40 protein-coding genes are annotated in these 41,205 nt (G+C 43.1%); 17 read left to right on the plus strand and 23 right to left on the minus strand.

Translation table 11 applies throughout. The features are described 5' to 3' along the window. Together B4F08_RS12750 and B4F08_RS12755 are read left to right on the plus strand one after the other, a co-directional pair. Positions 1 to 1,423: TonB-dependent siderophore receptor (locus B4F08_RS12750; protein WP_291374590.1), on the plus strand; the 1,423-nt coding region annotated here is incomplete at its 5' end. 160 nt (positions 1,424 to 1,583) lie between these two features. Further along, positions 1,584 to 2,321 carry a sulfite exporter TauE/SafE family protein gene (locus B4F08_RS12755; RefSeq protein WP_086210366.1) on the plus strand — a complete coding sequence of 246 codons (738 nt, stop codon included), beginning with the start codon at positions 1,584 to 1,586 and terminating at the stop codon, positions 2,319 to 2,321. Here the strand turns inward: B4F08_RS12755 and B4F08_RS12760 are convergent. The 4 genes from B4F08_RS12760 to B4F08_RS12775 form a co-directional block, all read right to left on the minus strand. After that, positions 2,318 to 3,223 carry a LysR family transcriptional regulator gene (locus B4F08_RS12760; RefSeq protein WP_291374591.1) on the minus strand — a complete coding sequence of 302 codons (906 nt, stop codon included), beginning with the start codon at positions 3,221 to 3,223 and terminating at the stop codon, positions 2,318 to 2,320. The genes B4F08_RS12755 and B4F08_RS12760 overlap by 4 nt on opposite strands. 162 nt (positions 3,224 to 3,385) lie before the next feature. Then, positions 3,386 to 4,687, minus strand: a complete 1,302-nt coding sequence (locus B4F08_RS12765; RefSeq protein ID WP_291374593.1) for a solute carrier family 23 protein — start codon at positions 4,685 to 4,687, stop codon at positions 3,386 to 3,388. Positions 4,688 to 4,986: 299 nt separating this feature from the next. Continuing rightward, positions 4,987 to 7,671 (minus strand): phosphoenolpyruvate carboxylase, encoded by a 2,685-nt coding sequence (gene ppc, locus B4F08_RS12770; protein ID WP_110974715.1) that lies wholly within the window; start codon positions 7,669 to 7,671, stop codon positions 4,987 to 4,989. A gap of 191 nt (positions 7,672 to 7,862) precedes the next feature. After that, positions 7,863 to 8,504, minus strand: a complete 642-nt coding sequence (locus tag B4F08_RS12775; RefSeq protein ID WP_291374595.1) for a TetR/AcrR family transcriptional regulator — start codon at positions 8,502 to 8,504, stop codon at positions 7,863 to 7,865. 151 nt (positions 8,505 to 8,655) lie between these two features. Here B4F08_RS12775 and B4F08_RS12780 point away from each other — a divergent pair, with 151 nt between their 5' ends. The 4 genes from B4F08_RS12780 (at position 8,656) to dnaJ (ending at position 14,628) form a co-directional block, all read left to right on the plus strand. Beyond that, positions 8,656 to 9,756, plus strand: coding sequence for an efflux RND transporter periplasmic adaptor subunit (locus tag B4F08_RS12780; protein ID WP_086210386.1), 1,101 nt, complete (start codon positions 8,656 to 8,658; stop codon positions 9,754 to 9,756). A 2-nt stretch (positions 9,757 to 9,758) separates the two neighbouring features. Continuing rightward, a complete protein-coding gene (locus tag B4F08_RS12785; RefSeq protein ID WP_291374596.1) occupies positions 9,759 to 12,896 on the plus strand; it encodes an efflux RND transporter permease subunit in 3,138 nt (1,045 codons plus the stop codon). 130 nt (positions 12,897 to 13,026) lie between these two features. Continuing rightward, the gene (locus B4F08_RS12790; RefSeq protein WP_086210360.1) at positions 13,027 to 13,404 is read left to right on the plus strand and encodes a hypothetical protein; all 378 of its coding nucleotides are present in this window, start codon (positions 13,027 to 13,029) and stop codon (positions 13,402 to 13,404) included. A gap of 105 nt (positions 13,405 to 13,509) precedes the next feature. Further along, the gene (gene dnaJ / locus B4F08_RS12795; RefSeq protein ID WP_086210359.1) at positions 13,510 to 14,628 is read left to right on the plus strand and encodes a molecular chaperone DnaJ; all 1,119 of its coding nucleotides are present in this window, start codon (positions 13,510 to 13,512) and stop codon (positions 14,626 to 14,628) included. 62 nt (positions 14,629 to 14,690) lie between these two features. On the opposite strand, the gene B4F08_RS12800 is transcribed toward dnaJ, so the two are convergent. After that, positions 14,691 to 14,927 carry a hypothetical protein gene (locus B4F08_RS12800; protein ID WP_110974713.1) on the minus strand — a complete coding sequence of 79 codons (237 nt, stop codon included), beginning with the start codon at positions 14,925 to 14,927 and terminating at the stop codon, positions 14,691 to 14,693. Positions 14,928 to 15,124: 197 nt separating this feature from the next. Between B4F08_RS12800 and dapB the strand changes: the two genes are divergently transcribed. Continuing rightward, complete coding sequence (gene dapB, locus B4F08_RS12805; protein ID WP_086210357.1) at positions 15,125 to 15,946, plus strand: 4-hydroxy-tetrahydrodipicolinate reductase; 822 nt, start codon at positions 15,125 to 15,127, stop codon at positions 15,944 to 15,946. Positions 15,947 to 16,003: 57 nt separating this feature from the next. Then, positions 16,004 to 16,651, plus strand: a complete 648-nt coding sequence (locus B4F08_RS12810) for an START domain-containing protein (protein WP_086210356.1) — start codon at positions 16,004 to 16,006, stop codon at positions 16,649 to 16,651. Between the two features lie 51 nt (positions 16,652 to 16,702). Here the strand turns inward: B4F08_RS12810 and B4F08_RS12815 are convergent, their stop codons facing one another. Continuing rightward, a complete protein-coding gene (locus tag B4F08_RS12815; protein WP_086210355.1) occupies positions 16,703 to 17,107 on the minus strand; it encodes a hypothetical protein in 405 nt (134 codons plus the stop codon). A 99-nt stretch (positions 17,108 to 17,206) separates the two neighbouring features. Here B4F08_RS12815 and B4F08_RS12820 point away from each other — a divergent pair, with 99 nt between their 5' ends. Next, positions 17,207 to 18,658 (plus strand): PLP-dependent aminotransferase family protein, encoded by a 1,452-nt coding sequence (locus B4F08_RS12820; protein WP_291374601.1) that lies wholly within the window; start codon positions 17,207 to 17,209, stop codon positions 18,656 to 18,658. A 28-nt stretch (positions 18,659 to 18,686) separates the two neighbouring features. Here B4F08_RS12820 and ahr read toward each other — a convergent pair whose 3' ends face one another. The 8 genes from ahr to B4F08_RS12860 all read right to left on the minus strand — a co-directional run bounded on the left by ahr (position 18,687) and on the right by B4F08_RS12860 (position 23,867). Next, a complete protein-coding gene (ahr, locus tag B4F08_RS12825; RefSeq protein WP_086210353.1) occupies positions 18,687 to 19,709 on the minus strand; it encodes an NADPH-dependent aldehyde reductase Ahr in 1,023 nt (340 codons plus the stop codon). A gap of 33 nt (positions 19,710 to 19,742) precedes the next feature. Next, positions 19,743 to 20,297, minus strand: a complete 555-nt coding sequence (locus B4F08_RS12830) for a DNA-3-methyladenine glycosylase I (RefSeq protein WP_119063347.1) — start codon at positions 20,295 to 20,297, stop codon at positions 19,743 to 19,745. 21 nt (positions 20,298 to 20,318) lie between these two features. Next, positions 20,319 to 20,564 (minus strand): hypothetical protein, encoded by a 246-nt coding sequence (locus B4F08_RS12835; protein WP_086210351.1) that lies wholly within the window; start codon positions 20,562 to 20,564, stop codon positions 20,319 to 20,321. 15 nt (positions 20,565 to 20,579) lie between these two features. Further along, positions 20,580 to 21,104: a M23 family metallopeptidase gene (locus B4F08_RS12840; protein ID WP_086210385.1), complete on the minus strand. Its 525-nt coding sequence runs from the start codon at positions 21,102 to 21,104 to the stop codon at positions 20,580 to 20,582. A 117-nt stretch (positions 21,105 to 21,221) separates the two neighbouring features. Then, a complete protein-coding gene (gene mutY, locus B4F08_RS12845; protein WP_291374603.1) occupies positions 21,222 to 22,256 on the minus strand; it encodes an A/G-specific adenine glycosylase in 1,035 nt (344 codons plus the stop codon). A 106-nt stretch (positions 22,257 to 22,362) separates the two neighbouring features. Then, positions 22,363 to 22,725, minus strand: a complete 363-nt coding sequence (locus B4F08_RS12850; protein ID WP_086210349.1) for an HIT family protein — start codon at positions 22,723 to 22,725, stop codon at positions 22,363 to 22,365. Positions 22,726 to 22,798: 73 nt separating this feature from the next. Further along, the gene (locus B4F08_RS12855; protein ID WP_291374605.1) at positions 22,799 to 23,539 is read right to left on the minus strand and encodes a dienelactone hydrolase family protein; all 741 of its coding nucleotides are present in this window, start codon (positions 23,537 to 23,539) and stop codon (positions 22,799 to 22,801) included. A 169-nt stretch (positions 23,540 to 23,708) separates the two neighbouring features. Next, positions 23,709 to 23,867: a DUF1328 domain-containing protein gene (locus tag B4F08_RS12860; RefSeq protein ID WP_004647174.1), complete on the minus strand. Its 159-nt coding sequence runs from the start codon at positions 23,865 to 23,867 to the stop codon at positions 23,709 to 23,711. Between the two features lie 202 nt (positions 23,868 to 24,069). Here B4F08_RS12860 and B4F08_RS12865 point away from each other — a divergent pair, with 202 nt between their 5' ends. Together B4F08_RS12865 and B4F08_RS12870 are read left to right on the plus strand one after the other, a co-directional pair. Beyond that, positions 24,070 to 24,522: a YcgN family cysteine cluster protein gene (locus tag B4F08_RS12865; protein WP_291374607.1), complete on the plus strand. Its 453-nt coding sequence runs from the start codon at positions 24,070 to 24,072 to the stop codon at positions 24,520 to 24,522. Between the two features lie 98 nt (positions 24,523 to 24,620). Beyond that, positions 24,621 to 25,895 carry a replication-associated recombination protein A gene (locus B4F08_RS12870; RefSeq protein ID WP_086210346.1) on the plus strand — a complete coding sequence of 425 codons (1,275 nt, stop codon included), beginning with the start codon at positions 24,621 to 24,623 and terminating at the stop codon, positions 25,893 to 25,895. An 83-nt stretch (positions 25,896 to 25,978) separates the two neighbouring features. Here B4F08_RS12870 and B4F08_RS12875 read toward each other — a convergent pair whose 3' ends face one another. After that, the gene (locus B4F08_RS12875; RefSeq protein ID WP_291374609.1) at positions 25,979 to 26,596 is read right to left on the minus strand and encodes a LysE family translocator; all 618 of its coding nucleotides are present in this window, start codon (positions 26,594 to 26,596) and stop codon (positions 25,979 to 25,981) included. Positions 26,597 to 26,689: 93 nt separating this feature from the next. Here B4F08_RS12875 and B4F08_RS12880 point away from each other — a divergent pair, with 93 nt between their 5' ends. Next, a complete protein-coding gene (locus B4F08_RS12880) occupies positions 26,690 to 27,148 on the plus strand; it encodes an Lrp/AsnC family transcriptional regulator (protein WP_086210344.1) in 459 nt (152 codons plus the stop codon). A 611-nt stretch (positions 27,149 to 27,759) separates the two neighbouring features. Here B4F08_RS12880 and B4F08_RS12885 read toward each other — a convergent pair. From B4F08_RS12885 to dapA, 7 genes are all read right to left on the minus strand, one after another. Continuing rightward, positions 27,760 to 28,536: an ABC transporter ATP-binding protein gene (locus tag B4F08_RS12885; protein ID WP_086210343.1), complete on the minus strand. Its 777-nt coding sequence runs from the start codon at positions 28,534 to 28,536 to the stop codon at positions 27,760 to 27,762. 8 nt (positions 28,537 to 28,544) lie between these two features. After that, on the minus strand, positions 28,545 to 29,258 hold the full coding sequence (locus B4F08_RS12890) for an ABC transporter permease (protein ID WP_291374612.1): 714 nt from the start codon (positions 29,256 to 29,258) through the stop codon (positions 28,545 to 28,547). Beyond that, positions 29,255 to 29,944, minus strand: coding sequence for an ABC transporter permease (locus tag B4F08_RS12895; RefSeq protein WP_086210341.1), 690 nt, complete (start codon positions 29,942 to 29,944; stop codon positions 29,255 to 29,257). Before B4F08_RS12895 ends, B4F08_RS12890 begins: the two co-directional genes overlap by 4 nt. An 84-nt stretch (positions 29,945 to 30,028) precedes the next feature. Continuing rightward, positions 30,029 to 30,814, minus strand: a complete 786-nt coding sequence (locus B4F08_RS12900) for an ABC transporter substrate-binding protein (protein ID WP_086210340.1) — start codon at positions 30,812 to 30,814, stop codon at positions 30,029 to 30,031. Positions 30,815 to 31,233: 419 nt separating this feature from the next. Further along, positions 31,234 to 31,953: a phosphoribosylaminoimidazolesuccinocarboxamide synthase gene (gene purC / locus B4F08_RS12905; RefSeq protein WP_004691818.1), complete on the minus strand. Its 720-nt coding sequence runs from the start codon at positions 31,951 to 31,953 to the stop codon at positions 31,234 to 31,236. A 36-nt stretch (positions 31,954 to 31,989) separates the two neighbouring features. Next, entirely contained in the window at positions 31,990 to 32,598 is a 609-nt protein-coding gene (locus B4F08_RS12910; RefSeq protein WP_110974700.1) for a lipoprotein-34 precursor (NlpB), read from the minus strand. A 13-nt stretch (positions 32,599 to 32,611) separates the two neighbouring features. Next, positions 32,612 to 33,511 (minus strand): 4-hydroxy-tetrahydrodipicolinate synthase, encoded by a 900-nt coding sequence (gene dapA, locus B4F08_RS12915; protein WP_086210338.1) that lies wholly within the window; start codon positions 33,509 to 33,511, stop codon positions 32,612 to 32,614. 712 nt (positions 33,512 to 34,223) lie between these two features. Between dapA and mhpT the strand changes: the two genes are divergently transcribed. The 4 genes from mhpT to ppk1 all read left to right on the plus strand — a co-directional run bounded on the left by mhpT (position 34,224) and on the right by ppk1 (position 39,533). After that, a complete protein-coding gene (mhpT, locus tag B4F08_RS12920; protein ID WP_086210337.1) occupies positions 34,224 to 35,429 on the plus strand; it encodes a 3-(3-hydroxy-phenyl)propionate transporter MhpT in 1,206 nt (401 codons plus the stop codon). A gap of 213 nt (positions 35,430 to 35,642) precedes the next feature. Next, complete coding sequence (gene pncA / locus B4F08_RS12925) at positions 35,643 to 36,287, plus strand: bifunctional nicotinamidase/pyrazinamidase (protein WP_291374617.1); 645 nt, start codon at positions 35,643 to 35,645, stop codon at positions 36,285 to 36,287. Positions 36,288 to 36,348: 61 nt separating this feature from the next. Further along, the gene (locus B4F08_RS12930; RefSeq protein WP_086210335.1) at positions 36,349 to 37,302 is read left to right on the plus strand and encodes a bile acid:sodium symporter family protein; all 954 of its coding nucleotides are present in this window, start codon (positions 36,349 to 36,351) and stop codon (positions 37,300 to 37,302) included. 167 nt (positions 37,303 to 37,469) lie between these two features. Then, the gene (gene ppk1 / locus B4F08_RS12935; RefSeq protein WP_291374619.1) at positions 37,470 to 39,533 is read left to right on the plus strand and encodes a polyphosphate kinase 1; all 2,064 of its coding nucleotides are present in this window, start codon (positions 37,470 to 37,472) and stop codon (positions 39,531 to 39,533) included. Positions 39,534 to 39,590: 57 nt separating this feature from the next. On the opposite strand, the gene B4F08_RS12940 is transcribed toward ppk1, so the two are convergent. Further along, positions 39,591 to 40,844 (minus strand): hypothetical protein, encoded by a 1,254-nt coding sequence (locus B4F08_RS12940; protein ID WP_086210333.1) that lies wholly within the window; start codon positions 40,842 to 40,844, stop codon positions 39,591 to 39,593. A 77-nt stretch (positions 40,845 to 40,921) separates the two neighbouring features. Between B4F08_RS12940 and B4F08_RS12945 the strand changes: the two genes are divergently transcribed. Then, positions 40,922 to 41,205, plus strand: a 284-nt coding sequence (locus B4F08_RS12945) for an ACT domain-containing protein (RefSeq protein ID WP_291374621.1), incomplete at its 3' end; no start/stop codon positions are given.

Below are 41,205 nucleotides of genomic sequence, written 5' to 3' on the forward strand. Positions count from 1 at the left end.
TTATAAAAATTATTATATTGCGCCTTCTTATAATTTTGATTTAGGCGAAAAAGATGAGTTGTCTGTGATAGCGAGCTATCAACATCGTGATTTTATTCGTCAGCAAGGGATTCCTTATAGTAATGGTGCTTATAAAAATTACTCACAGAGTTTGTTTTTTGGCGCGCCGAATTTAAGCAATACGGTTGATGTTTTGCGCTTAGGTTCGAACTATGCACATTATTTTGATAATGGCTGGACCTTTAAGCAAAATTTTGCAGTCACTAAAACCGATGCAGATAATAATCCTGTATTGGCAGCTAGTGGCGCTTTTTTACCAACCTTCAAACGGACGGTGGAAAGACAGATTAAAGATGATGTGAATTTTGCGCTGGATCATAATTTGTCGCGTCATTTCGATTGGGGCAAAACCCAATATGATTTGATGGTTGGTTTGGACATGATGCATGAGCGTAGTGATTATGAACGGAGAAGTTATACAGCAACAACGGATTTTAATGCGGACAATCCTGTTTACACTTCAATGGCAAAGGCGACCAAAACCAAAACGCATCAAATTACAGATACCCAATATATGGGTGTATATCTACGTAATAATTTTAAAATTGATGATCATTGGATCTTGGGATTATCGGGTCGTCATGATTGGACGCAAGTTGAAATTGATAATATTTTAACCAATACAACAACTAAAAATTCAGATAATGCTTTTACGGGTAGTGCTTCGGTGATGTATCAGATTAATGATATGTTTGCCCCTTACGTGAGTTATGCAACCTCCTTCTTACCAGTGAGTGATGCTGGTGCAGATGACACGCTGCTGGACCCAGAAGAAGGGAAACAATATGAAGTTGGTGTGAAGTTCCAAGGGCTGAATCAAAGACTACAAGGTTATGTGGCTTATTATGATTTAACCCGTCAGAATGTTACAGAGCCAGATCCAACAAATACTTATTCTGTACAAATTGGTGAACAAAAGACCAAAGGCTTTGAAACTGAATTATCCGCAGCTTTGACTGATCAATGGAACCTGACCGCAACCTATAGTTATATTCCTACAGCCAAAATCACTGAAAGTGAAACCAGCAGTGATATTGGCAAGCGAATTAACCATGTGCCTAAAAATGCGGCCTCTTTATCAACTCAATATTTCTTTGGTGGTGATCAACTGGGTTGGAATGTTGGTGTAGCTGCAACTTATCAGGGCGAGCGTACAGCACAAAGAGATACCTATTATGTACCGTTATCGAGTTATACACTCTACGACGTCAGTGCAGGTTATGAAGCGAAAAATTGGGGCGCAAAATTCAGCGTAAAAAACCTGTTTGATAAAGAGTATTTAGTTGGAACCACGCCAAATGCACAATTGGTGAGCTGGGGCGATCCACGTACTTTCCGCTTCAGCCTAAATTTCAAATACTAAGCAGAATCACAGCCATCACATTTGGATTCAATAACAGTTGAGTCCAGAGCATGCTTTCCAGTAAGCCTCAATCTTTGATTGAGGCTTACTTCTAAAAACAGTGATATGACCCCGCATTCAAATTTTATAGCATGGCACTAAGTGTTTAGAGAGAAGCGTCATGCTTGCTTTTGTTATTTTTGTTTTTGCTGTCGCAGGTATGATTAAAGGCACCATTGGATTGGGCTTGCCCGCCGTGTCGATGGGACTTTTATCTTTGGTGATTAGCCCATTTCAAGCGGCAACTTTGCTCATAATCCCTTCCATGGTCACGAACGTTTGGCAATTGTTCGCAGAAGGGCGTGTACTGCGACTGCTACAGCGCTTTTGGCCCTTGTTGGTGGGCATGATCATCGGTTCAGTTTGGAGTGTTTTTCCTACGCTCGGACATGGCGAATTTCAAAGTGAAGCGTTGTTGGGCGGAATGCTGGCCATTTATGGTCTATATGGTTTGTTTGCCAAAAACATGCCCAACTTAGCCCCCTATGAAAAATATCTATCGCCGATCATGGGTTATTTGGGTGGTGCTTTGACAGTCGCGACAGGGGTGGTGGTGATTCCTGTGGTGCCGTATTTGCAGTCTTTGCATTTAAAGCGGGATGATTTGGTACAATCGCTTGGCCTTGCCTTTACCGTTTCAACTTTGTGTCTAGCTGCATATTTACATCTGAATCCTGTTGAAGATACCCCAATTGACTATCAATTGTCGTTGATCGCACTACTGCCTGCATTGCTCGGAATGTGGTTGGGCACTAAAATTCGCTACCGCATCCCTGAGCAAGCCTTTCGTAAGGTGTTTTTTGTGGGCTTAGTGCTATTTGGCAGTTATATGGTTTTACATCAATTGGGCTGGCTTTAATGCGCAATGAGTTGATCATGTTGGCTCAAGAGGAATTGACTAAAGCGTTGGTAATCTGCGGGGAGCTGATCAAAATACCGTGTCGCTAGCAGCAACTTGCGGTTGGCCCATTTGCCTAGTAGTTCAATCTGCTGAAAGTCATACTGCACGTTTAAACGCTGTGCTGCCCGTTTGGGAATAATGGCAATGCCGACGCCATTGGCAACGACTTGTGCGATTGCGGCAAAGTTCGGGACCCGTAGCCGATAGTGAATCTCACAGCCTAAGCGTTTGGCTTGAGCCTCGATGGACTGTTGTAGGGAATGGTATGGCATGAGGCCTACAAAAGGATATTGCACTAATTCACCCAGTTCCAGTTGAACCACAGTGGCAAGTGTATGCTGATTCGGACAGATCAGCACCAACGGATCGTCAGCAAATTCTTGGGTTTCAAGTTGTCCTGCATCGAAAAAACTGGAAATCAGTCCCAACTTCGCCGTGCCTATGCTGAGGGCCTGAATAATGTCATTGGTTTCAGCTTCCTTTAATTCGATATGAAGTTTTGGATTTTCCATCAAATACTGTGGCAATAAATGGGGTAAGTATTCACTTTGCGCTGATGAGTTGCACCACAGAATAATGTTACTCGTTGCACTGTGGACAAAGGGCAACATGGCCTGTTGTAATTGTTGCTGCTGTTGTAGCAAATGTTGTGCATGTTCAGCAAAAGTTTGTCCAGCAAGGGTCGCTTTTACCCCTGTTGCATGGCGGGTAAATAAACTGACTTCAAAATGCTGTTCTAATTTTTTAATCCGCTCACTGGCTGCCTGTAAAGAAATGGCGGAACGTTCTGCACCTTTGGTGAGACTGCCTGTACTCAGGATATTGATAAACAATTGCAGATCAAAAAAATCAAGGCGCATGGCAGGCTCAACGCGGAAAAAGTTGCTTTATCTTAGTCCTTTTTGCGTTTTGAGACATCCCTTTAGCAGAGTGGCATATGAAATAGAAGGTAGCGCATCCGACCAAAAAAAAAGCAGCCCGAAGGCTGCGATCAAAAACGAATACTCAAAAAATAAGGCCGATTAATCTTTTTGCCCTAAGCTGAAGAACCAGTTGAGGAACAAAGCTGCAAAGGTTGCAGTACCAATACCGCCCAAGTTAATACTGCCAACTTGTAAGGCAAAATCACCCGTACCTAAAATGATGGTTACCGCAGCCACCATCAGGTTTTTGTTCTGTGAGAAATCGACTTTGTTTTCAATCCAGATTTTTGCACCCGCGATGGTAATCAAGCCAAAGACCACAATCGACGCACCGGTTAAAATTGCAGTCGGAATGGTATGGATAATCGCACCAAACTTTGGGGACAGACCCAAGAAAATGGCAAATACGCCTGCGATGGCAAAAATGATGGTCGAATAAACTCGTGTGACTGCCATGACCCCGATGTTTTCACCATAGGTGGTCATGCCAGGAGCACCTACACCACCTGCTAAAGTCGTTGCAATACCATCAGCAACAAATGCTTTACCAATCTGTGGATCAAGATTTTCACCTGTCATCGCACTTACAGCTTTAATGTGACCTAAGTTTTCCGCCACCAATATCAAAGCAATCGGTGCAATGATCATCATGGCATTGGCATTAAATTCAGGTGCATGGAAAGTCGGCAAACCAAACCAAGCGGCTTGTTGAATTGGGGTAAAATTAATTGCTGTACCATAGCCCATCACATTGGTCACCATGAAGTAGACCAAATAAGACATTAACAGACCAATTAATAACAATAGGCGTTGCAATAAGCCACGAGTAAAGACTGCAATTGAGCCCATACATAACACGGTAACCAGTGCCATCCACATATTAAAGGTATTGCCAGCAACGCCTTTGACTGTAACAGGGGCAAGGTTTAGACCAATGATCATGACTACAGCACCTGTCACTACAGGTGGCATCAGTTTTTCAATCCACTTGGTACCTGTTGTCATAACCATAAAGCCAAACAATGTATAAAGTAGACCACAAGCGATGATCCCGCCACCCGCCATGGCTAAATTTGGATTGAGTGCGCCTGTGCCCGATGCAGTATAGCCCGTTGCAGCGATCACCACGCCAATAAAGGCAAAACTTGAACCCAAATAACTTGGAACACGACCACCCGTCATAATAAAGAACAAGATGGTACAAATCCCTGACATTAAGATGGCAAGATTAGGATCGAAACCCATTAAGAATGGTGCAAGAACTGTTGCACCAAACATAGCAAAGGCATGCTGAACACCTAAAATTGCACTTTGTGAAGCTGGAAGATATTCACTTGTGCCAACAGGGCGTGCATCTATGTTGCCTTCGTACGGGCGCCATTTGGGGAACCAATTGGACATTTTTTGAGCACTCTAAAGATAAATTGTGCACATCATACTCTTGTTTTTTAGAAGATTTAATCAGTGATACAAAAAATTGTTCAAACTAATCTTATGACTTTTCAGAGCTTTTTACCGCATGGTAAAAGTTTTAATTTTTAAAAATAACGATAAATCAAGGCTTAATTGGTAATTTTTGCCAATTATTTATTCATAAATAATTATGATTAGATTGATAAATTTTTTTAACAGGTTTGACCATGCGGTCAATAAAAAAGCACACCATAGTGATGTGCTGTAAATTAAACAGGCTTAAAATTTTAACCAGTATTTCGTAATCCAGCCGCAATGCCTGCAATACTGACCATCAGAGCATGGTCTACAGGTGTATTGGTTTCTTGGCTACTTTCTAAGTAACGGCGACGACGTTTCATTAACTCTGCCTGAAGCAAATGTAGCGGCAATAAATACGGCTTACGTACACGCATGGACTGGTCTAAAACTTCGTTACTGCTCAGTAGTTTCGATTCACCTTTAAGTGCTAACAGGGTTTGCACTGCATATTTTAAACGTTGACGCAGATGTTCCCCAAGCACTTTCAAATCTTCATCATTGGTCAGGTGTGATTCATAATACAGCGCCACATGACCATCCGATTTTGAGAGCACCATTTCCAACATATCAATCAGGGTCTGGAAATACGGCCATGTCGCCAGCATTTCATCCAAGGTCGCTTTATGCCCTTGATCAATCACTTGGTTAATTGCAGCGCCTGTACCGAGCCAAGCTGGTAGCATCAAACGAATCTGTGTCCACGCAAATACCCACGGAATGGCACGTAAAGACTCAATGCCACCACTGACTTTCCGTTTTGCCGGACGTGAGCCAAGCGGCAACATTTGTAGCTCTAGCTCTGGGGTGACTGTGCGTAAATACTTGACGAAGTGCGGGTTTTCTCGCACGGTTTGGCGATACACCTGCACCGACAAATCGGTCATGCTGTGCATCAACTCGCGCCACTCAGGTTTAGGAACAGGTGGTGGAAGTAAAGTGGCTTCTAAAGTAGCAGCGGTATAAATCTCTAAGTTTTGCAGCGCAATACCTTCTAGGCCAAACTTGAAGCGAATCATTTCGCCTTGTTCAGTGACTCGGATGGCACCTGAAATTGAGCCGGGTGGCTGTGAAAACAGGGCTTGTTGTGTTGGTGCACCGCCACGACTGATGGAACCGCCACGACCGTGAAAGAGGGTCAGTTGTACGCCATGCTTTTTCGCAACCGCGGTTAATTCTTCTTGCGCACGGTACTGTGCCCAATTGGCTGACATAAAGCCTGCATCTTTTGCCGAGTCCGAATAGCCAATCATCACTTCATGCTTGCCCTGAATATGCTGTTTATACCAATGCATATTGAATAGGGTATTCATCGTGCTTGCGGCGCCATCCAAGTCTTTCAGTGTTTCAAACAAAGGCACCACACGCAGCGGATGTTGGATCCCGGCTTCTTTTTGCAAAAGTAGTACCGCCAGTACATCACTTGGGTACTCCGCCATCGAAATAATGTAGGCACCTAAACTTTCTTGAGGCTGCGCTGCCAAAGTGCGCATGGTGGCAAACACTTCTTGTACTTCGGGTTGTTCAATTAAGCTTTGTGCAGGCTCATTTAAATGTTTCGGCAACAGCGGACGTTTGCTTTGTAGTTCCTGCAATAAAAAGTTTTGGCGCGCTTGTTCAGTCCACGTTTCAAAATTACCCAGACCTAGATATTCAGTAATCGCGGAAATCGCTTGGCGATGCCGTCCTGACTCTTGGCGAATGTCCAATTTCAGCAGTTCAATCCCGAAACAGTTCACCCGATGGATAAAATCGAGCAGTTTCCCATTGGCAATTTCAGGTAGATTGCTGGCAATTAAAGAGCGATAACACAGTAGTAAAGGCTGTAGCAGTTCATCTTTAGCTTTAATGACACGGCTGTCATCGGCATCGGCACCGCGCAGTTTTTCTGCTAACCAATGGCGCGTAGCTTTTAGCCGTTCGCGAGTATCGCGTAAATATTCACGGTAGGGTTCAGGATGGTCTTGACCCAAGGCTTGACGCAGTTCATCGCTACAGCTTTGAATCGAGAGTTCCCAACGTAAATCTTCAATGTCACGTAAGTACAGATCAGCAGCTTTCCAACGGGATAGCCACAGGACTTCTTGAGTAATATTGTGGGTTACATTTGGGTTGCCGTCACGGTCACCGCCCATCCATGAAGCGAAACGAACAGGTGCAACATGGAGGGGCAGACGTTGCCCACAGTGCTCAATCACCATGTCGTCCAGTTCACGCATGAACTTCGGTACTGCATTCCATAAGGTTTGCTCAATGGTGGTGAAGCCCCATTTTGCCTCATCCACAGGGGTTGGGCGATGTTGACGGATTTCATCGGTCTGCCATGCCGAACAGATCAATTGTTTTAAGTCTTCAAGAACTGTTTGGCGCTCACGTGGGGTGAGTTTCTGCTGATCCATTTTAAAGAGAGCGTTATTGATACCATCATATTTTTGGATCAGGGTTCGGCGACTGACTTCTGTTGGATGAGCAGTCAGCACCAGTTCAATATTTAAATCACAGATTTGCTGAAATAGCGTATCAGTGGGAATGTCATTATTCTTGAATTTTTCAAAGAGGTGGTCGAGCGGATTGGGAGACGGGGTGTTTACATCAAATTCGCTTTGACGACGGCTACGTACAACGTGATATTGTTCAGCAATGTTGGCAAAATTCAAAAAGTGAGTAAAAGCACGAGTCAGTGGGAGAATTTCATCATCTTCAAGACTTAAAAAAAGTTGTTCGAGCTGTTTTTCAGCTTCAACTTGTCCGTCGCGAGCACCTTTGGATAAGGCACGAATTTGCTCGACCTGATTAAACAAATCTTGTCCAGCATGCTCCTTGAGGGTTTCACCCAACAAGTTGCCGAGTAATCGGACATCTTCACGTAGTGGAGCATCAATTTGTTGAATCATGATTATTATTCCCTCGTTGTTCTTAATTTGACTATACCCCGATTCGGTGACAATCCAAGTAGGGGCAGACAAAAGTAGGGGATTAATTGCTGAATTTAGAAACAAATGAAAGACTTATATCGCTGCTCTCTATTGAGTCAATCACATGAATAAGTGACAAATCACTGAATTTGTTATTAAAAAATTCAAAGTCACTCTATTTGCTTTTCGTGTTTTTGTATCGGGTATCTGAATAAAAAAATGCTGATCGCTTCTTGAATGATTTGTTCAGATTGTTCTGCACTAGGAACCTCGTTCATCCCCAATAGCATTTCTTGATGACGATAACCAAAGAGCAAAGACATTAATAAGGTGATGGCATCATTGACTTGTTCAAACTGAAGTACGCCTAGTGTTTGGGCCTGATGAAAAAATTGCTCCCAAATAGTCTGCATTTTAAGATGGGATGCTTTATAGAAGTTATGTAAAAGAGGATTTTGCTCTGCCGCTAGTTGTAATAACAAATGTTCCAGTTTAATTGCTTCGGGCAGGTTAATAATATACATCGACAGCGTACAGATTTGTTTGAGCATAGGTTGGAAGTCTTCTGCACATTGCAATTGAAATGAACGACCCAGCATCAGCTTTTCACAGGTTTCTTCTATGGCACAACTAAACAGGTTGGCTTTATCCTGAAAATGATTATATACCGTCAGTTTAGTGACATGGGCTTCTTTGGCAATCTGATCCATACTGGAGCCATGATAACCATGTTGTAAAAACAACTGACGTGCAACATTCAAAATCCGTTGCCGTTTTTCTAAATCCTTTGGACGTCCTGCTGAAGCTTGCACAAGTGATCCTAAAAAAAAGTTCAAAAAGTCATTTACATCTTAGTCTATCTTTAATTAGTGTACTATGCAGTATATTAATTAAAAAATAACCATGTTGCATCTGGATATTGTGCCTGATGAGCAGGTGATTTTGGAAGAAGAGCAGACTTCAATGAGCAGAATTCAGACCCTTGTGGCAAGTATGATGGTGGTATGTAGTATCACCTTGTGGGGATGCAGCAAAGACACGGCTGAATCAGAACCCATCCCTCTAGTTATGGTGAGCCAACCGAATACCACACATTTAGAACAAAAAAGTTATGCGGGTGAAGTACAAGCCCGCCAACAAACCGCATTGTCGTTTCGTGTTGGGGGGCAAGTTACAGAGCGATTGGTCGATGTGGGGGATCAAGTCAAAGTTGGACAAGTCTTAGCACGCTTAGATGTGCAAGATGCTCAGTTACAGTTAAATTCTGCCAAAGCCCAACTCGAGAGTGCACAAGCGGCTGAGAAAAATGCACAGGATGAACTTAACCGTTTTAAGCAATTATTACCCAGTAATGCGGTCAGTCGTTCACAGTACGACAGCGTTGAAAATCAATATAAAGCAGCACTGTCGAGCTTAAAACAAGCCCAAGCCAATTTTAATGTTACACAAAACCAAACCAGCTATAACCAACTGATTGCCAATAAAAATGGCGTGATTACCGAGCGAAATATTGAAATTGGGCAAGTGATTTCAGCAGGACAGCCCGCTTTTCAACTGGCGATTTCAGGTGATCGCGAAGTCGTGATCGGTGTCCCTGAACAAGCTATTCCTAAAATTACAGTGGGACAGGATGCCGTCGTTACGCTATGGTCTCAGCCCGATCAGCGTTTTGCAGCCTATGTACGTGAAATTTCCCCTGCAGCCGATCAGTCCCGAACCTTTAGTGTCAAAGTGGCGCTGCGTGAAGGGCAAAATGCGATTCAGTTGGGGCAAAGTGCACGCGTATTCTTTAGCTCCACCGAGAGTAATGTGCTGAGTGTGCCGTTAGCCAGTGTTTCAGCGAGTGGGAAAAATGCCTATGTCTGGGTGGTAAACAGCGATAACAGTATTCGTAAGGTGCCTGTGGTTGTTGGCGAGTATGGTCGCGATACGGTCACTATTCGCTCAGGGTTACAGCCAAAAGACTATGTGGTGGTGGGCGGAGTCCATTTACTACGTGAAAAACAGAAAATTAAACCGATTAGCCGTGATAACAAAGCGGTCCAGATTGCGGCAGGGAGTTAAGCATGAACTACAACCTGTCCGAATGGGCACTTAAAAATAAAGGTTTGATCCTCTATTTTATGTTGTTACTCGGGATCATTGGGGTGGTGTCTTATTCCAAACTTGCTCAAAGTGAAGACCCGCCTTTTACCTTTAAAGTCATGGTGGTGCAGACATACTGGCCTGGTGCAACTGCGCGTGAGGTATCGGAACAAGTCACAGATCGTATTGAAAAAGAACTGATGACCACGGGTAAATACGAACGCATTATGGCGTATTCACGACCTGGCGAGTCCATGGTCACTTTTGTAGCACGTGATGCCATGCGCTCGAGTGAAATACCTGATGTTTGGTATGATGTTCGTAAAAAAGTCAATGATATTAAGCATGAACTCCCAGATGGTGTTCAGGGTCCTTTCTTTAACGATGAGTTTGGTGACACTTTCGGTAATATCTATGTATTGACTGGTAAAGACTTTGACTACGCGGTGATGAAAGAATACGCCGATCGTTTGCAGTTACAACTACAACGTGTCAAAGATGTGGCTAAGGTGAACCTTGTTGGTTTACAAGACCAAAAAATTTGGATTGAAATTTCCAACACCAAAGCTGCGCAGTTAGGTATTCCCGTCACAGCTATTCAACAAGCGTTGCAACAGCAAAATACCATGGCCAGTGCAGGCTTCTTTGAAACGAAGTCTGACCGCATTCAACTGAGAGTCACAGGGCAGATTAAAAGCATTGCAGAACTGCAACGTATGCCACTCTTGGTCAATGGAAAAACCATCCAGCTTAGTGACGTTGCTGATGTCTATCGAGGCTTTAGTGAGCCAGCTCAACCCCGTATGCGTTTTATGGGCGAAAATGGTATCGGAATTGCGGTCTCGATGCGCAAAGGTGGCGACATCTTGGCTTTGGGTAAAAACCTAGAGACTGAGTTTTCTAATCTGCAAAAAACCTTACCCCTTGGTATGGAGTTGAAAAAAGTTTCAGATCAGCCCGTTGCGGTGAAGCGCAGTGTCAACGAATTTATGAAAGTGCTTGCAGAAGCGGTCATTATTGTCCTGCTAGTGAGTTTCTTTTCACTGGGTTTCCGTACTGGGCTGGTGGTGGCATTCTCCATTCCACTGGTCTTAGCGATGACCTTTGCAGGCATGAATATTTTTGATGTTGGCTTGCATAAAATTTCGTTGGGGGCTTTGATTTTAGCACTGGGACTGTTGGTTGATGATGCCATTATTGCAGTCGAAATGATGGCCATTAAAATGGAGCAGGGCTATAGTCGGCTACAAGCCGCAGGGCATGCGTGGCGAACCACGGCCTTCCCAATGTTGACGGGAACATTGATTACCGCTGCGGGCTTTTTGCCAATTGCAACAGCAGCTTCAAGTACAGGTGAATACACGCGTTCTATTTTCCAAGTGGTGACCATTGCTTTAATTGTGTCGTGGTTTGCGGCTGTATTGTTTGTACCTTATTTGGGCGACAAATTATTGCCTGATTTCAATAAGGATCTCATCCAAAAAGCACCGTGGTATAGCCGGTTGTGGGCACGATTGCGCAAGCAGCCTGAGCCACAGTCAATGGTGCATCATCCTGGTGAGCAGCATGATCCCTATCAAACCAAGTTCTATCAAGGTTTTCGTCGTTGGGTCAATCTGTGTGTGACTTATCGAAAAACGGTCATTGCGACAACGGTTGGGATCTTTGTGCTCTCGGTGCTCATGTTTAAATTGGTACCACAACAATTCTTCCCGCCTTCGAATCGCGCAGAAATTTTGGTCGATTTAAAACTCGAGGAAGGTGCATCTTTAACCGCAACTGAAAATGCAGTGAAAAAGGTCGAACAGTTCCTATCGAAGCAAAAGGGGATTGATAACTATGTGGCTTATGTGGGCACAGGTTCACCGCGCTTTTATTTACCGCTCGATCAGCAACTGCCACAGGCAAGTTTTGCACAGTTTGTGGTTTTGGCCTCTTCATTGGATGATCGAAATGAAATTCGCAAGTCTTTAGATACACAAATCCGTCAGTTACTGCCAGATGTTCGTACTCGCGTTTCTCTGCTTGAAAATGGGCCACCTGTTGGTTATCCAATCCAGTATCGGGTATCAGGTGAAGATTTGACACAGGTTCGCGCCTGGGCGGACAAAGTAGCTGCGCTCATTGGCACAAACCCGAACACAACGAATGTACACCTTGACTGGGGTGAGCCAAGTAAGGTGATTAGCTTAGAGATTGATCAAGACCGTGCCCGCCAAATGGGGGTGTCTAGTTTAGATTTAGCCAATTTCTTGAACAGTTCTATTTCGGGTGCCACGATTAACCAATACCGTGAAAAGCGAGAACTGATTGAGATCCGCTTACGCGGAGACCAAGCGGAACGGGCTGAAGTAGAGTCCCTTTCCAGTCTGGCTATTCCAACCTCAAGTGGTGGCACAGTGCCACTCGCGCAAATTGCGAAAATTAATTATGGTTTTGAAGATGGATTGATCTGGCACCGTAACCGCTTACCGACCATTACGGTGCGTGCAGATATTCGAACCAAATTACAGCCTGCCACTGTAGTGGATGAAATGGCTGAACAGATGGATCAGCTGCGTGCCGAATTGCCAAATGGTTATTTGGTTGAAGTGGGTGGTACCGTGGAAGAGTCTGCACGTGGTGGTAAATCGGTTGCAGCGGGCATGCCTTTGTTCTTAGCCGTGGTCATGACCTTGCTGATGATTCAACTGCGCAGTATGTCGCGTGCGACAATTGTACTGCTTACCGCACCTTTAGGCTTAATTGGTGTGGTGCTATTCTTGCTGCTGTTCAATAAACCCTTTGGTTTTGTTGCAATGTTAGGCACTATTGCCCTGTCGGGGATGATTATGCGTAACTCGTTGATCTTGATTGATCAGATTGAGCAAGACATTCAAGCAGGGCATGAAACATGGGATGCGATCATTGATGCAACCGTGCGACGCTGTCGTCCGATTGTGCTGACGGCATTGGCGGCTGTCCTTGCCATGATTCCACTGTCCAGAAGTATTTTCTTTGGTCCCATGGCTGTTGCGATTATGGGTGGATTGATTGTAGCGACGCTATTAACCCTGTTCTTTTTACCTGCCTTGTATGCGCAGTGGTTTAAAGTAAAAAAAATTAGCCATAAGCTGTAAATTTATGCCAATATCAGGTGCGAAACATTGAAAATTTCAATATAGTAGCACCTGAAATTTATGGCATTTTTATAAAGCAGTTTTTGCTACACATTACAAAACGAACGATGTAGCAAATGGGGTTAAACGCATGATGCAAGACAATATTACCAAGTATCGCCGCTCTATAGCGATTTCTTATGTCTTCATGTTTTTAGCTTTGTTTACTGTGATTAGTGGCGCATTTTCATATTGGTATGCACGGAAAGTCACGCAGATTGATCACGCTGAGGTCTGGTTACAAGCCCAAGCCCTTTGGGTGATGCGTAATATTGTGATTTATAGCATCTTGGCTTTGTTTGCAGCATTGTGGTTTATTCCGCTCATGTTTTTCACTTGGGACAGCGCATTGTGGGTCACCGCATGTACTGTTGCAGGTGTCGTTTTTAGCTGTATTGCATTTCTTTTTCTTTTAAATGCATGGTTTAAAGGCTTCTCTAAATTTTTGAAAAATAAGGCTGTTTTCTAAACATACTGATTTTTTTTCAAACATCCCCTTGTAAAACTTGGTTTGACCCCCAATTTCAGACCACAGCCCAGTATTAAATAAATTCCGTGAGGAGCATCGCCAGACATGGCTAAACGTGATTATTATGAGGTTTTAGGTGTTGCTAAAACCGCTAGTGATGATGAAATTAAAAAAGCCTACCGTAAGTTGGCGATGAAATATCATCCAGATCGTAACCCTGATAATGCCGAAGCTGAAGAGAAGTTCAAAGAAGCTGCTGAAGCTTATGAAATTTTGTCGGATAGCGAAAAGCGCAGCATGTATGACCGTATGGGGCATCAAGCCTTTGAAGGTGGTATGGGCGGCGGCGGTGGCTTCGGTGGTGGTTTCAGCGCAGAAGATATCTTTAGTCAATTTGGTGACATTTTCGGTGGCGCATTTGGTGGTGGCGGTGGTCGTGGCCAACAGCGTGCGCGCCGTGGTTCTGACTTACGTTATGTAATGGAACTGACCTTGGAAGAAGCAGTAAAAGGAGTGAAGAAAACCATTACTTTTACTGCACCAGCACCGTGTGAAACGTGTGATGGCAAAGGTTCTAAAAACCCGAATGATGTTGAAACCTGTAAAACCTGTCATGGTGCAGGTCAGGTTCGCATGCAACAAGGTTTCTTCTCTGTACAGCAGACTTGTAGCACTTGTCGTGGTCAGGGCAAGATCATTAAAAACCCGTGTAATACTTGTCATGGTTCAGGTGTTAAAGACCGTCAACAAACCCTTGAAGTGACGATTCCTGCGGGCGTCGACAATGGTGACCGCGTTCGTTTAACGGGTAAAGGTGAAGCGATTCGTGACGGTCAGTCAGGTGACTTGTACGTAGAAGTGGTCGTGCGTGAACACGAAATCTTCCAACGTGATGGTGCAGACCTGTATATGGATGTGCCTGTAAGCATTGCCGATGCTGCTTTGGGTAAAGAAATTGAAATCCCGACACTCGAAGGTCGCGTGAGTTTGAAAATTCCTGAAGGTACACAAACGGGTAAAATGTTCCGTTTACGTGGCAAAGGGGTTAAACCTGTACGTACCAGTATGCAAGGTGACTTACTCTGCCGTATCGTGATCGAAACGCCAGTCAACTTAACAGCACGTCAACGTGAGTTGTTAAAAGAGTTGCAAGAAACTCTGGATGGAGATGATCACAAATCATCACCGAAGAAAAAGTCTTTCTTTGACCGTCTGTTTGACTGATAAAACGTCATATCGGTTAAATAAGATTGAAAAGAGCGGGAAAATTTTCCCGCTTTTTTATGTTACTGCACTTCTGTTGGAAGTTCAGGTTGATCAATCTGATCTACAGAGACGGTCTCTTCAACAGGTGCAACAGATGGCGCTTGTTGTTCAGTATTGACCTTTGGGTGTGTACTGGTGCTAATTTTGACTTGTGACAAACTTTCCAAAGTGTCGCCTGCTTGAACAGCAGGTTCAGCCTGAACATTTGCCAGACAGCCCCCAAACGCGATCGCTAGAAAAAGTACCTTTGCTTTCATTCTATTTTCCTCATTTTAAAGTTGTTTTTTAACGCGAACCTAGTCTGCGTAATATTGATTGCAAATTTGTGAAAATGACGAGAAATGATGTTTGAAAATAAAGCGATTTTTTCGATGAAAATGGCTAACAAAACTTAGTCTGGGCAATGAGTTTTGCTATAGTAAGAACAATTTTGAAGCTACATTAGGAATATATTATGTCAGCAGCTCCACGCATTGGTGTCTTGGGTGCAGGCGGTCGTATGGGTCGCATCCTTATTCAAGCGGTAAACGAAGCAGGCTATCAATTGGCTGCAGCCGTTGAACGTCCTGAAAGTTCATTGATTGGTGCAGATGCAGGTGAGCTTGCAGGAATTGGTAGCCTTGGGGTGAAGGTGGTGGGTAGCCTAGAAGCGGTAGTGAAAGAGTGTGATGTGGTGATTGATTTCACTGCACCAGTAGCGACTGTTCAACATTTAAAAATTTGTCGTGAAGCGGGTGTAGCCATTGTGATTGGTACTACTGGCATGAATGACGAACAAAAAGCCTATTTGGATGACTCTGCGACTCAAACACCTGTGGTGTATGCAGCCAATTATTCTGTGGGTGTCAACGTTTCGATTAAACTGTTGGAATTGGCTTCTAAAGTCTTTGGTGACACCGTGGATATTGAAGTGATTGAAGCACATCACCGTCATAAAGTCGATGCGCCATCAGGCACAGCGCTGATGATGGGTGAAGCGATTGCTGGAGCTTTAGGGCGTGACTTGAAAACGGATGCAGTATACTGCCGTGAAGGTCATACAGGGCCTCGTGAGCGTCAAAGCATTGGCTTCCAAACTATTCGTGGTGGCGATATTGTCGGTGAACATACCGCGATGTTTATTGCCGATGGCGAGCGTGTTGAAATTACCCATAAAGCGACCAACCGAATGAACTTTGCTTCAGGTGCCGTACGCGCTGCGGCTTGGGTCATCGGGCGTGAAGCAGGTAAATATGATATGAAAGATGTGTTAGGTTTTAACGATATCCAAGTATAAAACCAGTTTCATTCGTAATAAAAACAAGATAAAAACGAAAATAAGACGAAGAATAGAATGAAAAAAGTCATGTATATGGCTTGTGTTGTTGCCTTAATGAGCACAGCACAAGCCAAGCCTATGGATCAAGCCAAACTGAGTATTCATAAAAATAATATTAAAGTTTGGACTTATCAAAATGCACAAAACCCCGTTTTTTTATATAAGGCTGAAACCACGTTTGATGTGCCGATTGAAAAAGCCGTTTCACTGATTTTGGATGTAGATCACGCAGTGAAATGGGTACCGTATATGGGCAGTGTCAAAGTTTTGTCCCGCGATGATAAAAAAGGTGAATTCCAGTTGTATATGGTGCTCGACTTTCCTTTTCCTTTAAAAGATCGCGACTTGGTGGTGCAAGGCAAAATGATCAAGGACAGTCAGGGGGTGATAAGTATTAAAAACAAAGCCATTGATAAAAATATTCTGAAAAATCCAGACTATGTACGCTTAAACCACTATGAAGGCGATTGGACTTTCCAAAAACTCGGACCAAACAAAGTGAGAGTTTCCACTTCGGGTTATGCCAATCCTGAAGGCTCGATTCCACTGAGTATCGTGAACATGTTCGTCCAACAGCAGCCTTATCAAATGCTACAAAAAATGAAAAAGCAATTGCAGGAACAGCGTGATCTGCCTGTGCAGTTACCTGTGGCTTTACGTTAGAACTGCTGAAAGCCTGCACTGCGGTACAGGCAATTGATTTTGATGGTGGTTTTATTTAGGCTGTTGGTAAGCAGTCAGTTGCTGTAAAGTTGACGCCTGAGGTAAATCTAGGTGCATTAAACTCAGCATGACATGTCCTTCACCAGCAAGTGAGATTTTGAAATGTTTGGCACTGCTTTGATCACATTGAAATTCTAAATGTTTCTTGTTGGGTAAATTTATCTGCATTTGTCGTTCATCGTTCAACCGATATTCATAGGTTCGCTGTGTTGCTGTTTCCGTCAAGCTCGGCTGTAAACTTAAAAATTGGTAGTCATTTAAGTTCTGTGTTTTGAGAAACCCTTCAATGAGCGCTTTACAAATAAAGTGCTGTTGCTGTACTTGCTGTGAAACCTTTTGTGGTTGGCATGCAGATAAATTCAATACACAAAATAAAGAGATCATTATTTTTTTCATAAAGGCACCTATTGACGTTCGTTGACGGATGACAGGAGCATAATTCTGTGCGCATAATGGATACAGATACATAAAAGTTAAAAAAATAGGTACAGATGAATGGCATTCCAGTATCAAAGCTTGGCTGCACAGTTACTTGAAAAAATTCAAAATGCTGAATTACCCGCAGGGCAGAAGCTGTTATCGTTACGCCAGTTTGCCAACTTACAAAAGGTCAGCTTAAATACTGCCAAAAGTTGTTATGAACTGCTCGAATCGCAGGGCTATATTCATGTAAAAAATAAATCAGGCTATTTTGTCAGCTATCAGAAAAAATCCAGTCCCTCTATTCCTGTGCCACAGCATCCAGACTTTCAGTCCCAAGAGCGTGAGATCTCAAATTTAGAACTGCAACTTGAAATTCAACAGTCTTCTATTAACAGTCGTCTCATTCATTTGGGTGCTATTCAGCTTTCGCCTAAACATGTGCCTGTAGAAGCACTCCGCCGTTCAATCCAACGTGCACTAAAGCATAGCCAACCTGAAGACTTTTTATATAGTGATAAGCAAGGTCATATTCGCCTAAGACAAGCTTTGTCGGAGCATTGGGCTGAAGATGGTTTTTACATTTCGCAGGATGATATTTACATCAGCAATGGCTGTATGCCTGCATTGTCGGTAATCATTCAAAACTTAAGCCAAGAAGGGGACAGCGTGATTGTCCCAACACCGAATTTTAATGGTCAGCTGCAAATGTTGGCTGGCTTAAAGCGAAAAATCATTGAAATTCCAGCCGATACTCAAGGTTTTGATTTGGAACGTTTAGAGCAAGTCATGCAAAGTTCAGGCGCAAAAGCATGCTTACTTACGGCCAATTATCAAAATCCCTTGGGGTTTTGCCTAAGCAATGCGGAAAAAGAAAAAATTGCACAACTGGCGGCACGTTATCAATGCTATGTAATTGAAGATGATATTTATGGTGAGTGTAGTTTCAGCTCGAGTCGTCCGCTGCCGATTAAATATTGGGATCAGCAGGGTTATGTGATTTTCTGTGGTTCGGTTTCCAAGTCACTTTCAACTGCGTATCGGGTAGGTTGGTTCTGTATTCCGCAGCGCTTAGCGCATTTGAAGGCTACTTTGCTGATGCAAAATATCACCGTGAATACACCTTTGCAGTTGGCGCTGGCTGACCTGATTTATAGCCGTGCCTATCGCGAACATTTACAGCAGCTTAAACCGATTTTGAAACAGCAAGTTGAACAATATCGACACATGATCATGCATGCCTTTGACGGGGTAGAGTTACGGATCAATCAGCCCTTGGGAGGATATGCGCTATGGCTACAACTTCCCGAAAGTATTGATGGTTTAGACATGTACTATTTTGCGCAACAACATGGTATCAATATTGTGCCCGGAGAGGTTTTTGGAGAAGGGCAGCGTTATAAAAACTGTATCCGTCTCAATGCTGGACATGAACTTTCAGTAGATATTCGGGAGGCCGTTAGCTTGTTGGCCGATTGGGTCAAGGCGCAAATTAATCGTTCGGTAGGGGTTAAACAAGCGGTCTAAAAAGCGCCTCTTTTGAGGCGCTCATCGTTTAAAAGTCGGCTTTGAGGACAATACGATAACGTGCTTGTCCTGAATGTAAACGTTCCAGCGCTTCATTTAACTGCGACATGGGATACAGTTCAATTTGTGGCGCAATATTTTTACGTGCAGCGAACTTGAGGAGTTGGCGTAATGCCGCAGGAGATCCTGTCGGTGAACCTGTGATAGATTTGGCTCCACCAATTAGACTACCCGCAGAAATTTGCATCGGTTCTAAGGGCAGTCCCAACATATGTACCGTACCATTCGGAGCAAGTGTTGCTAAATATGCTTGCCAATTGAGCGTGACATTCACCGTACTGAGCAACAGATCGAATTTGCCTCTTTGTGCTTTAAGTGCATCCACATCTCGGCTATTTACGACATGGTCTGCCCCCATAGCTTTGAGCTCTTCAGCTTTGTCTAAATTGGACGTGAATGCCGTAATTTCACAGCCCCATCCTTTCAGAAGCTTAATCGCCATATGGCCAAGCCCACCAATGCCAATCACACCAACATGGTGAATAGCTTGAATTTGGTGCTTTAAAATTGGATCAAAAACAGTAATCCCGCCACACAGCAAAGGCCCTGCTGACTCAGGGTCCAGATCTTCAGGTAAGGGAATAATCCACTGCCAACCTGCCCGAACTTTGTTGGCAAAACCACCTGCATGACCTACGATGGTTGCTGTTGAACCGCCTGTACAGAGCACCTGCTGCCCCGACACACATGGGTCACAGTGTTGACAACTTTCAGCGGTCCAACCGATACCTACGCGTTGCCCCAGTTTTAAGCCTTTGGCCTCTGAGCCTAAGCGAATGATAGTACCAATAATTTCATGGCCTGCAACCACAGGGTAGACCGATGAATTCCAGTCATTATTGATGACCGAAACATCAGAATGACACAGTCCACAATATTCCACCTGCACTTCAACTTGATGTGCTTGCAGTTCGCCTGCATCGAATTGATAGGGTTGTAAGGCCTCGCCTGCTTGCATCGCCGCATAGGCACGAATGGTGTTGTCAGTCATATTCGGTGTCCTTATTTATCGTTTGAGATGGTTTTATTTAAAATGACAGCCATTTTCATGATCATTGACCATGCCGACCGCTTGCATAAAGGCATAACAGGTGGTCGGGCCAACAAACTTGAAGCCCTGTTTTTTCAGTGCTTTTGACATGCTTTGGCTTTGAGGTGTTTGTGCAGGTGCTGTGCGGTAGTCAGGAACATCATTGTTGATGGCATGTTGCTCGACAAAGTTCCAGAGCCATTCCACAGGGTTGATGCCTTGTTGTTTCAGTGCAACCCATGCAATCGCATTGTCACGAATCGCAGTGAGTTTTCCGATATGCCGGATTAGCCCTGCGTCTTGGACTTTAGTGGCTAAGTCTGCTTCGCTAAAACTTGCAATTTGCTCGATGGAATGCTGGAAAAAATGGCGATGATAGTGTTCACGTTTTTTCAGGACGGTAATCCATGACAGCCCCGCTTGTTGACCTTCGAGGCAGAGCATCGCAAAGAGCTGCTTTTCATCATGTAGTGGTTTACCCCACTCATGATCATGGTAGTCGATGTAGAGCGGGTCTGAGGAGCACCATCCGCAGCGTTGAGTGGTCATCTGGAAATGCTCCTTTTTTATTTATAGGGTAAACGTTGCCCATTGGTCGAGTTGATTATCCCAATAAAATAATTGGGCGTGTTCGAGCTCGGAGAAGTTAATCCAAACATCTTTTCCGGTCTTTTCTGCAAATCCAGTGCTGATTAAGAGTGCATCTTCAGTAATTTCCATGATCCAGCCTTGGTGGCTTTGTCCTGCCAAGATAATTTTTTGTTGATTGCCTGATTCAGCAAATTCGACCAGACGGTTGATCAACGCTTCTGACATGAAAAATTCCTAAAGTTAACGTAAATAAGGATAGGGATTTACTGCACCACGACCTTTGCCTTGTAAATACAGTCCATAATGTAAATGTGGGGCGGTGTATCGTGCATTGCCTGTATTGCCAACATAGCCAATCACATCGCCTTTTTTAACATAGTCTCCGACCTTTAAACCACGTTTATGATCATCAAGGTGAGCATAATAATGCCATGTGCCAGCGGGTCCCATAATCCAAACCACTTTACCACCCAAATTGTTATTACGTAAGTCCGCGACTAGGCCTTCTGTGGCGGAAAAAACTTTGGTTCCCTTTGGTGCCAAAATGTCGATGCCTTCATGCGTTCGTCCACTGCTGCGTGAGGCACCCCAAGTGTCTTTGAGCGCATGACGTTTGATGCCCTGAACTGGTACCGGGAATTGTTGGGCTAAACGCATATTTTTAAGCTGCTGAACTTGAGCTGCGGGTAATTGGCTACCGCTGGGCACAGGGGGGGTGGTACGACAAGCAGCAAGTAAAAGGAGAAGAATACTTAGACTGCTCATGGCAGAAATGCGAGGCAAACAATAACGCACGAACAATCCTTTCTTATCTCTGTGATCTCATTTTAAAGTGAGATAATTTTAAGTTTTATCATCAATCAAATTGATGACATCACTATGTCACAGTTGAATTGCTGAGATCAATTTTTTCATGGCGGTTGGGATGCCCATTTCTGTGACATTTTGTACATCGAACCACATGCCTGCCAGTTCAATACTTAAATGTTCGAGTTGATCGGCATCGACTTCAAAGCAAAGTGCTTCCAGTTGCCAAGTGAAATGGGTGAAACTATGCGAAATTTCAGCGCGTTGCGAGACTTGTTTTAATCCTAGACTTTGGCACAGTTGCGTGAGTGCATCACAGTTTTCAAAAATAGGTAAACACCATAAACCGCCCCACAGTCCACTATTGGGGCGTTGTTGCCACAGCCATTGATTGTGATGACGCAGCACCAATACTTGAGCCGACTTTATTGGGACAACTTTTTTGGGTTTTTTAAAGGGTAATTCCGTTTCTAGCCCTTGTGCATGGGCCTTACAGTGTTGCTGCATGGGACAGTAGAGGCACAACGGTTTTTTCGGTGTACAGACGGTTGCCCCCAAATCCATGATGGCTTGGGTGTAGTCATGGTTACGTTCATTTGGGCAAAGTTCGTCAGCCAGTTGCCACATGCTACGCTCATGCGCGGGTTTACTCAGGTCGTCATCAATAGCAAAAAAACGTGCGAGAACGCGCTTTACATTACCATCCATAATGACGCCGTACTGACGTAAACCCAAAGACATCAGTGCCCCTGCGGTAGAGGGTCCAATACCGGGCAGTTCAATCCATCCTTCCAAGGTTTGAGGAAAAGCACCATGGCGTGCCACAATACCCGCCGCTTTATGCAGATTACGCGCGCGTGCGTAGTAGCCGAGACCTGCCCAGTAAGGTGCGACCTCATCCCATGATGCTGTCCCTAAAGTTTCAACCGTTGGAAAGCGTTCGATAAAACGCTCGAAATATTGCAGTACGGTTTTGACTTGGGTCTGTTGTAGCATAATTTCAGACACCCAAACTTTGTAGGGGTCATCGGCCACTTGCCATGGTAGGTCATGTCGACCATGAACATCGAACCAAGTCAGTAACGCATCTGAAAAAGAGAAAGGAGACATCTGAAGCACAAACAAAAAATTCGACTTAGTATAACGGAATGTCTTTTATACGCATGTATTTTGCCCATAAAAAATGGCGCCGAAGCGCCATTGATCGAATGAGCATTTAGTCGTGTGTCATGCCCCAGCGTGCATCGAGTTTGAGTTCTTGGTCTTTATAGCGCGGAATAATATGAATATGTAGGTGTTCAGACACATTTCCAAATATTTCACCGTCATTAAAACCAATATGAAAGCCTGAAGGTTGATGACGCAATTGGAGTTCATTACGTGCCAGTTCTAACAAAGACATTAAGCTCTTACGTTCTTTGTCAGTGATATCAAAGAATGAACTGATATGGCGTAGAGGGATAATGACGCAATGACCTTTAGAGAGCGCATTGGGTTCGGGTAAAATCACCCCAAACTCGTTTTTATCAAGCACATCAAATTCATCAAAATTACAATATTGGCATTGGGTCTCAGTCATTGTTATCTCCTCTAAAATCTAATTATCTATCCTACTGGATGTGAGCAAGTGATATTTGCTTGCTCGTCTCTAGTTAAGCACTGAGATTGCGTTCTAGCAAGTCATACATTGCTTCAAGACCCTGTCTTTCTGCTTCAGGGTTATAGCCCAAGTCTACACCATTGGCTTTGGCACGTTCATCGGCTAACGGATTACTAAAGCCATGCTTCGCATCTTCAAAAACAATGACTTCATGATTTACTTTCGCTGCATGCATTTCTTCACGGAAGCTTGCAACATCATCCAAGGTGACCATGCTGTCTAACTCACCATGTAAAACTAAAATTTCACCTTGAATTTGACCTTCGACCGCAGGGGCTTTCGGTGCCAAAGTTGCATGGAAGGTTGCGACAGCTTTGAGTGGAGCACCAGAACGTGCCAAGTCTAAAACCACTTTGCCACCATAACAAAAACCAATGGCCGCCAGTTGATCGGCATTCACTTCAGGCTGGGCTGCAAGCGTATCTAAACCAGCTTGCGCACGGTTGACGATGGTGTCTGCATCGGCAAAAGTTTGCATCATCCATTCATAGGCTTGCTTGGCATCAGTGGTGACTTTTTTGTCGCCGTACATATCAATCGCCAGAGCAGCATAACCATGTTCAGCCAGTTCGCGAGCACGTTGTTCAGTATATTCATTTCGACCCCACCATTCGGGTGCAACAATGATTCCTGCATGGGGTGTTTGGCCATTGGGTGCTGCAAAATAACCGACTAAGCGTTGTCCATCTGCTGTGTTATATTGAATTTCCCGAGTTTGAATACTGATCGTCATGCTCAAATCCTGTTAGATAATATGTTCTGATTAAAGCATAAAAACTTTTACAAGGATTTGAAAAATAGCCTGATTTGTAGAAGAAATGTGAGAAATTATTTTTTAAATGCCATAACGAAAAAAGAAGGAAATCATTCCTTCTTTTTTGTCAGTGAAGCATTTAAGCTCCCTATACTTTGCCACGGGACAAGAAGCCGACAATAGCAAGTATGACTGCAATCACTAATAAAATAATTGCAAAGTCTTTCGATAAACCTGCGACACCACCAAAGCCAAGTAAACTTGCAATCAGTGCAATCACTGCAAAAATAATCGCCCAACGAAACATAGCTCTTCTCCATGGATGTTTTTATTGATTACTTATTGAGTATAAAAAGATCCTTCAAACTCACTGTGTTGCTTTTGTTTAAAAAATGTTCTGTTTTTATTTTTAAGTTTATGAATATGATGTAAATCTTGAAAATGATCTGACGCTAAAAACTAAGCTGATGATCGGTTATAATAGGTCATTGAGTTTATTGGCAGCCCCCATGGCACACGAATTACGCCCAGAGTTTTGGAAGCATTATACCCTTGCTGAGTTACATCCAGCAGAGTGGGAGGCGCTGTGTGATGGTTGTGGTCTGTGTTGTTTGGTGAAACTTGAAGATGAGGAAAGTCAGGAAGTCGCCTATACCAAAGTGTCTTGTAAGCTGTTGGATTGCCAAACGGCCAGTTGTCGTAATTACCCCAACCGCAAGCAGCATGTACCCGATTGTATCCAGCTCACCCCCGAACTTTTAGACACGATTCATTGGTTACCACCGAGCTGTGCCTATCGTCGTTTACATGAAGGTAAAAATTTACCCAGATGGCACTATCTGAACACGGGTTCACGTGAGAGCATTCTAAAAGCCAAAAAGTCTGCGGCGGGACGCTGTATTTCTGAAGATGAGATCAATCAAGAAGAGATCGAAGACTATATTGTGCGTTGGGTTCGCTAGCGGAGAAAAGCGGCGTGAAATTGCATGAAAAGCTTGTGTCATTTACCTGAATTTGCCATAACATAAGCATTCGATGAACGCATTTAAGTCTTAGCCCTATGTCCGATAGCAATATTCCACTGCCTGAACGTTTACGCCCGCGTGATTTGTCTGAAATTATTGGGCAAGATCACTTATTGGGTGAGCAGGCACCGCTCCGTCAAATGATTGATCAAGGACATTTGCCATCTATTATTTTTTGGGGACCACCTGGGGTGGGGAAAACCACGATTGCTTTACTGTTGGCACAAGCGATCGACCGACCGTTTGTCAGTTTATCTGCACTCAATACGGGGGTCAAAGAACTCCGTGAGATCATTGCCGATGGCGGGGACTTAATGCCACCCGTGGTGTTTATTGACGAAATTCATCGTTTTAACAAATCACAGCAAGACGCGCTACTGAATGCTGTGGAGAAAGGCAAAATTACCCTCATTGGCGCCACCACAGAAAATCCATCTTTTGAAGTGAACAGCGCGCTACTGTCACGTTGTCAGGTCTATACCTTAAATGCGCTTGATGCTGATGCGATTCAAACTTTATTATTACAAGCGATTAAGAACGACAAATTTTTAAAAGAGCGCTACATTCAGATCGAAGAATTTGAAGCTTTGGTGCAATTTGCCGCAGGTGATGCACGTAAGGCTTTGAATCTTATTGAGTTGATTGCAGGAACTTTCGAGCCAGACGTTGAAAATATCGTGACCAATGCAATGGTTGTCAAAGTTGCACAGCAAAATATTGCCCGTTATGACAAATCGGGTGAGCAGCACTATGATTTGGTGTCGGCTTTTATCAAGTCGATTCGTGGCAGTGACCCTGATGCTACTTTATATTGGATGGCACGCATGCTCAAAGGCGGAGAAGATCCCGTTTTTATTGCACGTCGTATGTTGATTGCTGCCTCTGAGGATATTGGCAACTCAAATCCGAATGCTTTACTTCTGGCGGGCGAATGCTTCCGCTCTGTTCAAGCTGTGGGTATGCCAGAGTGCCGAATTATTTTAGGGCAGTGTGCGGTGTATTTGGCGACCAGTGCAAAAAGTAATAGTACATATCTTGCAATCAATAAAGCCTTAGATTTGGCTGAAAAAACGGCAAATTTACCTGTGCCGTTGCATTTAAGAAATGCACCAACTAAGTTGATGAAAGAGCAAGGCTATGGTGTCGACTACTTGTATCCACACAACTATCCAGAGCATTTTGTGATGCAAGAGTATTTACCACCTGAACTGAAAGGCACCAAGCTATATGAGTCAGCACGCAATAAGCGTGAGGTTGAAGGAGAGCGCTTACAACAGCGACGTTGGCAACAACAGCAGCAGCAACAGTAAACATAGCCCGATTGAAAGATCGGGCTTTTTTGTTGGAGTGGTTTATGTATGCGTTGTAGCCATGTGTAGGGATTTTTATATGCTCATGGCGTTAAACTACTCATCAATCGCAATGCAGTAGGTAAAACAGAGACCAGCAAGGCAATTGCCATCGTGAGATTAAAGATAAAAGCAAACTGAGGTTTGATGAGATGCTGACGTAAGAAAAGTCCACTCACCGCCCAAATGCCAACGCAGGGAATCGAAACCAACATTAAAATCAGGGCGGCATAAATGATCTCGCTGACAGGAGGATTTAAAGCAAAATAAGTCGAGACTGTGCTGATAGAGATGATCCATGCTTTGGGATTGACCCACTGAAATAACGCACCTTGCAGGAAGCCCATGGAGGGTTTCTGCTCTAATTCGATGTTGAGTGGCCCACTAGATGCAATTTTCCATGCAAGCCAAAGAATATACATAAAACCAATAAAACCTAAAATAAATTGAAGCTGAGGCAGAGTAAGGAAAATTTGGTTCAATCCGATGCCAATGGTGAAGAGTTGTACGGCAACCCCAAAGGCAATGCCAAGAATGAGCGGTACAGTTTTATATATTCCAAATCGTGCACCAGACAGTATGACCAGTGCATTATTAGGGCCAGGTGTGCTTGTCATAACAATACAAAACAGCAGATAAGGTGCAAAGAGAGACATATTCATAATGGCTGAAAGGTCAAAATAAATATTATTTTATTGTTGATCTAGCACAATTTGATTGTATATTGATCTTTAAAAATGAATTTTATGCAATAAATGATTGAATTAGACCGCTTGGACCGAAAGATATTGTGTGAGCTTGAACGCGATGCACATTTAACCAATATTAAACTGGCGGAACGCGTGGGTTTGTCAGCCTCGGCCTGTTTACGACGCGTGCAAGAACTAGAAAAAATAGGCATTATTCGCGGATATAAAGCGGTGATTGACCGTTCGCTTTTGGGGATTGGTTTAACGGTTTATGTGACTATCGGGCTGTCTTGTCACTCAAAAGAAAGTTTGGTTCAGTTTGAGGATGTGATTTCTGTTGCGGATGAAGTGACCGAGTGTCATACCATTACGGGCTCGGTTGAGTATTTACTTAGAGTAGAAGTGGCAGATATTAAAGCGTATAAAAAGTTCCATACGGATGTTTTGGGGACGATTCCTTGTATTACCTCCATCACCAGTTTTTTAGTGATGGAAACCACTAAAAATCAGTATGCAAATATATAACGTGTCAATAGGACACCGAATGTTCTAGCGAGGTTTTTAACATGAATCGCTATTCGCGAGTTAAACCCTTTCAGTCGTGCGTTGATGTTGAAATATTCTTGTCAGTTTGAGTGTACCGCGATAAAACGTTAGCTATCGGCCCTATATATGCGCCAAGTTGAAAGTGTTGGTTTAGGGTTGTAATAAAATGGCCCGATTAAAAAGAAAATGTCAGCCAGTAAATACGCTCCATATTCATTTCCTTAAACTTTTAGCTCCTTTTTGCTGAGCCTTAGCGTTTTTAAGTTCAATTTTCGGTCTTTGTTTTGTTTCTGATGAAGCAAGGTTTGGTAAGAAAAAATCTTGCGATGCGATGTGCCCGACCACAGAACTTGTTCAATTTATATATGTAAAACAACTTTTGCTGTAAAAGCAGTCCATTTTTAATGCTGACGACTTCGTCTTGCACCACAGATAAAAGCAATGTTTTTATTTTTTTTTGGGTGGCGGATGACATTAACCAGTATTAAATAAGATCTAGAGTTTAAAAAGAAAATGCCGGTCAGTTTCGGAACTGACTGGCATTCTGTTTAAAACGGGTTTTTCCTGAACAGAGTTCTGAGGGACATCAATTATTTAAAGTTACCTTCTAAAAACTGTTTTAGGCGTTCACTTTTCGGGTGAATCAAGACTTCTTTCGGGTCGCCTTGTTCTTCAATTTTACCTTGATCTAAAAATATAACATGGTTGGACACATGGCGTGCGAAGCCCATTTCATGGGTGACCACAATCATGGTTCGGCCTTCTTCAGCCAAACTTTGCATCACTTTCAACACCTCACCTACCAGCTCAGGGTCCAAAGCACTGGTTGGTTCATCAAACAACATCACCTCAGGCTCCATTGCCAAGGCACGAGCAATCGCGACACGCTGTTGCTGTCCACCAGATAGAAAAGAGGGGTATTTTGTTTCTACACTTTCTGCGAGCCCAACTTTTCTTAAATATTTACGAGCCCGTTCTTCCGCTTCACTCCGTTTTAAACCTAAAACATGAATGGGCCCTTCAACGATGTTTTCTAATACCGTCATATGTGACCATAAGTTGAAATGTTGAAACACCATCATCAGTTGGGTGCGCATTTTTTGTAGCTGTTTGGGATTTGTGGCTTTGAGATTGCCATTTTTATCCAAGCTCGTCTCTAACTGCTCACCATTGAGTTCAATGCTACCTTGGCTTGGCTGCTCTAGAAAATTGATGCAGCGAAGAAAGGTGCTTTTACCTGAACCCGAGGAACCAATAATACTAATCACATCGCCTGCATGTGCCTCAAGTGAAACCCCTTTTAAGACTTCATGATCGCCAAAGCTTTTACAAAGATCTCGAATCACCAGTTTTGCTGAATTTTCCATTTTTTCTCCTAATGATTCGATGGTTTTAAAAACGCCAGCCAGCGTTGTTCCAATTTACGAAAGATCCAAATGAGGATAAATGCCAGACAGGCATATAGCACAGCGGCAATGCCAAAGGCGTCAAAAGTGGCATAAGTGGCAGCATTGACATCTCGTGCAATTTTGAGAATATCAGGCACGGTTGCAGTGAAGGCAATGGTGGTTGCATGCAACATCAAAATGACTTCATTGCCATAAAAAGGCAGTGCTCGGCGTAGCATAGACGGAATAATAATGCGGGTATAGCGTTTCCACGGCGACATTCCAAAGGCTTTTGCCGCCTCAATTTCACCGTAGGGAATTGAACGTATTGCGCCAGCAAAAATCTCAGTGGTATAAGCCGCTGTATTGAGTGCAAACGCTAAAATGGTGCAATTAAGCCCTTCTCTAAAGAATTCATCGAGCCGTTCATGGGCATGGACAAATTCAAGGCTATAAATTCCCGTGTAAATAATCAGCAGTTGTATATAGAGGGGTGTACCACGAAATACATAGGTGTAAAACCAAACAGGAAGACGTAAAAAAGGATTTTCTGATACGCGGGCAACCGATAGAGGTACAGCTAAAACAAAGCCAATTGCAATAGAAAGTACCAACAACCATGCGGTCATGGCAACGCCAGTCATTTGAAAACCATCGGTCCACAGGTAAGACTGCCAATATTGTTGAATAATCTCAATCATAATTGTCCCTTTTTCACACCAGCAGAATAACGACGTTCCAGCCACATGAGTATTAAATTTGAAAGGGTGGTGATGGCCAAATAAATGACTGCCGCAACGATACTAAAATAGAACACTTGCATGCTGCTTCGACCTGCATCTTGGGTAATTTTGACAATGTCGGTCAAACCAATTAAGGACACCAAAGCGGTGGCTTTGATGAGGACTTGCCAGTTGTTACCAATGCCTGGTAAGGCAAAACGCATCATTTGTGGAAAGAGGACACGCCTGAAAACTTGAAATGGGGTCATGCCGTAGGCATATGCGGCTTCAAGTTGACCTTTGGGGACGGCTTGAAATGCACCACGAAAGGTTTCAGTAAAATAGGCCCCATAAATAAATGCCAAAGTAATCACCCCCGCCACAAAGGGATTGATATCAATTTGCTCCATCTGCAAAGATTCGGTAATGGAGTTCAGTCCAAGTTGCAGGCTATAGAATAACAACAACATGATCACCAGATCGGGAACACTACGAATGAGTGTGGTATAAACAGTCGCAACATAGCGTATGATTTTAATATGGGAGAGTTTGGCACTGGCACCAAACAATCCAATCATGATCGAAAGTACAAGGGATAACAATGCAAGCTGAATGGTCATCCAAGTGCCACTGAGTAATACGGGACCATAGCCAGACAAAAACATACTCAGTTTCTCCGAGTAAAAATATAATATTTTGTAAATCAGCTATATATAAAAAGTGTCGGTATTGAACCGACACTTTATAGGTTAATAAATGCTGAAGGAGAAGTATTTTTTCTCGAGTTTTTTATAGGTGCCGTCGGCAATAATTTCAGCTAAAGCCTTATCAATATTCTTTTTCAGATCGACGTCTTCTTTACGTAAGCCGATGGCAGCCCCTACACCGAGTGTTTTGGCATCGACCACATTATTGCCTGCAAAAGCAAAGCCTTTACCTTTTGCTGATTTCAGGAAACCACCATCAACCATAATTGCATCTTGTAATGTTGCATCTAGACGCCCAGAAACCATGTCTTGATAAAGCACATCTTGGTTTGGATAAGGAACCACATTCACACCTTTAGGTGCCCAATAAGCTTTTGCATAACTTTCTTGGATGGTCCCTTGTTGCACACCTACACGTTTTCCTTTCAAAGAAGCGGGTGTCGGAAGTAAAGGAGAGCCTTTTTTCGCGACCATGCGGGTTGGAGTATTATAAATTTTATTACTAAACGCGATTTGTTTTGAACGATCAGCCGTCACGGTCATGGATGATAAAATTCCATCAAATTTCTTGGCTTTGAGGGCAGGAATCATTCCATCAAAGGAGTTTTCTACCCAAACACATTTGGCTTTTAATTTGGCGCAAATAGCATTTCCCAAGTCGATGTCAAAACCGACCAGCTTATTGTCAGGGGTTTTATATTCAAAAGGAGCGTATGCGGATTCTGTACCAAAACGAATAGTTTTCCATTCTTTGGCTTGAACAGAGCCGCTCAACGCAGTGAGTACGAATGTGGTCGAAAGGAGTAATTTCTTTTGCCAGTTTTTCATTGTAAATATAGCCATCCGTAAAAAATCAAATCTAGAAAATAAGACGAAGATAGAACTTATCCTACTGATTACTTTTGAATAAAAGCAATATTTATACCAATTTTCCGATCGTTGGTGATGAGTTGATCTTTCGCCATGAGATAGGAGGAAATAAGCGTACTGTTTCGGTTGGAAATTTTTTATCTAAAGAACGTCCTGTTCATAAGTTTTTATCATATTCAAAAACATATCTGATACATAGCTGAAATATACCTGAAGTCTTGTGCGTTATGACGTACAGCGTTGTTGATTTTTTAGCAAATTTCGATGTTCCACAAAGTGTATGCTGAGTGAAACGTGGTTTGAAAACGAGCAGACTATAGATGAAGTTTAAACAAAAAACCGAGCGTTTAAGCTCGGTTTTTTGAATCTGTAATAGATTAGATATCAGAAAGGTCGATACCTAAACGTGCAGCAACTTCTTCGTACGCTTCAACCACACCACCTAAACCTTGACGGAAACGGTCTTTGTCGAGTTTTTTCTTGGTTTCTTTGTCCCATAGACGGCAGCCGTCTGGAGAGAACTCATCACCAAGAACAATACGGTCGTGGAATACACCAAACTCAAGTTTGAAGTCCACAAGTAGCATGCCACCTTGGTCAAATAAGTTTTTAAGCACTTCGTTCACTTGGTAAGTGAGGACTTTCATTTGCTCAAGTTGCTCAGCAGTTGCCCAACCTAAAGCAATCGCTTGAGACTCATTCACCATTGGGTCGCCAAGAGCATCATCTTTGAAGAATAATTCGAAAGTCGGCGGAGTTAATTCCTTGCCTTCTTCTACACCTAAGCGACGGCATAAAGAACCTGCTGCATAGTTACGAATCACACATTCAACAGGGATCATGCTGAGTTTTTTCACTAAAACTTCTGTTGGTGAAAGAAGTTTTTCAAAGTGAGTCTCAATGCCAGCCGCAGCCAATTTATCCATGATAAAGGCGTTAAAACGGTTGTTCACCTTACCTTTTCGATCTAGTTGTTCGATCTTTTCACCATTGAATGCCGAAGCATCGTCACGAAAGACTAAAATCAGGTGGTCTGCACTGTCTGTTTCATAGACAGATTTCGCTTTACCAGTATAGAGCAAGGTTTGTTTTAACATGAGGGAACCTTTTTCAAAAAAAAATGCCTAGTACGACTAGGCTGGCCAATTTTGGTAAATCTGAGTTAACAATTCTGTGGCTTTTTCAGGCGCTGCAAAACTGTTATCGGCATTGAACACTGCAAGGTTATTGCTTGTACCGACAGCGGTTAGTCTTAACACATAGGTCTGTTGATCGACCTTAATGGTTGCTTCATAACCATTTTTGCCTTGGCCAACGATTTGATGGTTGAGACTGCTGAGGGTGGCAAGTGTGTATTGCCAAATTGTAGCAGAATTTCCTTCAACTTTGAGCAGCGGATTCTTATTTCCGTCAATAATCAATTGAGGGCGACCTACGGCTACAGCTACGGTTTCAGTTGATTCTGTTTGGTTGGTAATTTGAGTTGATTCTGGGCGAGGCATTGCGAAACGGTTACCACGCTTGTTTTCAAGTACTGGTGCGTGTTCTAAAGCAAGTGCCTCAACCGTTGGAGCTGGATACAACGGCGTTGCAGGTCGAACCATTGAGCCTTCAGGGTATTTAAGAGGTTCCAAGCTTGCTGTTTCTTTATAGTCCAAACTACCGTTATTGACTGCAAGAGAACTACAACCCGCTAAACTGACGACTGAAAGTGCGAGGGTAAGACCTAAACGTAATTGCATATTAATGTGCTCTTTATTGAATGACACCCGCTTTTGTGAGTGCTTCACGGAGCGGTGTGCGATATTGTTCTGCAAGTGGTGTTAATGGTAAACGAATACCCGTTTCGATTAACTCCATTTCATGAAGTGCCCATTTCACAGGAATTGGGTTCGATTCGCAAAATAGAATTTCGTGTAGATTTGCAACTTGAGTATTTAAGCTTTCTGCCTTTTCAGCTTCACCTGCAAGTGCTGCTGCACAAACATCACTCATTTGTTTTGGTGCAACGTTTGCAGTCACAGAAATATTACCTTGAGCACCTGACAAGATCAGTTGGTAGGCTGTTGCATCGTCGCCTGAATACACAGTCATATCTTTGCCAGCAAGACCCTCAAGCAGAGCTTGACCACGAGCAACATCGCCTGTGGCATCTTTAATCCCTACAATTTGTGGGATATCTGCCAAACGAATAACAGTTTCATTTGTCATATCAACGCCAGTACGGCCTGGAACGTTATAAAGGATCTGAGGCAGATCAACCGCTTCTGCAATGGCTTTATAATGTTGGTATAAGCCTTCTTGAGTCGGTTTATTATAATACGGGGTAACAAGAAGGGCAGCATCTGCACCCAGTGCTTTGGCTTCTTTGGTCAACTCAATGGCTTCGCGAGTTGAGTTCGCACCAGTACCCGCAATAATCGGGATGCGTTTGTTTGCTACACGAATGATTTCTTTGATCACTTGTGTATGTTCTTTCATGCTTAGAGTAGACGCTTCACCCGTTGTACCGACAGCAACAATGCTATTTGTGCCTTGTGCGATGTGCCACTCAACGAGCTTCTCTAGACCCTTCCAATCTACGCTGCCATCTTCAAACATAGGGGTGACGATTGCGACAATTGAGCCTTGGATGGTCTGTGCTTGCTGAGTCATTTTAAAAAAATATCCTATTTGTCCATCCAGTTAGGCCAGAAAAACATAAGATTGGATGGGTACGTATTTTAATTTATAGCATTTTCAAAGCGCTGATGCATTGAATAATGCTTATGCAAATTATGAACGAACACAACATGAAGAACAATATGATTTAGTCAAAGTGTATAAAAACTTTATCTTTTGCTACAAAAATAAAGCCTGTTTAAATGCTGTACAAAGAACATGCTTTTCATCCAAAACCTGAAAATAGTATTTCGCAAGGCAGACGTGAGTCGTTTGGAGCCATCGAAAAGTGGTTTTTTAGATGAAAAAGAGGCTTAAAAGTCTATTAAACCTGATATTCCGTGTATAAAAGTCAGAATTTAAGACCTTTTAAAACTCATACAAGATGTAAATGTGATTTCTGCAAATCTGTTTGCTACAAAAGAATCATTGCTAAAAAGCAGTCTAATCATTCATTTCAGCTATCACTAAAAGGGGGAAACTTGCTTTTATTAAATCGGTGATATGCCTATTTTTAGCATTTTAGTCTAAATTTTTTCCTTATTTTTATTGTTTTTAAGACTATATCTGAACGGATGTTAATACAGGACTAATCCACTAATTTTAGCCATTTGTATGATTTCATTCCACCTTTTGATAGTTATTTCTCCGACCTTGCTCATAGATGATGGCGTTTTTGGAACGCTGATTGAACAAGGATTTCCCAATGCAAAAATCAGATAGGCAACATGCAATTGTCACGGTTGCGATTTGCTTCTTAATTGCAGTCATCGAAGGGCTGGATATTCAAGCAGCAGGTATTGCAGCCGCAGGCATTCGTGAATATTTCGGTTTGGATAGTTCACAGTTGGGGGTGTTTTTTAGTGCAGGGATTCTGGGTCTATTGCCCGGTGCACTAGTGGGCGGGCGTTTTGCTGACCGAATTGGCCGTAAAAAAGTGTTGATTGGTTCAGTGGCTATTTTTGCGGTCTTTACACTCTGTACGGTGTGGGTCAACAGCTTTAATAGTTTATTGCTGGTGCGGTTCTTGGCAGGTGCTGGTCTTGGTGCGGCGATGCCGATTTTAATTACCTTAGCCTCTGAGGCAGTTTCACTACAAAACCGCGGTCGTGCTGTTGGATTGATGTACTGCGGTATGCCTGTGGGTGCTGCCATTCTTTCATTGGTTGCAAGTACTGAGTTTGGTGCCAACTGGAAGAATATTTTCTATTTGGGTGGTTTATTACCGATTATTGTCATTCCTGTGATGATGTGGTTGTTGCCTGAGTCGAAGGAATTTTTAAAGACCCAAAACCCAGAATCTGCCACTGAGGCTGCACCTCAAGCCGCGTTTAAAGAGCTGTTGAACGCGGATAATTTATTTAGAACCTTATTTATTTGGGTGAGCTACTTTTTCACCCTGATGGTGGTGTACATCATGCTCAGTTGGTTGCCATCACTGTTTACTGAGTTAGGCTTTTCACGTAAGGAAGGTGCAACGGCGCAGTTCTACTTTATGCTAAGTGCGACAGTGGGGACCGTGATTTTAGGGATGCTAACAGACCGCTGGAAGAAAGCTTATGTCATCGTACTGATGTATGGCGGCATCTTGGCGGGATTATTGGCATTAAATGCGGCTTCTTCACTGAATCAAATGTATTTGGCCGCAGCATTGGTTGGTGCTTTTGTGATTGGCTGTCAGGGCGTATTGTATGCTTTTGGTGGAATTGTCTACCCAACTGAAGTACGTGGCACAGGTATTGGCGTCGCTTCTGCCGTAGGGCGGATTGGCGCAATGCTAGGGCCTGCAATTGCTGGAGCATTACTAAGCACAGGTTTCGGTGCAGCAGGAGTCATTTCAGCAGCGATTCCATGTATTGTGATTTCAGCGGTGATGATGTTGTTACTGACCCGTCGTATGAAGGGCGTATGACATCATCCATAAGCATGAGTTGGAAAATAGCCTGCTAGAAGCAGGTTTTTTTTCATCAAAATGACAATGCTGCGTAGCGTACTTGCTGATTTGCTTCAATATCCATTGCACTCAAGGCTACAGTCATTTAATTTTGACCCGCGAGGATGAATACTGTTTTATAAATGAAGCTAAGCTTGGCCTTCGAGCACAGAACAAAAAGGACAGAGAAGAATGCAGAAGAATATGGCACTGATTGTGGTGGATGTACAAAATGGTTTTACCCCCGGCGGAAATCTAGCGGTGGCAGGAGCAGATCAAATCATTCCTAAAATTAATCAGTTGGGCGCTTATTTTGACAATATTGTACTCACCCAAGATTGGCATCCAGAAAATCATATTTCTTTTGCAGAGAATCATCCTGAAAAGCAAGCTTTTCAAACCATTGAATTGGACTATGGCACACAAGTGCTGTGGCCACGCCACTGTGTACAAGGCACGCAGGATGCTGAATTACACCCTGATCTCGACCTTGCCAAAGCGCAGTTGATCATCCGTAAAGGATGTCATGCACACATTGATAGTTATTCTGCTTTTTTAGAAGCGGATCACAAGACTCAAACCGGACTCGCAGGCTATTTAAGAGAGCGTGGGATTGATACGGTATTTATTGTTGGGATTGCAACAGACTTTTGCGTTGCGTGGACCGCAATAGATGCTGCACAACTCGGTTTTCAAACTTATGTCATTGCAGATGCCACCAAAGGTATCGACTTACAGGGATCTTTACAGCATGCATGGCAAGACATGCTGGCGCAAGGCGTAAAACGTCTCTATTGCAAAGACATTGCACAACAATATGCACAAAGGATGCATTGATCCAATCGAGACTCTGTAATCATCAACATAGAAATCATAAGACATGCTGTAGGGAAAGGTCATGGGCACTTTTTTAAGATTTACCACTTGGATTCAAAAAACCTTTGCTTTGTGGGTCGTATTATTTGCAGGGATAGCACTTTTGAGTCCTGAAACCTTTGTCTGGATGAAAGCTTATATCACGTGGATGTTGGGCTTGATCATGTTTGGTATGGGCATGACCATGACGTTGAACGACTTTAAAAGTGTGATGCAGAGTCCAAAAGCAGTTGCGATTGGGGTGGCTGCCCAGTTTGTGGTGATGCCAAGTGTGGCATATGTGTTATGTGTGTTGTTCCGCTTACCCGCTGAAATTGCCATAGGAGTCATTTTAGTGGGCTGTTGTCCAGGAGGGACGGCATCTAATGTGATTACTTACATGGCGAAAGGCAATACAGCATTGTCTGTTGCATGTACCACAGTATCGACTTTATTAGCACCTGTACTGACTCCCGCGATTTTCTATCTGCTGGCCAGCCAATGGATTGATATAAATGCATGGTCGATGCTGAGTTCAATTTTACAGGTGGTGTTGTTTCCTATTGTTCTAGGGCTGGTGGTACGTGCTGTACTGAAACATAAAGTTGAAAGCTATATTTCAGTCATGCCTTTAATTTCAGTGGTCGCAATTGTGTTGATTGTGGCAGCGATTATTGGTGGCTCAAAAGCACAAATTTTAGAATCTGGTTTATTGATTTTAGCTGTGGTGGCGTTACATAACGTGATTGGTTATTTACTTGGCTTTGGAGCTGCAAGGATGTTTCACTTGCCGCATGCCGACTGTAAAGCGGTTTCGATTGAGGTGGGTATGCAAAACTCAGGTCTCGGTGTGGCTTTGGCGGCTGTGCATTTTGCTGCTTCTCCAATTACAGCGGTCCCCAGCGCCATCTTTAGTTTATGGCACAACATTTCAGGACCTATTTTAGCCAGCTATTGGGCAACAAAAGCAGACTCAATGCTCAATAAAAAAAAGTGAAAAAGAACATATTTTGGTTTAAATACTGTACGCTGTTCAAGCTTTAAGCATAAAGTCAGGATGAACTTTCTATTTGGGCTGTGATTGTAACTAAACTGTCATAAAGACTGCCTAACATCCCTGCCAAACACTTCATAACAGACTGTTTTAAACAGCATTGAGAGGGTATGGATAATTTTCAGCATTCATCGGTGACGTATTTCAACCGAGAGCTATCGTTATTTGAGTTTCATCAGCGGGTTTTAGCACAAGCATTAGATTTGAGTTTGCCTGTGCTAGAACGTTTAAATTTTTTAATTATTTTTTCACGTAATTTGGATGAGTTTTTTGAGATTCGTATTGCGGGTTTGATGAAACAACGCGATATGAATGCCATTGCCAGAACCCCTGATGCGCTCCCCACAAACGTCGTATTACAAGACCTGTCTCAATCTATTCATACTGCGGTTCAAAAACAATTTGAAACGCTCAATCATTCGATTTTACCCGAGTTACAGGCTCACGGTATTCAATTCCTTCAGTTCCAAGACATCTTAGAAAAACATAAAACGTGGATTGCAGAATATTTTGCCAAAGAAATCCAACCTGTTTTAACCCCGATCAGTCTAGATCCTTCCCATCCTTTTCCTCGTCTCGTGAATAAAAGTCTGAATTTCATTGTGAGTTTACAAGGTAAGGATGCTTTTGGGCGAAGCATTGAGATGGCAATTGTTCCTGCGCCACGTTCTTTGCCTCGCTTGATTTCGATGCCCAAAGCAGTTTCAGGCAGTGTAGACACGCAGATTTTCTTAACTGCGATGATTCAGCAACACATCAGCGATTTGTTCCCAGGTATGAAGGCCACAGGCTGTTATGCCTTTCGTGTGACGCGTAATGCCGATTTGATTTTGTCGGAAGATGTTGACGATTTGGCTGTTGCGTTAAAAGATGAATTGTCTTCACGTCGCTTTGGGCGCGCGGTGCGTTTAGAAATTGAAGATGACTGTCCTGAAGCGGTGATTGATTATCTGCTCAAGGAGTTTGATTTAACTGAGCAGGAGCTTTATCGCATTGATGGGCCGATCAATCTTTCACGTCTTAGTACCAGTTGTGATCGACCTGAATTGAAACATCCCGTTTTTATTCCCGTTATTCCGAAAGTTTTGCGTAAACAAAAAAGTACCTTTGATACTTTAAAAGCACAGGATGTATTGTTGCATCATCCGTTTGATTCTTTTCAGCCTGTAATTGGCTTATTAAAAGAAGCTGCGAAAGATCCAAATGTACTAGCGATTAAACAAACCCTTTACCGCAGTGGGCCCGACTCTGAAATTGTACAGGTCTTGGCAGAGGCAGCACGAAATGGCAAGGAAGTCACGGCAGTGATTGAGTTACGTGCGCGTTTTGATGAAGAATCGAATATTACTGTGGCCAATATTTTGCAGGAGGCGGGCGCGGTGGTGGTGTATGGCATTGTGGGCTATAAAACGCATGCCAAAATGATTTTGATTGTACGCCGTGAAAATGCTCAGTTGATTCGCTATGCTCATCTAGGCACAGGCAATTATCATGCGGGTAATGCCCGTATGTATACCGACTATGGGCTGATGACTACACAGCCTGATATTTGTGAAGACGTTCACCGCATGTTTCAAGAACTGACGGGGATGGGTAAGATGGCCAAGTTGAAGGCATTATTACATGCACCTTTTACTTTACACAGTGAACTGTTAAAGCTGATTGAGCAAGAAATTGAGTTTGCACAAGCTGGTCAGGCCGCACGTATTATCATTAAGGTTAATGCTTTAACTGAACCGCAACTGATTGCTGCGTTGTATCGTGCGTCACAAGCTGGGGTGCGGGTTGATCTGATTATTCGTTCGATCTGCTGTTTGATTCCACAGGTCCAGGGTATGTCTGAGAATATCCGTGTACGTTCGATCGTGGGTCGTTTTCTTGAGCATACGCGAGTTTACTTTTTTGAACATGGCGGTGAGAAAAAGCTGTACTGTGCCAGTGCAGACTGGATGGGACGCAACTTATTTTCACGTGTGGAAACCTGCTTTCCAATATTAGATCGTACTTTGAAAAAACAAATTTATAAAGATGGGCTAATAAGCTACCTGAATGATTGTTTAAATGCTTGGGAGCTACAAGCCGATGGTCATTGGCTTAAAGTAGCCTGTACTGATCCAGAGCAGCGCTATAGTGCACAGCAACATTTGGTTGCCCAAAAGCAACTGAAAATTTGAGTTCGACAGAGAAAAAAAGCCTGACATGTGTCAGGCTTTTTTTCTGCTCGAGCGTAATTAAGAGGCTTTAGATTGTTTTGCTTTTAGAATTTCAGTTCTTAAAGTTTGTGCCAATTCGGCAGACTCTGAACCCATACCATTGACCATAAAGGCATGACGGGTCAAGACATTGGTTGGATTCGGTAAATTGATCAATTGATAGCTTTCGGAAATGTCTTTCAATAATTCATTGCTTAAATGCACCGCACTTTCTTTGGCAGATAGTTGTTGCACTAAACGTTCAGATGCTTGAGTGGCAGACAGTTGCATTGCATCAACTGCAGTTGAAATACCACAACGTGTTTGCAAAACAAAGCGCTTTTCTTCGCGGTAACGTTTATATAAAACGTCAGACAATAGCTGGAACACACTGCTGATCATCATGAGACATGGCACGGCATTCGGCGTGTCGGTCGACATGGTGAGGGTTGCACCATGCTCATTAAATGACTGATGTGTGCTGACGTCTGAGCTGTTTAATTTAAAGTGCTTTAAGCAAAGCTCTGTACTTTTATTCAGAAAAATTTGGCACAAGTTAAAATACGGAATTGAGACCGTGGTATTGACTGAGTCCATCAATTGTTTTGGGTCATAGAATTGAATATTGAGTGCGACCGAATGGTTGTCCACGATCACAGGTTTTTGCTCTTTCGGCTTAGCACTGGTTTTGAGTTGTTGCTGTGCTTGAGCAATCGCGACCGCAGCATGATGCTTTTCTTGTTCTAGTGTTTGGGTTAACACTTGAATTTCGTGTTTTAAGCGAGATTCATTATTGATCCGTGCTAAGTATTCAGTACGGCTTGGGCGAGCAATCGCACGATAAGCCAACCACAGTAAACCATGAATCGCCAAAGACAATAAAATTGCTAACCATTGCGTCCGTAGAATTTCGCCCATACTTGGTTTGATGAGTGTGATCTCGATACTACCCACTTTCTTTTCGTTTTGTAGCGCATCACGAACAAACACTTCACCATCTCGTGTTCGCACCTGACCACCAGTTGCCAGCACTTGATTATTGGCATCCAATATACGAATGGAAGCTACGCTTGGGTTGGTCGCATAGCGATCCACCAAAAGCGCGAGAGAAACCGTGTTGGCAGGTTCCAGTTCTGTAAGACTGTCTGTCACCAATTGAGAGGTCATCAGTTGACCTTGGCTGGCACGGTTTTCATTCAGTTGATGAGTCGTTGCCAATACCAATAAAAAGGTATGTAAAGCAAAACTTACAATTAATAGGCTAGCAAATAGCCCTTGTCTAGGCGCATTCAACGTAAACTTCCAAAGAAAATATATTCAATTTCGATTATGATTCTAACAATAGTCGTAGCTCAGACCCGAGTCAATTCATGCGAGAAATCATTCTTATTTCATTTTTAGGACCAGACCAGCCTAATCAGTTCACTCGATTAATGCAGGTATTGTCCACTCATTCACTACAAATTTTAGATGTTGGACAAGCAGTTATTCATAACCAATTGACCTTGGGTATAGTTGTTTCTTCAGATGACCAAACCGCAACGGCTTTGGCGATGAAAGAAATTCTAATTTTAGCACATGATATTGGTTTAACTGTACGTTTTAAACCAATCACTACAACTGAATACGACCAGTGGGTGAGCGAAGGTGGACG

The organism is Acinetobacter sp. UBA6720, from assembly GCF_002454215.1.
Classification (GTDB): domain Bacteria; phylum Pseudomonadota; class Gammaproteobacteria; order Pseudomonadales; family Moraxellaceae; genus Acinetobacter.

Excerpts from the sequence above, each read along its gene's own strand:
- B4F08_RS12790 (WP_086210360.1), top strand. The coding sequence starts at position 13,027 with ATGATGCAAGACAATATTACCAAGTATCGCCGCTCTATAGCGATTTCT.
- mutY (WP_291374603.1), bottom strand. The coding sequence starts at position 22,256 with ATGTCTCCTTTCTCTTTTTCAGATGCGTTACTGACTTGGTTCGATGTT.
- mhpT (WP_086210337.1), top strand. The coding sequence starts at position 34,224 with ATGCAAAAATCAGATAGGCAACATGCAATTGTCACGGTTGCGATTTGC.
- B4F08_RS12785 (WP_291374596.1), top strand. The coding sequence starts at position 9,759 with ATGAACTACAACCTGTCCGAATGGGCACTTAAAAATAAAGGTTTGATC.
- B4F08_RS12820 (WP_291374601.1), top strand. The coding sequence starts at position 17,207 with ATGGCATTCCAGTATCAAAGCTTGGCTGCACAGTTACTTGAAAAAATT.
- B4F08_RS12895 (WP_086210341.1), bottom strand. The coding sequence starts at position 29,944 with ATGTTTTTGTCTGGCTATGGTCCCGTATTACTCAGTGGCACTTGGATG.
- B4F08_RS12930 (WP_086210335.1), top strand. The coding sequence starts at position 36,349 with ATGGGCACTTTTTTAAGATTTACCACTTGGATTCAAAAAACCTTTGCT.
- B4F08_RS12780 (WP_086210386.1), top strand. The coding sequence starts at position 8,656 with ATGAGCAGAATTCAGACCCTTGTGGCAAGTATGATGGTGGTATGTAGT.
- B4F08_RS12810 (WP_086210356.1), top strand. The coding sequence starts at position 16,004 with ATGAAAAAAGTCATGTATATGGCTTGTGTTGTTGCCTTAATGAGCACA.
- B4F08_RS12875 (WP_291374609.1), bottom strand. The coding sequence starts at position 26,596 with ATGAATATGTCTCTCTTTGCACCTTATCTGCTGTTTTGTATTGTTATG.
- ppc (WP_110974715.1), bottom strand. The coding sequence starts at position 7,671 with ATGATTCAACAAATTGATGCTCCACTACGTGAAGATGTCCGATTACTC.
- B4F08_RS12835 (WP_086210351.1), bottom strand. The coding sequence starts at position 20,564 with ATGTCAGAAGCGTTGATCAACCGTCTGGTCGAATTTGCTGAATCAGGC.
- purC (WP_004691818.1), bottom strand. The coding sequence starts at position 31,953 with ATGTTAAAACAAACCTTGCTCTATACTGGTAAAGCGAAATCTGTCTAT.
- pncA (WP_291374617.1), top strand. The coding sequence starts at position 35,643 with ATGCAGAAGAATATGGCACTGATTGTGGTGGATGTACAAAATGGTTTT.
- B4F08_RS12850 (WP_086210349.1), bottom strand. The coding sequence starts at position 22,725 with ATGACTGAGACCCAATGCCAATATTGTAATTTTGATGAATTTGATGTG.
- B4F08_RS12760 (WP_291374591.1), bottom strand. The coding sequence starts at position 3,223 with ATGCGCCTTGATTTTTTTGATCTGCAATTGTTTATCAATATCCTGAGT.
- B4F08_RS12755 (WP_086210366.1), top strand. The coding sequence starts at position 1,584 with ATGCTTGCTTTTGTTATTTTTGTTTTTGCTGTCGCAGGTATGATTAAA.
- B4F08_RS12865 (WP_291374607.1), top strand. The coding sequence starts at position 24,070 with ATGGCACACGAATTACGCCCAGAGTTTTGGAAGCATTATACCCTTGCT.
- B4F08_RS12840 (WP_086210385.1), bottom strand. The coding sequence starts at position 21,104 with ATGAGCAGTCTAAGTATTCTTCTCCTTTTACTTGCTGCTTGTCGTACC.
- B4F08_RS12900 (WP_086210340.1), bottom strand. The coding sequence starts at position 30,814 with ATGAAAAACTGGCAAAAGAAATTACTCCTTTCGACCACATTCGTACTC.
- B4F08_RS12830 (WP_119063347.1), bottom strand. The coding sequence starts at position 20,297 with ATGACCACTCAACGCTGCGGATGGTGCTCCTCAGACCCGCTCTACATC.
- B4F08_RS12800 (WP_110974713.1), bottom strand. The coding sequence starts at position 14,927 with ATGAAAGCAAAGGTACTTTTTCTAGCGATCGCGTTTGGGGGCTGTCTG.
- dnaJ (WP_086210359.1), top strand. The coding sequence starts at position 13,510 with ATGGCTAAACGTGATTATTATGAGGTTTTAGGTGTTGCTAAAACCGCT.
- B4F08_RS12880 (WP_086210344.1), top strand. The coding sequence starts at position 26,690 with ATGATTGAATTAGACCGCTTGGACCGAAAGATATTGTGTGAGCTTGAA.
- B4F08_RS12815 (WP_086210355.1), bottom strand. The coding sequence starts at position 17,107 with ATGAAAAAAATAATGATCTCTTTATTTTGTGTATTGAATTTATCTGCA.
- B4F08_RS12885 (WP_086210343.1), bottom strand. The coding sequence starts at position 28,536 with ATGGAAAATTCAGCAAAACTGGTGATTCGAGATCTTTGTAAAAGCTTT.
- B4F08_RS12765 (WP_291374593.1), bottom strand. The coding sequence starts at position 4,687 with ATGTCCAATTGGTTCCCCAAATGGCGCCCGTACGAAGGCAACATAGAT.
- dapA (WP_086210338.1), bottom strand. The coding sequence starts at position 33,511 with ATGACTCAGCAAGCACAGACCATCCAAGGCTCAATTGTCGCAATCGTC.
- ppk1 (WP_291374619.1), top strand. The coding sequence starts at position 37,470 with ATGGATAATTTTCAGCATTCATCGGTGACGTATTTCAACCGAGAGCTA.
- B4F08_RS12910 (WP_110974700.1), bottom strand. The coding sequence starts at position 32,598 with ATGCAATTACGTTTAGGTCTTACCCTCGCACTTTCAGTCGTCAGTTTA.
- B4F08_RS12890 (WP_291374612.1), bottom strand. The coding sequence starts at position 29,258 with ATGATTGAGATTATTCAACAATATTGGCAGTCTTACCTGTGGACCGAT.
- B4F08_RS12860 (WP_004647174.1), bottom strand. The coding sequence starts at position 23,867 with ATGTTTCGTTGGGCGATTATTTTTGCAGTGATTGCACTGATTGCAAGT.
- ahr (WP_086210353.1), bottom strand. The coding sequence starts at position 19,709 with ATGACTGACAACACCATTCGTGCCTATGCGGCGATGCAAGCAGGCGAG.
- dapB (WP_086210357.1), top strand. The coding sequence starts at position 15,125 with ATGTCAGCAGCTCCACGCATTGGTGTCTTGGGTGCAGGCGGTCGTATG.
- B4F08_RS12855 (WP_291374605.1), bottom strand. The coding sequence starts at position 23,539 with ATGACGATCAGTATTCAAACTCGGGAAATTCAATATAACACAGCAGAT.
- B4F08_RS12870 (WP_086210346.1), top strand. The coding sequence starts at position 24,621 with ATGTCCGATAGCAATATTCCACTGCCTGAACGTTTACGCCCGCGTGAT.